Below are 55,461 nucleotides of genomic sequence, written 5' to 3'. Positions count from 1 at the left end.
TTGTAGGAACTAGCTGACGACTCTGACAGGCGATTCTTTCAGCCAAGCGCCGCCGTTCTCCGCAAGCTGTTGCACGATGCGCTGCCGGGCCTCGCGGCTACCCCAGGCACTATGCGGGGTGACGATCAGGCGCGGGATATCGGGGGCCAGCAGCGGGTTGCCATCCCGAGGCGGTTCCTGGGTCAGCACATCCGTCGCGGCGCCGCCCAAATGGCCGCTGCGCAGCGCGGCGGCCAGGGCGTCTTCGTTCACCAGACCGCCACGGGCGGTGTTCACCAGCAGCGCACCCGGCTTCATCAGGGCCAGTTCGGCGGCGCCGATCATGTCGCGGGTCTGTTCGTTGAGCGGGCAATGCAGGGTCAGGGCGTCCACCTGGGGCAAGAGTTCGTGCAGGGGCAGGCGGTCGGCGCGAGGCGGGCGGCCCGGTAGCTGGCCAAGCAGCACGCGCATGCCGAAGGCCTCCGCGAGCCGTGCCACCGCGCCACCCAGTTCACCGTGGCCGAGCAGGCCGAGGGTCTTGCCCTCCAGCTCGAATATCGGGAAATCCAGGAGGCAGAACTGGCTGGACTGCTGCCAGCGACCAGCGCGCACGGCCGCCTGGTAGTCCGGCAGGCTGGTGGTCAGGGCCAGCAACAGCGCCAGGGTGTGCTGGGCCACCGAGGGCGTGCCGTAGGCCTGGCAGTTGCAGACCGTGATGCCATGGGCGCGTGCCGCATCGAGGTCGATGTTGTTGGTGCCGGTGGCGGCCACCAAGATCAGCTTGAGGTCCGGATTGGCGGCCATGGCGGCGGCATCGATACGGACCTTGTTGCTGATCGCCACCTGGGCGCCTCGCAAGCGTTCGGCGACTTCATCAGTAGCAGTCTGCGCGTGCAGCTCCAGTTGACCGAAGGCCTGCCGCAGCGGAGCCAGGTCGAGGTCGCCGAGGTCGAGGGAGGCGTGATCGAGGAAGACGGCGCGGCTGCTGTTCATGCGGGGCTGTACCTTTTGCGAGTCCGTGGGAAGGCGTAAGGTTGCCAGCCTACCAAAGCTTGTTACATCCATCGGAGGTCGCATGTACTGGACGGAATTCCTCACCGTCGCCCTGATCCACTTGCTGGCTGTGGCCAGCCCCGGACCGGACTTCGCCATCGTGGTACGCGAGAGCGTGGCCCACGGGCGCCGCGCCGGTACCTGGACCGCGCTGGGGGTAGGCACCGGCATCTTCGTGCATGTGGCCTATTCGCTGCTGGGCATCGGCCTGATCGTGTCCCAGTCGATCATGCTGTTCAACGCGCTGAAGTGGGCGGCAGCGGCCTACCTGCTGTACATCGGCATCAAGGCCTTGCGGGCCAAGCCGGCTGACCCCGTTGCTGCCGAGGCCGCGCTCATGGCCGGCGAACGCAGCCCGCGCGGAGCCTTCGTCACCGGCTTCGTCACCAATGGCCTGAATCCCAAGGCGACGCTGTTCTTCCTGTCGCTGTTCACCGTGGTCATCAACCCACACACGCCGCTGGCGATCCAGGCCGGCTACGGCGTCTACCTGGCCTTCGCCACCGCAGCCTGGTTCAGCCTCGTGGCGCTGCTGTTCAGCCAGCGCCGGGTGCGCGCCGGCTTTGCTCGCATGGGGCACTGGTTCGACCGGCTGATGGGGGCGGTGCTGGTGGGGTTGGGCGTGAAGCTGGCGTTTACCGAACTCAAGTGAACCGTTTTGGGCGGACCTTCGGCCCTACAGGTGCTTCTTTTCTGTAGGAGCGAGCTTGCTCGCGAAAGATCGTGCTCGGACGGTTCGCGAGCAAGAACTCGGCGTCCCCCTCGCTCCTACAAGTCAGGTCACCTTCTCCAACGTGGCCAGCTGCCCCAGGCTGGCCATGTACTCCCTCGGATTCTTGCCCAGCAGGCGCCGGAACATGGCGCTGAAGGCCCGGCCGCTGCCGTAACCCAGATCGACGGCCACTTTCTGCACGCTCTGGCCTGACAACAGGCGGGGCAGTGCCTCGGTCAGCCGCAGCTGCTGGCGCCAGTCGTTGAAGCTCATGCCCAGCTCTCGGGCGAACAGCCGGGCCAGGGTGCGGCTGCTGGCGCCGACTTCCAGCCCCCAGTCTTCCAGCGTGCGGTCCTGTTCCGGCGCCTTCAGCAGTGCCAGGCAGATGGCGCGCAGGCGCCGGTCCTCCGGCACTGGCAGGTGCAAGGGCATGTGCTCCAGGGCGGCGATTTCGTGGAGGACCAGCCGTTGCACCAGGAGCCTGTGTTCGTCGGCGTCCATCGCCTCCAGTTGAACGGCGCGCAGGATCAGTTCCCGCAGCAGCGGTGAGACGGCCAGCACGCAGCAACCATCTAGGGAGGCGGGGGCTGCACCGGCATCGATGAACAGGGTGCGCATCTGCACCTGCCCGGCCATGAAGATCTGGTGCTCCACGCCCGGCGGAATCCACACCGCCTGGGTCGGCGGTATCACCCAGGCGCCGGCCGCGGTGACCAGGCGCATCAGGCCGCGTGCGGCGTAGAGGAATTGCGCTTCGTCATGGCGGTGAAGTTCGACATGGGCACCGTCCTGATAGTCGCGCGCGACTGCGCTCAGGCGGCCTTGTTGGTGGAGTCTGATCAGCATGTCCGATTTGATGACTTCTATGGCCGGTTGCTTCGTTGTGGACAACCTAGCATGACCCTTCCTCCCATAAGAACGTCGCCGTCATGAATCGCCCCCGCACCGTTATCCGCTTCATCAACGCCGCCCATGTGATCGACCACATGTTCATGCTCATCTTCCCGGCTGCCGTGCTCGGCATGGGGCGTGACTTCGGTCTTGCCTACGGCGAGCTGATCGGCCTGTCGCTCGGGGGCTTTATCGCTTTCGGTGCGTGTTCGCTACCTGCCGGATGGCTGGGTGATCGCTGGAGCCGGCGGCAAATGATGCTGCTGTTCTTCCTGGGGATTGGCGCCGCCGCCATCTTCACCGGCCTGAGCACGTCGGTCCCCGTCCTGGTGGCGGGCCTCACCCTGGTCGGGGTATTCGCCGCCATCTACCACCCGGTGGGCACAGCGATGCTGGTGGCCCATGCGGAGAATCGCGGACGGGAAATCGGCGTCAACGGCATGTGGGGCAATCTGGGCGTGGCCTTTGCGGCGTTGCTGACCGGCTTTCTTACGGCGCGCTTCGGCTGGCGCGTGGCATTCATCCTGCCGGGCGCTGTGGCCATCCTGCTCGGCTGCTGGTTCGCCTGGTGCGTGAAGGATGAAGCCCCGCCGGTCGTCGCCGCTGGAGCCAAGCGCATGGGAAGCGGCATGCGCGTGTCGATGCCGCTGGTATTTGGCGTGCTGGCTCTGGTCACTGCCACGGGTGGCGTGGTGTTCAACGCGTCCACCGTGACCTATCCCAAGCTGTTCCAGGAGCGTCTGCATGACCTCTTCGCTGCACCGGAAACCCTTGGCCTGGTGGTCAGCCTGGCCTATGCCTTCGGCGCCATCGCGCAGCTGCTGATCGGCCGGGTAATAGACCATGTCAGCCTGAAAGTGCCCTTCGTCCTGCTGACGTTCTGCCAGGCACCGCTGTTGCTGGCAATGGCCTGGGCTGACGGCTGGGTGGTGATCCTGCTGGGCGCGGCCTTCATGTTCGTGGTGTTCGGCCAGGTGACGGTGAACGATTCGATGGTGGCCAACTTCGTCGCGCAGCAGTGGCAGGCGCGGGTGTTCGCGCTGCGCTACTTCGTTTCCTTTGGCGCCAGTGCGGCGGCAATCCCGATGATCGCCTTTATCGAGCCGAGGCAGGGCCTGACCGGGTTGTACCTGGTGCTGGTTGGATTCGCGGCACTGACCTTCGCAGCAGCACTGGTGTTTCCAAGAACGCCGGCGCATGTGCCGAAGGTCGTGGCGGCTTAGAGGTGTAGGGTGGGCTTCAGCCCACGCAGGGGGTGGTGGGCTGAAGCGGAGCGCCGCCCGGCCCACCCTACGCTCCGCCATGAAAAAGGGCGCGGTATCGACCGCGCCCTTTCTGTGTTGCCGGATCGGTGCTTACAGCAGCTCGATCGCCACCGCAGTTGCTTCACCGCCGCCGATGCACAGCGAGGCGATGCCGCGCTTGCCGCCTTTGTTACGCAGGGCGTTGATCAGGGTGATGATGATGCGCGAGCCGGTGGAGCCCACCGGGTGGCCCTGGGCGCAGGCGCCGCCGTAGACGTTGACCTTGGCGTGGTCCAGGCCGTGTTCGCGCATGGCCAGCATGGTGACCATGGCGAAGGCTTCGTTGATCTCGAACAGGTCCACGTCGTCCTTGTTCCAGCCGGTCTTCTTGAACAGGTTGGTCATGGCGCCGATGGGGGCGAGGGTGAACTCGGCCGGGTCCTGGCTCTGGGTCGCGTGGCCGACGATCTTGGCCAGCGGCTTGAGGCCACGGCGTTCAGCTTCTTCGGCAGTCATCAGGACCAGTGCGCTGGCGCCATCGGAAATGGAGCTGGCGTTGGCTGCGGTGATGGTGCCGTCCTTGCGGAACGCCGGCTTCAGGCCGGGGATCTTGTCCAGGTTGGCGGTCAGCGGTTGCTCGTCGTCCTTGACCACGACCTCACCCTTACGGGTGGTGACGGTTACCGGAACGATTTCGGCTGCCAGGGAGCCATCGGCAATGGCCGCCTGGGCGCGCTTGAGGGATTCGATGGCATAGGCGTCCATCTCTTCACGGGTGACGCCGTACTTGTCGGAAGTTTCCTGGGCGAAGGACCCCATCAGGCGACCGGTGCGGGCATCTTCCAGGCCATCGAGGAACATGTGGTCCTTGATTTCGCCGTGGCCCATGCGCAGGCCGGTGCGGGCCTTTTCCAGCACATAGGGGGCGTTGGACATGCTTTCCATGCCGCCGGCCACCATCACGGAGTTGCTGCCGGCCTTGAGCAGGTCGTGGGCCAGCATCACGGCCTTCATGCCGGAGCCGCACAGCTTGTTGATGGTGGTGCAACCGGTGGCGGCGGGCAGGCCGGCGTTCAGCGCCGCCTGGCGGGCCGGGCCCTGCTTGAGGCCGGCGGGCAGTACGTTGCCCATGATCACTTCCTGCACGTCGGCCGGCTGGATGCCGGCGCGGCTGACGGCCTCGCGTATGGCCAGCGCTCCAAGGTCCACGGCGGAAACGCCGGACAGGCTGCCCTGGAAGCCGCCCATGGGAGTACGGGCGCCACTGACGATAACGATATCGGACATCTCGAACCTACCTATCTGGATAACTGGCCGCGACCGGCCGGAGCCTCGAATTCTATCTCGTGACCAGAAAGCTAAAAAGAGTCACCCATCAAATCACTCTTTTGACTGATTTGCGGCTGGCCGATGCGACCTAAAGTCGAGAACAACCAAAAAGTCCTCAACCTCGCCAGGTGTGCCTCATGCTTCAGACCCGCGTCATCAAGCCCGCCGAAAACGCCTACGTCTATCCCCTGCTGATCAAGCGCCTGCTGATGTCCGGCAGCCGCTACGAGAAGACCCGCGAGATCGTCTACCGCGACCGTATCCGCTACAGCTACGCGACCTTCAACGAGCGCGTCGCACGCCTGGCCAACGTGCTCACCGAGGCCGGTGTGAAAGCCGGCGATACCGTGGCGGTGATGGATTGGGACAGCCATCGCTACCTGGAATGCATGTTCGCCATCCCGATGATTGGCGCGGTGCTGCACACCATCAATATTCGCCTCTCGCCGGACCAGATCCTCTACACCATGAACCACGCCGACGACCGCTTCGTGCTGGTCAACAGCGAGTTCCTGCCGATCTTCAAGGCCATCGGCAGCCAGCTGACTACCGTGGAAAAGACCCTGCTGCTCACCGACGGCAGCGACCACGACGCCGACCTGCCGAACCTGGTGGGCGAGTACGAGACCCTGCTGGCCGCCGCGAGCCCGAAGTACGACTTCCCCGACTTCGATGAAAACTCGGTCGCCACCACCTTCTACACCACCGGCACCACCGGCAATCCCAAGGGCGTCTACTTCACCCATCGCCAGTTGGTGCTGCACACCCTGTCCATGGCCTCCACCATCGGCGCGCTGGACAGCATCCGCCTGATGGGCACCGATGACGTCTACATGCCCATCACGCCGATGTTCCACGTGCATGCCTGGGGCGTGCCCTACGTGGCCACCATGCTTGGGGTGAAGCAGGTCTATCCCGGCCGTTACGAGCCGGACATGCTCTGCAAGCTGATCCGCGAAGAGAAGGTCACCTTCTCCCACTGCGTGCCGACCATCCTGCAAATGGTGATGAACGCGCCCACCGCCCAGGGATACGACTTCGGCGGCTTGAAGATGATCATCGGCGGCAGCGCGCTGAATCGCACCCTGTACGAAACCGCGAAGTCCCGTGGCATCCAGCTCACCGCCGCCTACGGCATGTCCGAGACCTGCCCGCTGATCTCGGTGGCGCACCTCAACGAAGAATTGCTGGCCGGCAGCGAGGATGAGCGCATCACCTACCGCATCAAGGCTGGTGTGCCGGTCCCGCTGGTCGAGGCGGCCATCATGGATGCCGAGGGCCATTTCCAGCCGGTGGACGGCGAATCCCAGGGCGAGCTGGTGCTGCGTGCGCCCTGGCTGACCTACGGCTATTTCAACGAAGCACAGAAGAGCGAGGAGCTCTGGGAACACGGCTGGCTGCACACCGGCGACGTGGCCACGCTGGACGGCATGGGCTACATCGATATCCGCGACCGCATCAAGGACGTGATCAAGACCGGCGGCGAGTGGATCTCTTCCCTGGAACTGGAAGACCTGATCAGTCGTCACCCAGCGGTACGTGAAGTGGCCGTGGTGGGCGTACCCGATCCGCAGTGGGGTGAACGTCCGTTCGCCCTCGTGGTGGTTCGTGACAATCAGACCCTCGACGCCAAGGTTCTGAAGGAGCACCTCAAGCCGTTTGTTGAGCAAGGTCACATCAATAAGTGGGCTATTCCCAGCCAGATCGCCGTTGTTACTGAAATTCCCAAGACCAGCGTGGGCAAACTGGACAAGAAACGCATTCGTGTCGACATCGCCCAATGGCAGGCTGCCGGAAGCACTTTCCTCTCCGCACTCTGACCGTTCGTCTCCCATCCCTGAGTAGCCCAGGCCGCGCCTTGCGCGGCCTGGGCTTTTTTCTGCCCCGCCAACCAAGCAAACGCTTGGCTTGTTAATTGCTGCGTTCCGACAATTACTGGCTATCTTTCCTACCGAAGGATCGGACTAGTCCGTCGGAAGGTGCGAGCCAGAGTGCCTGGGGGTTCCAAATCACACTTTCGAGGGATCAAGCGCTAATACCCGCTGGCTATAGTCCGCAACCATCAATAACAAAAAACACATGGAGTAGCGTCGATGACAACAACCACAACGTTCTGGCGCCTGGCGAAATTGCCATTGGCCGTCAGCCTCGCTTCCACGCTTGCAGCTCCGGCATTCGGCGTGACGTTCAACATCGGTGAAATCGAAGGTCAGTTCGACTCTTCGCTGTCCGTGGGGGCCAGCTGGTCGATGCGGGGGGCCGACAAGGACCTGATCGGCGTGAACAACGGTGGGGACGGTCTATCCCAGACCTCCGACGACTCCCACCTGAACTTCAAGAAGGGCGAGACCTTCTCGAAGATCTTCAAGGGCATCCATGACCTCGAACTGAAATACGGCGATACCGGCGTCTTCGTTCGTGGCAAGTACTGGTACGACTTCGAGCTGAAGGACGAGAGCCGTCTCTTCAAGGACATCGACGACAGCAACCGCAAGGAAGGCGCCAAGTCTTCCGGCGCCGAACTGCTCGACGCCTTCGTCTACCACAACTACAACATCGCCGATCTGCCGGGCAGCGTGCGTCTGGGCAAGCAGGTGGTGAGCTGGGGTGAAAGCACCTTCATCGGTAACAGCATCAACTCCATCAACCCGGTCGACGTGTCCGCATTCCGTCGCCCCGGCGCCGAGATCAAGGAAGGCCTGATCCCGGTGAACATGTTCTATGTGTCCCAGAGCCTGACCGACAACCTGTCCGCCGAGGCCTTCTACCAGCTCGAGTGGGACCAGACTGTCGTCGACAACTGCGGCACCTTCTTCGCCCAGCCGGACGTGATCGCCGACGGCTGCGACCAGAACCTGGCGGTGCTGCGTACCCAGCAAGGCCTGCGCAATGCCCTGCAAGCTGCCGGTCTGCCGGCCGCCGCGCGCAACAACGTCATCAACACCCTGCAAGCCCGTGGCGTGCAGTGGGGTAACCCGGACGAGGGCGCCATCGTCAAGCGTGGTCCGGACCGCGATGCCCGCGATGACGGTCAATGGGGTACCGCCTTCCGCTACTTCGCCGAGGAACTGGATACCGAGTTCGGCCTGTACTTCATGAACTACCACAGCCGCAACCCGTACTTCAGCGGTCGTGGCGGACCGGCTGCTGCCTACTCTCCGACTGCACTGGGCCAGGCGCTCGGCGGCGCGCTCGTCGGTACCATTCCGGGTGCCGCGATTCCGGGCACGGTCAATGCCCTGGTACCGCAACTGCTGCCGCTGGTCGTTGCCGGCAACAGCGAGTACTACGTCGAGTACCCGGAAGACATCCGCCTCTATGGCCTGAGCTTCTCCACCACCCTGCCCACCGGTACCGCCTGGAGCGGTGAGGTCAGCTACCGTCCCAACCTGCCGGTACAGCTGAACACCACCGACATCCTGTTCTCCGGCCTGAGCCCGCTGAACCCCAACGTGTCGGTACTGTCCGGTCAACCGAACACCGACCAGCCCGGCTATCGCCGCAAGGAAGTCACCCAGTTCCAGACCACCTTCACTCACTTCTTCGACCAGGTCATGGGCGCCAGCCGTCTGACCCTGGTGGGCGAAGTCGGTGTCGTTCACGTGGGTGGACTGGAGCACACGACCGAGGCTCGCTATGGCCGTGATCCGGTGTATGGCCCCGGCCCGCTTCCGGCTGGTCAGTGCCGTGCGCTCAACCTGAGCACCCTGGGTAGCCCCACTGCCGAAAACCTCACCAAGTACTGCGAGGACGACGGTTTCGTCACCACGACCGCGTGGGGCTACCGTGCCCGTGCCGTGTGGGACTACAACGACGTGTTCGCCGGTATCAACCTGAAGCCCAGCATCGCCTGGTCCCATGACGTGGACGGCTACGGCCCGAACGGCGTGTTCAACGAAGGCAACAAGGCCGTGAGCCTGGGCCTGGATGCCGAATACCAGAACACCTACACCGCTAGCCTTGCCTACACCGACTTCTTCGGCGGCACGTACAACACCTCGATCGATCGCGATTTCCTCGCGCTCAGCTTCGGCGTGAACTTCTAAGCGGTCTGGAAATTTGAGGAAGACGATGAAAATGAAAACAACAAAGAGTCTGCTGCAAACCGGCGTTCTGGCGCTGTCCATGCTGGCCACTGGTGTCATGGCTGCGGTATCCGCCGATGAGGCGGCCAAGCTGGGGTCCACGCTGACCCCGCTGGGCGCGGAAAAGGCCGGCAACGCCGACGGTTCCATCCCCGAGTGGACCGGCGGCCTGCCGAAGAATGCCGGCAACGCCGATGGTCGTGGTTTCCTGTCGGACCCCTTCGCCGGTGAGCAGGCGCTGTTCACCATCACCGCGCAGAACGTCGACCAGTACAAGGACAAGCTGACCCCCGGCCAGCTGGCGATGTTCAAGCGCTACCCCGACACCTACAAGATGCCGGTGTTCAAGACCCACCGTTCGGCCACCGTTCCGGCCGACGTGCTCGAGGCCACCCAGTACAACGCCACCCACACCAAGCTGGTGGAAGGCGGCAACGGCCTGGAAGACTTCCGCACTGCCAACCCCTTCCCGATTCCGAAGAATGGCCTGGAAGCGATCTGGAACCACATCACCCGCTATCGCGGCGGCAGCGTGCGTCGTCTGGTGACCCAGGCCACACCGCAGCCGAATGGCTCCTACAGCCTGGTGTACTTCCAGGACGAGTTCACCTTCCGCGACAAGCTGAAGGACTACGACGCCAGCAAGCCGAGCAACGTGCTGTTCTACTTCAAACAGCGTGTGACGGCTCCGTCCCGCCTGGCCGGTAACGTGCTGCTGGTGCACGAGACCCTCAACCAGGTGAAGGAGCCGCGCCTGGCCTGGCTCTACAACGCCGGTCAGCGTCGCGTGCGTCGCGCCCCGCAGGTGTCCTACGACGGTCCGGGTACCGCCGCCGACGGTCTGCGTACGTCCGACAACTTCGACATGTACAACGGTGCGCCGGACCGCTACGACTGGAAGCTGGAAGGCAAGAAGGAGATCTACATCCCCTACAACAGCTACAAGCTGGATGGCCCGAACCTGAAGTACGCCGACATCATCAAGGCCGGCCACATCAACCAGGACCTGACCCGCTACGAGCTGCACCGCGTATGGCATGTAGTGGCCACCCTGAAGCCGGGCGAGCGCCACATCTACGCCAAGCGTGACTTCTACATCGACGAAGACACCTGGCAGGCCGCCGCCATCGACCATTACGACGGTCGCGGCACCCTGTGGCGCGTGGCTGAGGCCCATTCCCAGTACTACTACAACCACCAGGTGCCGTGGTACACGCTGGAAAGCCTCTACGACCTGCTGTCCGGCCGCTACCTGGCGCTGGGCATGAAGAACGAGGAGAAGCAGTCCTACGACTTCAGCTACACCGCTGGCGAAAGCGATTACACCCCGGCGGCCCTGCGCCAGGCGGGCGTTCGCTGATCACGGCAACACCCTGTTGCGAAGCCGGCCTCCGGGCCGGCTTTTTCTTGTCTGTACTTCCTTCCCGGTGGGGCTTCTATTGGCTTCCCCGAACAGCTAGGCTCGTTCGAGCTCGCTCCCCCGCACGTACAACAGTCCTAGAAGCTGGGTGATGACCGTACTGACCAGTTCGCGCTCCATTTCGTCGACCGCTGCCATCGTGGCGGACGCGCGCTTTTTCCGCCCGCCGCGTCCTGCCGGCCATGTCCCGCGTCCGCGCCTCTGCGAGCGTCTTGCCGCCGGCCTCGACGGCCGCCTGCTGATGCTCAGCGCCCCGGCCGGCTTCGGCAAAAGCTCCCTGGCCATCGAGTTCTGCGAAGACCTGCCCGAAGGCTGGCAAAGCCTCTGGCTCAGCCTGAGTCGGCGCGACAGCGATCCGGGGCGTTTCCTCGAACGCCTGCTGGATGGCCTGCGCCAGTTCTATCCGGGCCTCGGTGACGAGGCCATGGGGCATCTGAAGATGCGCCAGCGCCACCAGCCCTTCGCCTTCGAGCAATGGCTGGATGGCCTGCTCGACGAAGTCGCCGAGCGCCTGGATGCCAACCAGCCGCTGCTGCTGGTGCTGGACGACTATCACCTGGCGCAGAACGCAGTGCTCGACCGCTGCCTGCAATTCCTCCTCAACCACCTGCCCGATGGCTGGGTACTGCTGGTCACCAGTCGCCAGCGCCCGGACTGGCACCTGGCTCGCTTGCGTCTGTCGCGTCACCTGCTGGAACTCAACGAACAGGACCTGCGCCTCACCGAGGAGGAATGCCTGGCGCTGCTGACCAGCCAGGGCGCCAAGCTGGACGGCGACGACCTCGAAGGCCTGCTGCAGCGCAGTGAAGGCTGGGTCGCGGGGCTGCGCTTGTGGCTGCTGGCCGGCCAGGAAGCGCCGGCCGTTGCCGGTGCCGAGCAAGCCGCCCACGGCGATGAAAGCCTGATCCGCGAATACCTGCTGGAGGAAGTCATCGAGCGCCAACCGCCCGAGGTGCAGGGCTTCCTCTTCGAGACTGCCCGCTTCGAGCGCTTCTGCGCGGAACTCTGCGATGCCGTGCGTGAAAGCCACGACAGCGCCTCGATCCTTCGCCACCTGCAGGCCCACCAGGTGTTCCTGGTGCCGCTGGATGAGCAGGGCCAATGGTTCCGCTACCACCACCTGTTTTCCGACTTGTTGCGTGCTCGCGGAACCCCGAGCCTGGCGCCTTCCGGCATGCACTTGCGCGCCTGCCGCTGGTTCAGCGCACGCGGGCTGCTGGATGAGGCCGTGGAACAGGCCTTGCGCGCCGGCCAGCCCGATGTGGCGGCCTCGCTGGTGCAGAACCTGTCCGAGGAACAGCTGCTGGCCAACCAGAACATCGCCATGCTGCTGCGCTGGAAGATGGACTTGCCTGACAGCCTGCTGTCCAGCACGCCGCGCCTGATCGTGCTCTACAGCCTGGCCCTGGGCCTGGCCTGCCAGCTGGATGCAGCGGAAGAACTGGCCGGCAATCTGGCGCGCTTCCTGCCCGCACCGGACCCCGCGCAACAACGCAGCCTGCTGGTGCAATGGCAGGCAATCAATGGGCTGATCGCCCGTGGCCGTGGCGACATCGGGCGCGCGGAGAATTCCTGCACCGAAGCCCTGACCGCGTTGTCGCCGGAAAACTACGGACAGCGCCATCTCTGCCTGTCCCTGCTGGGCAACATCGCCCTGGTGCGTGGCGACCTCTGGCGCGCCCGCGGCCTCAATCGCGAAGCGCTGGAAATGGCCCAGCGCGGCGCCAATCCGTTGTTCGAGTCGCTGGTCCATTACGACCGTGCCCGTGTCCTGCAGGTGCGGGGTGAAACGCTGCGTGCCCAGGCCGAAGTGCAGAAAGGCCTGGAGCGCCTGCGCGGCGTGGACGTCCCCCGGGCCTGCGTAGCCAGGGCACGGCTGATGCTCTACCAGGGCTTCCTGCTGTGCATGCGCATGGAACATCAGGCGGCACGCGTCAGCCTGCAGTCGGGCATTGCCGAAGCCCGTGCCTGCCGCGATATCAGCCTGTTGATCGGGCACTGCGCCCTTGCCGCTCTCGAAGGGCGCGAGGGGCGTTTCGCCGCCGCGTTCGCGCAACTGGCCGAGGCCGAGCGGCTGATGCACATCTGGGACGTCCCGCCGGTTTACTACCTGGCCATGATCACCCTGTCCAAATGCGAGCTCTGGCTGGCGCAGGGGCAGCTCGAGCTGGCGGAAGCCTGGCTGCCGCGCCTCGAAGAAACCTATGCGGGCGAACAGGCGGCCGCGGCGCCGGAGTTCCACCCGTTGCTACCGCTCTGCATCGAGCAGCAATCGGCTGCGTTGTCCCGGGCGCAAGGCAAGGCTGCCGAAGCCGAGGCACGGCTCCGGGCGTTGCTGGAGAAGGCGGAAAGCCAGGGAATCATGCATGTGGCGCTAGGGGCGAGGCTGCAACTGGTGAGCCTGCTGCGTTCAAGTCGCGAGCGCGAAGCGGTCGCCTTGCTCGATCGTGCCCTCGAAACACTGGAAAGCGGTGCCCTGCTGCCTTATCGGGAATTGCTGGAACAGCATCCGCAGTGGTTGCGCGAGCAACTGGCGACCCGCTCGCCGGACACAGTGCGGCAGTTGCTCGACCTGTTGCCGGGCGCCGAAGTTGCGCTGCCGGTGGATGCCGGTGCCGCCGAGGCATTGAGTTCGCGGGAGCTGGCGGTGCTGCAGCTGATCGCCCAGGGCTGCTCCAACCAGGAAATCAGCGAGCGCCTGTTCATCTCCCTGCATACGGTGAAAAGCCACGCCCGCCACATCAACAGCAAGCTTGGCGTGGAGCGCCGTACCCAGGCGGTGGCCCGGGCCAAGGCGCTCGGTCTACTGCGCTGAGGCCGCCGGGGGCACCGAGAGGTCAAGTGCCGGGCCAGCCGGCTTTGTCGGAACGGGCCTGGCCAACTGGGCATCCACGTCCTGCTGGATGCTGACCAGCACCGGCAGCAGGTCGGCCATGTTTGCGCGCACCTCGTCGTATCGATGCTTCTCCGCCAACTCGGCCACTCGCGCCAGCAGTTGCCCGCGCACATCCGCCGGCAAGTGCACGAACAGCTCCGGCAATTGCTTGGCCAGTTCGGCGCTGTAGAGCACCAGGTCCTCACGATTGAACTGGCGGGTCAGGCCCAGGTAGTCCAGAGCGCTGGACGTCAGCATGGCGGCAGCGGCCTTGGTTTCCTGCAGGCCCTGAAGGCGAATCTGGCTGGTCTGTTCCTTCTCGGAAAGCGTCATCCAGAACTCCACCGTAAGGGTGAAGAGGATGGCCTGCTGGCGCAGCGAATAGGTCATCAGACCCAGCGCCTCAGCACCGTAGGGCTGCTGCGCGGCCTTGAAGTCGAAGTACAGGCGCATCAGCTCCTTGAGCTGGAAGAGCACCACGCGCGCCTCGTTCTGCCTCAATTCCAGCGGCGCGTAGATGTTCAACTGCGGCTTGAAATTCGCCTCACTGACCATGCGCGTGTAAATGGGGCCGGTGAACTCGCCGCTGCGCCGCGGCAGGGCGTTGACCTGGGTGGTGTCGATTTTCTGCAGGGCCTGGATCAACTGGTGGTAGTCGGCGCTGGACCAGGGGCGCTGGATGTCCGGGATCTTCTGCCCCAGGTAGAACAGCTCGGCGGCCGGTGCGCGCAGGGCGAAAACCAGCAAAAGGATGGCCAGCGGCCAGAGCAGGGGGCGTGATAGCGTCATCGATCTGGACAATCCTGCGGGGAAGGGCCGGCCAAGAGTAGCGAGGCCGCAATGCGCCGTCACCCGCGCCTTGGTTGGGGAAGCGGGCTGATGGAAACGAGCGAGCAGGGTGCCGTACGCGCGGTGTTCGAGGACCTGGGTGGTTTCAATGCCGTGCGCCAGCAGGGCGAAGGCGAAGGGCCGCTGGTGGGGCATCTGCTGCGGGCCAATATCCAGCTGGCGGCGATCCCGGTGTTCGCCCGCAAGGGAATCGCCGAGACCACGGTGAACGACCTGCTGGACGCCGCCCAGGTGTCCCGGCGGACGTTCTACAAGTACTTCGCGAACAAGATGGATGTGCTGGAAAGCATCTATCGCACGGCCGTCGTCCTGCTGCTGGCGCGCTTTCGCGAGATGCAGGGCGATGCCGGCAGCGCCGACGCCTGGCTGCGCGGCATGGTGGCGCGGTTCTTCGACTACCACCTGGCCGTTGGCCCCATCATCCGCCTGATGCAGGAAGAAGCCCTGCGCGCCGATTCCCCTCTCGCCAGCCACCGCCAGCGTGCCCACGAGGAAATGGGTCGCCTGCTCGCGGAACGCCTGCATGGCGAAGGCGAGGCGCGTGATCCGCTGACCTATCGTGCGCTGATCTGGGCGATGGAGGCGGCCTCCCTGGAGTTGCTCGCCAGCGCAGCCTCCGCCAGTGGGATCGAGCGGGCCAAGATGGTGCTGGGGGATCTGCTGATCGCCGCGCTGCGTCCACGCACGGCTTAGCGCAACGGACACATCCTAGGTTGGGCGCGGTCATCGGGGCCGCGTGCTGTGATAGGCCCTCGACAACAACAATCACGAGGTGCCCCCGCATGTCCGCATCCAGCTTGCCGCTGTCGCCGCCGCTAGCCGCCGGTTTCGCCCGCCTGGGTTTCGGCTCCCTGCCGCTCGACCGACTCAAGGCGCGCTACGCCAGCGCCGACAGCGGTTCGCGTTTCATCGAGCTGGATGGTTTCAACGTCCACTACCGTGACGAGGGCAGCCGCGACAAACCGGCCCTGGTGATGATTCACGGTGTGGTGGCCTCCCTGCACACCTGGGACGGTTGGGTCGAGGCCTTCGCCCCGCATTACCGCATCATTCGCTTCGACGTACCGGGCTTCGGCCTCACCGGACCCAAGCGCGGCGGCGACTACTCGGCCGAACGCATGATCGGCATCCTCGGCCTGCTGCTGGACTACCTGGGCGTGACCAGGGCCTCCATCGCCGGCAATTCGCTGGGCGGCTACATCGCCTGGAACTTCGCCCTGACCCAGCCGCAGCGCGTCGACAAGCTGGTGCTGATCGACCCGGCCGGCTACCAGATGCGCAAGGTGCCCTGGATGATCGCCTCCGCCGCGCTCCCCGGTGCCACCCTGGCCATGCCGCTGTGGATGCCGAGGGCACTGATCGCCCAGGGCATCAAGGAGGTCTACGGCGAACCGGGGCGGATCAAGCCGGGCGTGGTGGACCGCTACTACGACCTGAGCCGCCGCCCCGGTAACCGCCGGGCGATGATGGACATCTTCCGGGTGCTGCTGAAGGTCAACCAGGAGGAGCTGGAAGGCACCGGCCAGCGCGTGGCGCAGATCAAGGCGCCGACCCTGCTGCTGTGGGGCGAGAAGGACCGCTGGATTTCGCCGAAGCACGTGCCGCTGTGGCAACGCGATCTGCCGGGTATCCAGGTGAAGACCTATCCGGGCGTGGGGCATGTCCCGATGGAAGAGATTCCGCAGCAGAGCGCGGCGGATGCGATGCGGTTCTTGTTGGGGTGAGGGTTGCATCAGCCACTCCAGATTTTCCCGCAGAAACAAAACGGCCCCGAAGGGCCGTTTTTTCATATCCACGCATCACTCAAGCTGCGCTCGCCTGCGCCACATCGAACTCTTCCCGCGTCTTGTACAGCAGGTCCAGGTTGTCGTGCTGCCAGGGGTGGAAACCTTTCTTGAAGAAGTCCAGATAGGTGCGCACCAGCGGACGGAAAATGCCATTGCGGCCCCACATCCAGTTCAGCCCGTCGCGCCAGACGCGCCAGTTCCACAGCAGTCCGTCGCGCTTGAGCATGTGGGCCAGGCCGCGGGTGGTGTCGAGGACGAAGAAGAAGGTGCCCATCACCATCGCCCGGCGCAGCACGCGGTGGCTGCCGCAGACCTGGTTGTACACATCGAACGCCACTGCCTTGTGCTCGGTTTCCTCCAGCGCATGCCAGCGCCACAGGCGGGCCATCACCGGGTGGGCGCCGGCCATGTATTCGGGGTTCTTCAACAGGCCGTCGGCCATGATCGCGGTGATGTGTTCCAGGGCGGCGGTGGCGGCCAGTTGGCGGCGCGCAGAGAACTTCTTCTGGGTGAAGCGGATGCGAGCCTGGGCGCGACGTTCGATGGCGCCGATGTCGTAACCGAGGTCGCGCAGGCGGTTGCTGTATTCCAGATGCTCGCGGCTGTGGTGGCCTTCCTGGCCGATGAAGCCGCGGATCTGCTCCTTCAGGACCGGGGCGTCGATCTGATCGCGGAACAGGCGCACCGAGTCGATGAAGAAGCGTTCGCCATCAGGGAAAAGCACCGACATCGCATCGAACAGGTGACTCTTGAAGGCGTCGCCGCTGTGCCAGTGGCGGGGCAGCGGATCGGGAAACTCGAAATCCATGTGGCGCGGACGGATAACCAATCCTTCGGGTGTGGTGCTGGCCATGGGGGCTCCTTGAGGCTGTCTGGACCATGGTCCCAATATCCGCTTGCCGGGTTTTGTAGGACAAGGTTATCTTCTGCCAACCTTCGGGTCATATCCGGCCACAACCAGAACAAGACGCCTATATGAAGCAACCGCTGACCTTCTCCGCCGAACTGGTTCCCGTCGCCTACGCCGAGTCCTTGCTGGGATTGGCGGAAGAACTGGGTGTGACCCGCGAGGCGCTGCTGAGCGGCGCTCGGGTCCGGCCGGAACTGCTCGGCAATCCCAATGGCCGCCTGTCGTTCCTCGATTTCAACCAGCTTGCCGGCACCGCGCTGCAATTGTGCCGTGAACCGGCGCTGGGGCTGCTGCTGGGCCAGCGTCTCAATGTATCCACCCATGGAATCCTCGGTTACGCGGTGCTCTCCAGCGCCAACCTCGGCCGTGCCTTGCAGTTCGCCCTGAAGTACTACCGCGTGCTGGGCCTGGCCTACGAACTGGAACTGGCGGAGCAGGGCGATTGCCTGCAACTACGGGCCATCGAATCCTTCCCGATGGGCCCGCTGGGGCGATTCGCCGGAGAAGGGTTGCTGGCCAGCTTCTTCAGCATTGCGCGCTTCCTGTTGGGGGAAGAGTTGCACGGGCAGCAGGTGGGATTCGCCCATCCAGCGCCGTCCTATGCCGCACGTTATGCAGAGGTGTTCGGTGTCGCGGTGCAGTTCGAGCAGTCCTGCCACTGGCTGAGCCTGCCGAAGAACTACCTGGAACGGCCCATGGCCCTGGCCAATCCGGCCGCGGTGCAGATGTGCGAACAGCAGTGCGAGGCGCTGCTGGCCACCCTCGATGTGCAGGATGCGCTGCTGACTCGCGTGCGCCGCCTGCTCATGGTCCGGCCCGGCGACTTCCCGGACCTCGACGGCGCTGCCCGAGCCCTGCACACCAGCGGGCGCAGCCTGCGCCGGCACCTGGCGGCCATGGGCACCAGTTATCAACAGGTGCTGGACGAAGTGCGCAAGGGCCTTGCGCTGCAATACCTCAGCACGACGCAGCTGCCGCTGTTCGAAATCGCCGGCCTGCTGGGCTTCAACGACCCCTCCAACTTCCGCCGCGCGTTCCGCAAATGGACGGGCAGGCCGCCGAGCGATTATCGTGCCGGGCCGTGATGCCCATTCCCCGAGCGCCGCAGAGCGCACCGCCGTACCGGAGACGCCCGATGACCCAGTCCACCGCCCTGATCCGCGAAACCTTCCCCGTCGGCCCGTTGCAGTGCAACTGCACCCTGATCGGTGATCCGATCAGCAAGAAAGCCATCGTCGTCGATCCGGGTGGCAATCATGAGCAGATCCTGGCGCGCCTGGAGGCCCATGGCTTGAAACTGGTCAGCATCATCCATACGCATGCGCACCTCGATCACTTCCTCGCTTCCGGCGAACTGAAGAAAGCCACCGGCGCGACCCTGCACCTGCACAAGGAAGACCAGTTCCTCTGGGACAACCTGGAAATGCAGTGCCGCATGTTCGGCGTGCCCTACAAGCCGGTTCCGGCACCCGACCAGTGGCTGGCCGACGACGAGGAACTCGCCTGCGGTTGCGGTGTTGCCCTCCATACGCCAGGGCACACGCCGGGCTCCATGAGTTTCTGGTTCCCCGAAGCCAAGCTGCTGATCGCCGGTGACACCCTGTTCCGTCGGGGCATTGGCCGTACCGATCTCTGGGGCGGCGACTACGGCACCATCGAGCGTTCGATCAAGCAGCGCCTCTACAGCCTGGACGAGGACGCCACCGTGGTAACCGGTCATGGTCCGGACACCCGCCTGGGCGACGAGATGCGCGAGAATCCGTTCGTGCGGGCGTGATCCACGGAATTTTTACGCGTTCTGATGTCTAATTGCCCGCAGCCACACCGGCTAAAAGATTTCTCAGGAGTAAATCGTCCATGTTCTCCCCGCGTCGCCTGATCATCGCCGCTACCGCTTTCGCCATGCTCTCGGGCTGTGCTCAGAACCCCTACAACCAACAGGGTGAAGTCCAGGCTCCCGCCGAGGGCGGCATGAGCAAGACCGCCAAGTACGGTGCACTGGGCGCCCTGGCTGGCGCCGTGGCTGGCGCTGCGATCAATCACGACAACCGTGGCAAGGGTGCCCTGATCGGTGCTGCCGTGGCTGGCGCGGCCAGTGCGGGCTACGGCTACTACGTCGACAAGCAGGAAGCCGAACTCCGCCGCAGCATGGAAGGCACGGGTGTGCAGGTGCAGCGCCAGGGCGACAACATCAACCTGATCATGCCCGGCAACATCACGTTCGCCACCAACTCGGCGAATATCGCCAGCAACTTCTACGCTCCGCTGAACAACCTGGCGACTTCGTTCAAGCAGTACGACCAGAACAGCATCGAAGTGGTTGGTCACACCGACAGCACCGGCAGCCACCAATACAACATGAACCTGTCGCAACAGCGCGCCCAGAGCGTGGCCAACTACCTGACGGCCCAGGGCGTCAATGGTACCCGCGTGAGCTCCTTTGGCATGGGCCCGGACCAGCCGGTCGCCACCAACGCCAACGAGGCGGGCCGTTCGCAGAACCGCCGCGTGGAAATCAAGCTGACCCCCATCCCCGGCGCCCAGGCTCCGCAGCAGTAACGCTACCGCTCCACCGCCACGAGGCCCGCTGTTGCGGGTCTCGTCGTTTCTGCCGCTCGTCGTGCGATTACTGGCGCAACGCCAGTTGCCACTTTCCTGTCTAGACTGCGTTGCAGGGCTACGAGGAGCCCGGCCCGGGTCGTAGGCCATTGCCCCCAGAGGCGATGTCGAGGCCATGGAAAGGACAGGAGCGTGCATGGACGATCATCAATTCCCCGTATCCCGCAAATACCTTCTTCCGCTACTGGTAACGCTCGCGTTGATGCTCGTTTCCGGTGGCCTGGTGCTATGGCAATGGTTGGCCCTCGAAGCGCGTAACAGTGCTGAGTACGAGCAGCGATTCAGCATCGAGGCAGAGGAAATTGCCCAGCGTGTCAGCATCCGCATGCGTGCTTACGAGATGGTGCTGCGCGGCATGTCCGGCCTCATGGTGGGTAGCAGCGCTGTCTCGGCGGAGGAATGGGCACGGGCCACTGACCAGTTGCAGTTGCAGGAGCGCTATCCCGGGATCCAGGCGTTGGCCTGGGCGCGCTACCTGAAGCACGAGGAACTCAACGATTTCGTCGCGGAGATCTGGGACCAGGGGCGCCGCGAATTCCGGGTATTCCCCTCGGAACCTCGCGAGGAATACCTCGTGGTCCAGTACAGCAGCCCCATGGATTGGCGAAACCGCCGCACGCTGGGTTTCGACATGCTTACCGAAGCGGTGCGCATGGAAGCCATCAATTACGCCCGCGAAAGTGGCGAGGCCATCCTTACCGGACCGGTGAAACTTCGGCAGGAAACCGACCAGCAGGTGCAAAGCGGTTTGCTTCTGTATATGCCGGTGTATCGTCCGGACGCTCCCAGCAGCACGGTCGAGGAACGCCGTGCGGGACTGATTGGCATGGTGTGCGGTGCATTTCGTGTGAATGATCTGATGGAAGGCATCCTGGGGACCCAGGGCAGCCTTTACAGCATCGATCTCAAGGATATGGGAAGCCCGGAGGCCCCCATGCTGGATGTGGCAGATGAAAGCCACAAACCACGATTCCACCGGGTCGAGGAGTTGAAGCTGTTTGGCCGTACCTGGGCCCTGGGCGTGGGCAGCACGGCAAAATACGAAGCCATGCTGGGCAACAGCCGCATAGCGTTCAGCCTCTGGACCGGTCTTGCCGCTGCGGTGCTGCTGTCCCTGCTGGTGGGGGGGTATCTCTACCAGCGCGAGCGGCGTCTGCAGCTCAGTCTCTCCACCACCTCCAAACTCGCCGAGCGCGAAGAGCGTTTCCGCTTGCTGTTGCAGCATCTGCCCGTGGCCACGTTGACCTGCTCGGAAGATGGTCGAATCGAAATGGCCAATGCCCGGGCGGGGGAGTTGTTTCGTTGCACGGTGGATGAACTGGTAGGGCAGAATCTGCGTCGCTTCGTACCGGGCCTGGTGAACTTGCCGCAACAGCTCGCGGGTCAGACTCCCGCCGAACTGACTGAAGTGCAGGCCCAGCAGGATGACGGCGAGCGCATTGCGGTGGCCTACAGCCTCAGTACCTTTAATCACGGCAACGACCTGCGTTACCTGTTGAACCTGGTGGACCTGCAAGCACGCAAGAGTGCCGAGGAGCGCTTCCGCCTGGTGGTCGAAGCGTCCCCCAACGCCATCGTCCTGGTGGACACCCGGGGGCGCATTGCCATGGTCAACCGCCAGGCCGAACAGCTCTTCGGCTACAGCCGCCAGGAATTGCTCGAAGAGCCGGTGGAAAAACTGCTTCCCGAGGCCTTGCGCGAGGCCCATGTGGCGATGCGCGAAGGCTTCCAGCGCAAACCCGAGCAACGGCGCATGGGCAGCAACCGCGAACTCTTCGGCCAGCATCGCGACGGCACCATGATCCCGCTGGAAGTGGGCTTGTCCCCGATCCGGTCCGGCCGCGAAACCCTGGTGCAGGCGGTGATCATCGACATCACCGAGCGAAAGGCGGCGGAGCAGCGACTGCGCGACCAGGCCGAACAACTGATGTTGGCCAACCGCTACAAGTCGGAGTTCCTCGCCAACATGTCCCACGAGCTGCGCACGCCGCTGAACAGCATCCTGATTCTCAGCGACCAGCTGCGGCAGAACATGGTCGGTAACCTGACCGAGAAGCAGACCCGGCATGCCGACATCGTCCACCGTGCCGGCAGCGACCTGCTGCAACTGATCAACGATGTCCTCGACCTGGCCAAGGTCGAAGCAGGGCGCATGCAGCTCAAGCTCGAGCCGCTGAACGTCCAGGACATGCTTGCCGAACTGGATGGCAGCCTCCGGCCCATGGCCGAAATCAAGGGCCTGCGCCTGAACACCCACGTCCAGGCGGGCGTGCCGAGGGTTATCCACAGCGACCGTGTGCGCCTGCACCAGATCCTGCGCAACCTGTTGTCCAACGCCCTCAAGTTCACCGAGCAGGGCGAGGTGGAACTGTCGGTGGAACTGGACCCGGCCGCCGCGACCGACGAACGCGAAGTGCTGCGTTTCGCCGTGCGCGACACCGGCATCGGGATTCCCGAGGACCAGCACGACCGCATATTCCAGGCCTTCCAGCAGATCGATGGCTCCACCAGCCGGCGCTTCGGTGGCACCGGGCTGGGACTGGCCATCACGCGCCAACTGGTGCTCGCCCTGGATGGCGATATCACGCTGGAAAGCGTGCCGGGACGGGGCTCGCGCTTCATCGTCCGGCTGCCGGTGGCGGTCGCCGCCAGCCAGCCGAAGGATGACGAGGAACCGGCGCAACCGGTGCGCACTGGCCAGGGGCCGGCGGTGCTGATCGTCGAAGACGACGTCAACTTCGCCTCGGTGATCGCCGACGAAGCCCAGACCCATGGCTTCTCCAGCGTCCATTGCCGCAGCGGAAAACAGGCCATCGCGCTGCTGCAGAACGAACGCTTCGCTGCGGTCATCCTCGACATCCTGCTGCCGGACATCAGCGGCTGGCAGATATACCGGCGCCTGCGCGGTCACGCCAACCACCGCGCCACGCCGGTGAACATCATTTCCTGTGTGCCGCAGCCCCAGGACTGGAACGAGGACGCTACCCGTTACCTGGTCAAACCCATCGCCCGGGCAGATCTGGAGCAGGTGTTCCAGGACCTGGAGGGTGGGAGTCCACCGGAGGAGCGCAAGCTGCTGCTGGTGGAAGACGTGGATGTGGAGCGCGAGCACTACCGCGAGCACCTGGAGCAACTGGGCTTCAACGTGGTGGCCAGCGCCAGTGGCGAAGGGGCCCGGCAGGCTTATGCACAGGACGAATTCTCCGCCCTGGTGATCGACCTCGACCTGCCCGACCAGGATGGTTTCGAACTGCTCGACAGCCTCGACCGGGAACGTCCGCTGGACGGCTCGCGAGTCGTCATCAACACCGGTGTAGACGTCAATCAGCAGAACCTTCAGCGCCTGCGCCGCTATTCGGCGGTCGTGGTGCGCAAGGCGGGCGAGGACCTCGACAATCTCAGTTCGGCGGTCCAGGGCTTCCTCGCCGCCGTGCGCCAGCCACGCGGCAGCCTGGACATGGACCCGCTGGAAGGCAGCCGGGTGCTCCTGGTGGACGACGACGTGCGGAATATCTACGCCCTCAGTGCCCTGCTGGACGAGGCGGGTCTGAAGGTGACGGCCGCCGGCGACGGCCTGGAGGCCATCGAATGCTTCCAGCGTGAACCTTTCGATCTGATCCTGATGGACATGGCCATGCCCAAAATGGACGGCTACACGGCCACCCGCGTGCTCAAGCAGGAGCACGGTTGCGGTGTGCCGATCATCGCCCTGACCGCCCACGCGATGAAGGGTGACCGCGAGAAATGCATTACCGCAGGTGCCGACGACTACCTGGCCAAGCCAGTCAGTCGCCAGGAGTTGCTGGACATGCTCTACCGCTGGCTGGAACAACCAGGAGGTCGCCATGGCGCACCTGCAGCTTAAACAGGCCCCGGCGGACAACATCCTGCTGGTGGTGGATGACCGCCAGGAAAACCTCGCAGCCATGGAGGCGCTGCTGGACGACGGCGAATGGCAGGTGCGCACCGTGGATTCGGGCGAGGCCGCGCTGAGATGCCTGCTGGAAGAGGAAGTCGGGCTGGTGCTGCTGGACGTGCAGATGCCGCGCATGGACGGCTTCGAAGTGGCGCGGCTGATGCGCAGCAGCCCGCTGACCCGCTTCACGCCGATCATCTTCATTTCCGCCATTGCCCATACCCAGGACGCTGTGCTGCGTGGCTATACCTCCGGTGCGGTGGATTTCATCCTCAAACCTTTCGACCCCCAGGTGCTGCGCCACAAGATCCAGTCACTGCTGGCACACGAGCGCAATCGGCGCGATCTGCTGCAACTCAGCCAGCAGCTCGACAGCGCCCGCGCCTTCAACGCCTCGGTGCTGGAGAACGCCGCCGAGGGCATCCTGGTGGTCGGCGAAGACGGCCTGATCAGTTTCGCCAACCCGGCCATGGCGAAAATGCTCCAGGGCAGCGTGGACGACCTGGAAGGCCGGCCATTGCTGAGCCTGATCGCCCATCCCGAGATGACGGGCGAATGGAAACTCTCGGATTTCTACCGCCACTGGAAGCAGAACGAGACCTACCGCCTGCATGACGCCAGCCTCAAGACCATGGGCGGCGAGCGACTGCCAGTGGCGTTGTCGTCCTCGCCACTGCCGCGCTTGCAGCGCTCGATGGTGGTCATTGCCCTGGACATGTCCGTGGTACGCCAGCTGCACGCGCAACTGGAGTCCCAGGCAATCACCGATGCCCTCACCGGGCTGCTCAATCGCCGTGGCTTCCACCAGGCGTTGGAGGCGTCCCTGGCGCGCATCGAGCGCAACGGCAAGCGCATGGCAGTGCTCTACCTCGACCTGGACGGCTTCAAGCTGATCAACGACTCCCTCGGCCATGAAGCCGGCGACCGTGTGTTGCGGCGGGTGGCGGAGCAGTTGAAAAACTGCCTGCGCCCGTACGACATCCTGGCGCGCATGGGCGGCGACGAATTCACCGCGCTGCTGGATACCCTCGATCACCCCGAGGACGCCGCGCGGGTGGCGGAGAAACTCATCGAACTGGTCTCGGTGCGCCACCGTATCGAGGGCATCGACGTCACCCTCGGTGCCAGCGTCGGCATCGCCTGCTTCCCCGAGTGCGGGCAGAGCGTGGACGGCCTGCTGCGCGCGGCGGACATCGCCATGTACGAGGCCAAGCGCTCGGGTCGCCAGCAGTACCGCTTCTATTCGCCGGAGATGAACGGTCGTGCCCGCTCCCGCCTGATGCTGGAGGAAAGCCTGCGCAATGCCATCGAGCAGAGCGACTTCCACCTGGTCTACCAACCGCAGGTCAACCTGGAGACCGGTCGCCTGCGCGGTTTCGAGGCGTTGTTGCGCTGGGAACACCGAGTAGCCGGCACCGTGGCGCCCAATGTGTTCATCCCGCTGCTGGAGGAAACCCGCCTGATCAACCGCCTGGGTGACTGGGTACTGCGGGAAGGGGCCCGCCAGTGCAGTACCTGGCAGTCGTCGTTCGGCGACGACCTGGTGGTGAGCCTGAACGTCAGTCCGGTGCAGTTCGGCATGCCGCAACTGGTGGATGACCTGCGGCGGGTACTCGGCGAGTTCGGCCTGCGCCCCGAACAGCTGGAGGTAGAAGTCACCGAAAGCGCGTTGATGCAGGACCTGGAGCTGACCCGCGAGCAACTTCGGCAATTGCGAGCGCTGGGGGTGCGTATCGCCATCGACGACTTCGGCACCGGCTATTCGTCCCTGGCTTACCTGCGGCACTTCGAGCTGGACACGCTGAAGATCGATCGCCTGTTCATTTCCAACATGCTGGAGTCGCGGCGCGATGCAGCGGTGGTCAGCACCATCATCGACCTCAGCCGCCACCTGGGCCTGGAGGTAATCGCCGAAGGGGTGGAAACCCTGGCCCAGCGCGACTGGCTGCTGGAACACGGCTGTACATTCATGCAGGGCTTCCTGGTGGCGCCAGGGCTGCCGGTGGTCAAGGCCGAGGTCTTTCCACGGGTGGTGGACTGGGTCGCGTTGCGCGAAGGCGCGGACAGCGTTGTGGTCTCTCCCTGACACTGAGGTGAGGCCATCGCGCACACCGGAAATCGCGGGCCTACACTTCATTTGTCAGGGCATCGGGCGCGCGCCCCCTGCCTATTGAGAAAAGGAGGCTCCATGTACTGCTTTGTTGTGGCGTATCCCAATGCACCGGGCGCCAAGTTCGACTTCACCTACTACTGTGAGGAACACATCCCACTCCTGGCCCGCCTGATCGGCGAAAACCTGGTGAAGCTCGAAGTGCGCAAGGGTCTGGCTGCAGCGGATGGCGCGGTGGCGCCGTTCATCTGCATGGCCAATATCTGGGTACTGTCGGTGGATGAATTGCGCAGCACGCTGGAACTGAACGGCGACGAGATCAGCGCCGATATCGCCAACTACACCAACCTGGCGCCCCTGCTCCAGGTGGATGAGGTGCTACAGACGCCCTAGAGCAAGAAAAAGCCCGCCGATCGGCGGGCTTTTCGTATCCGGCTCAGGCTGCCGGGAATTGCTGGTGCAGCCGGGCGAGCTGGGCGTCCTTGGCTTCCCACAGGCGGTTCACCCATTGCTGGAAGGCCAGACGGTACTGCTCATCCTGGTCGTAGTTCTTGCCGATGAACTCGCGGGGGATATCCAGCTTCTCGATGCGTACCACGACCTGGCGCAGTCGGCCCGCCAGCAGGGCCCAGAAGCTCGGATTGCCGTCCGGGTAGTGGATGGTCACGTTGACCAGCGAATGCAGCTGCTCGCCCATGGCGTCGAGTACGAAGGCGACGCCGCCTGCCTTGGGCTTGAGCAGGTACTGGAACGGCGAACCCTGTTGGTCGTGCTTGGCGCGGGTGAAGCGGGTGCCTTCGAGGAAGTTGAAGATGCCCACCGGGTTGTCGCGGAACTTGGCGCAGGTGCGACGGGTGGTTTCCAGGTCCTTGCCTTTCTTCTCCGGGTGCTTGGCCAGGTAGGCCTTGGAGTAGCGCTTCATGAAGGGGAAATCCAGCGCCCACCAGCACAGGCCGATCACCGGGACCCAGATCAGTTCCTGCTTGAGGAAGAAGCGCAGCAGGCGGATGCGGCGATTGAACAGGTGTTGCAGGACCAGGATGTCCACCCAGCTCTGGTGATTGCTGGTGACCAGGTAGCTGTGCTGGTAATCCAGCCCGGCCAGCCCGTCGACGTCCCAGCGGGTGTCGCGCACGAGGCGCATCCACAGCTTGTTGCAGCTGATCCAGCCCTCGGCGATGAAGCTTGCAGCCCAGTTCAGCGCGCCCTTGGTGGCACGGAAGGGCAGCAGCAGCTTCAGCAGCGTGACGGCGAACAGCGGCAGGCACCAGAACAGGGTGTTGAGCACCAGCAGGACAGCTGCCAGGGCGCCGAGCAGGGGAGAGGGGACAAAGCTGAGCATGGAAGGGTGGAGCCTCACCGTGGGTGGTCGTGGCCACCGCGTCATTGGATAGGGCCCGCTGCATTCCATGACTGCGGGCAGAATGGTGGCAAAGGTTAACGGTTGTTCACTCAACTGCAAGCGCGAAGGGTGACCGGGTGGTCGAACAGGTCGCGGCGCGAAGGGGGAAGGGCAGCTTTTTTGTGGGGGCGAATTCATTCGCTAAGCAGGCCGTAGGCGTGCCCACGGGATTCACTGGGGCTGCTGCGCAGCCCTTTGCGAATGAATTCGCCCCCACATGGGAGTGCAACGACTCAGCTTTCGTTACTGCAAGCCGCCTGAATCGCCGTCAGGGCAACGGTGTGGATGATGTCGTCCACCTGCACATTGCGCGGCAGGTCGTTCACCGGCTTGCGCAGGCCCTGGAGCATCAGGCCGGCGCTGGCCACGTGATCGGCCAGTTGCGCTTCCTTGTAGGCCGCATCGCCGTGGGCGAGGTCGGGGAAGACGAACACCGTCGTGCTGCCATCGCGGCTGGCGGTGGCGTAGGGCAGGGGGCCTTCGATGGGCAGTTCGGGGCGGGCGGCGCGGGCCAGGCGGGCGGCTTCGCGGACCTTGGCCAGTTCTGCTTCTTCGGTTGAGTCGCAGATCATCGCTACCCGTGGCGTTATCCCCAATGCCTCGGCGGAGTCCGCACTTTGCAGGGCGATTTCCGCCAGGTCGCTGGCGTCGGGGTCGGGGTTCACCGCGCAGTCTCCGTAGACCACCACCTGTTCGGGCAGCAGCATCAGGTAGACGGAGGAGGCGATGCGGTAGCCGGGCGCCGATTTGATCAGCTGCAGCGCCGGGCGAATGGTGTTGGCCGTGGGGTGGATGGCGCCGGACACCAGTCCGTCCACTTCATCCAGCGCCAGCATCATGGTGCCAAGCACCACGTTGTCTTCCAGCTGAGCCGTGGCCATGGGGGCGTTGAGGCTCTTGTTCTGGCGCAACTCCACCATGGGCTGGACATAGCGTTCGCGAACCTTGTCCGGATCGAGGATTTCCAGGCCTGCGGGCAATTCGATGCCCTGCGCCTTGGCCACGGCATGGACATCGTCCGGCCTGGCCAGCAGTACGCAGTGGGCGATGCCCCGTGCCTGGCAGGCGGCGGCTGCCTGCACGGTGCGCGGCTCGCTGCCTTCAGGCAGGACGATGCGCTTGCCGGCGAGCTGGGCTTGCTGGATCAGGCGGTGGCGGAACGCCGGGGGAGACAGGCGCGGGGTCGCGCTGGGAGCGCCGCAGCGGGCGCGCAGCCAGTCGAGGTCAAGATTGCGGGCGACGAACTCGGTAACTTTCTCCGCGCGCTCCCGGTCGTCCACCGGAATTTCCTTGTTCATCCGGTTGAGGTTGGTGGCCGTGTCATAGGTGCCGGTAGCCACGCCCAGCACCGGCAGTCCGCCTTGCAGGGCACCACGGCAGAGTTCCAGGGTGCGCGGGTCGGGCTGGATGTCGCTGGAGAGCAGCAGGCCGGCCAGCGGCACGCCGTTCATGGAGGCCAGGCTGGCGGCGAGGATGATGTCGTCGCGATCGCCCGGCGTCACCACCAGCATGCCCGGCTTGAGCTGCTGCACGGTATTGGGCACGGTCCGCGCGCAGACCACGATCTTCTGCACGCGGCGCTGGTCGAAGTCGCCGGCGTTGATCACCTGGGCCTTCAGCAAGTCGGCGACGTCGCGGGTCCGCGGGGCATTCAGCTCGTCCAGCCAGGGCACACTGCCCAGCAGGCGGAAATCGTCACCGCGCAGCAGGGGCGACTGCTCCTTCAGCCGACGGGAGAACTCGTCGTCGCGCACCTTGTTGAGGATCACCCCGAGGACCTTCGGGTCACGTGGTCCGCCGAACTGCTGAGCCTGGATCTCCAGGCGGTCGGACAGCTCCGAGAGGCTCTCGTCTTCCGGCGCCGACACCAGGATCACATCAGCGTCCAGGCTCTTGGCCAGATGGAAGTTGATGCGCGCCGCGTAGCTGGCGTGGCGGGTCGGCACCATGCCTTCGACGATCACCACATCCTTGTCCTGCGCGGCCTGCTGGAACAGGCCGGTGATGTCTTCCAGCAGTTCGTCCAGCTGGCCGTCGGCGAGCATCCGCTCCACCTGGGACTGGGCCAGCGGCATCGGCGGTTTCAGGCCGTGGGTGCGCGCCACCAGCTCGGTGGAGCGCTCCGGGCCGAGGTCGCCAGGATGAGGCTGGGCCACCGGCTTGAGGAAACCGACCTGCAGGCCGGCCAGTTCCAGGGCGCGCACCAGGCCCAGGCTGGTGGAGGTCAGGCCGACGCCGAATCCGGTCGGGGCGATGAAAAAGCAGTGCATGGGGCTCCTTGGTGAAATCGGTTCAGGCAAGCAGGCCTAGGGTATCGAGGGCGATCTGGCGTTCTTCGTTGGTCGGCACCACCAGCACGCGCGGATGGCCGCGCTGGTGGATGGGACCGGCGATGCCGCGCACGCAGCGGGCGTTGGCTTCGCGGTCGATGGCCAGGTTGAGCAGCTTCAGGTGGTCCACCGTGCGGCTGCGCACAAGGGGTGAATTCTCGCCGATCTCGCCGGTGAAGATCAGCCCGTCCAGCTGCGGCAGGGCGCAGCTTACCGCCGCCAGGGTCTTGGCCAGGCGGTAGCAGAAGACTTCGATGGCCAGGGTGGCGCCGGCGTGGCCCTGGTCGCGGGCCGTCTCCAGGCTGCGCATGTCCTTGGTCAGCTCGGAGAGACCGAGCAGGCCGCTTTCCTGGCGCAGCACCTGGTCAATCTTCTCCAGGCTCCAGCCCAGGCTGCGATGCAGCTGGGTATAGAGGTGCGGGTCGATATCGCCACAGCGGTTGGCCATCACCAGGTTCATGCTGGCGTCGCGGCTCTGGCCGTTGACGATGGCGCAGGCCGAGCTGTGCTCGCCGATGTGCGCGGAAAGCCAGCAGCTGTCGCCGAGGGCGAGTCCGGCCAGTTCTGCGGCACGGCGGCTGACGAAGCGGTGACTGTTGCCGTGGAAGGCATAGCGGCGCAAGCCGTGGTCGCGGTAGACGGCATCCGGCAGGGCGAGGCGGTAGACGTGCTCGGGCATGCTCTGGTGGAAGGCCGTATCGAACACCGCCACATGGGGCAGGTTCGGCAGCAGGTGCATGGCGGCTTCGATACCGATCAGGCTGGCCGGCATCTGCTGCGGCGCCAATGGCACCAGGGCCTGCAGTCGACGGATCACCTGGGCATCCACGCGGCAGGCGGAGTTGAACAGCTCGCCACCGTGCAGCACGTGGTGGCCGACGCCGTGCAGCTTGCCGCCGGCCGCAGCCTGGACGATGGGCATCAGCTGTGACAGCGCGGAGCGATGGTCGGCGTTGGGGATCATCAGGCTGTCCTTGTCGCCGCCGCGCTGCCAGCGCAGTTCGGCATTGCGGCTGCCGAGCCCGTCGGCCATGCCGTGGAGGATGAACTGACTGTGAGCCTCGTTGACCAGGGCGAAGCGCAGGGACGTCCTGCGGGCGTGGATCACCAGGATGTTGCGTGCGGGCATCAGGTTTCCTCGGTGGGAACGGCCGCCAGCCCCTGGGCGCACCAGCCGCAGGGAAAGAGGCGACCCAACTGGTCGGCGCGTTTTGCGGGGTCGAGTACCCAGGCGCGCGACTGCCAGGGCGGCTGGTGCCGCAAGTGCTGAGTATGGCCGCAGGAAAGCACTGCCACCCAGTGACCGTCCTCGTCTTGCCTGTACCCGACCAGGCGGGGCCGCCCGTCAGCGTTCGGGTCGCAATCGACTGGCCGCGCGGTTAAACTTGCTCGTTCATCATTCATTTGCAGAAGGTCTCGCACCATGCTGATCGCCGCCAACAAGGCCGTGTCCATCGACTATACCCTTACCAACGACGCCGGTGAGGTGATCGACAGCTCCGCCGGCGGCGCTCCGCTGGTGTACCTGCACGGCGCCGGCAACATCATCGCAGGCCTGGAGCGCGCCCTTGAAGGCAAGCAGGTTGGTGACGAGCTGAACGTTGCTGTCGAGCCTGAAGATGCCTACGGCGAATACAGCGCCGAGCTGGTCGCAACCCTGGACCGCGCCATGTTCGAAGGCGTCGACCAACTGGAAGTCGGCATGCAGTTCCACGCTTCCGGCCCGGACGGCAGCATGCAGATCGTCACCATCCGCGACATCGACGGCGACGACGTCACCGTTGACGGCAACCACCCGCTGGCTGGCCAGCGCCTGAACTTCAAGGTCAAGGTCGTTACCGTGCGTGATGCCAGTGACGAAGAGATCGCTCACGGTCACATCCACGGCGAAGGCGGTCACCACCACTGACCGGTCGTCCGCGACTGTCGTCCCGGCAAATCGCGAATCGGCTGCTAAGCTGAGAAAACCGAAAAGGCGCCCCGGGGCGCCTTTTTTGTCCGCTGTGAAATCCCTGAGATTCTCGAGGAGTCAGTCATGAGTGCCTTTCACGACCTCAATCTACGTGCGCTCGACGGTCAGGACCTGCCGTTGGCGCCGTACAAGGGCCAGGTGGTGCTGGTGGTGAATGTCGCCTCCAAGTGCGGCCTGACGCCCCAATACGCCGGGCTGGAAAAGCTCTATCAGCAATACCGTGACAAGGGTTTCACCGTGCTGGGTCTGCCGTGCAACCAGTTCGCCGGGCAGGAGCCGGGCAGCGAGGACGAGATCCGCGAGTTCTGCAGCCTGAACTACGGCGTGACCTTCCCGCTGGGCAGCAAGATCGAGGTCAACGGTTCGGCTCGCCATCCGCTGTATCGCCTGCTCGCGGGTGAGGGCGCCGAGTTCCCCGGCGAGATCACCTGGAACTTCGAGAAGTTCCTCGTCGGCAAGGACGGCCGCGTGCTGGCGCGTTTCTCGCCGCGCACCGCACCGGAAGACCCCGCGCTGATCCAGGCTGTCGAAAAGGCCCTGGCCTGATCCACCCCCCCGCACTCATGAACGCTTGACCGTAGGAGCCAGCTTGCTGGCTCCTACGGTTTCTTCCCCGGCAGTATCTTCCCCGGCTTTTAGTGCTCGATCAGCATCGTCAATAGTGCTGGGCAGGGCGAGACGACCGGTCATATGCTCGCCGCCATGACCAGTATCCGACTCGACAAACGCGACCTCATCCTCGCCAAGGGCTCCCAGGTGATGACCCGCCGTGGCTACCACGGCACCGGCGTGCAGGAGATCGTCCAGGCCGCAGGCATCCCCAAGGGCTCCTTCTATCACTACTTCGCCAGCAAGGAAGACTTCGCCGTCCAGGCGCTGGAGTACCTCTACCTGCCGCGACTGGATCGTTATGCACAGGCCCTGGGCAATTCCGCATTGAGTCCGTGCCAGCGCATCCTCGGCTACTACCGCGAGCTGCTGGTGCACTTCTCCAGCCGCGAAAAACCGGAATACCACTGTTTCATCGGCAGCCTCGGTTTCGAGATGGCCGAACTCTCGCCGGCTATCGGCGAACAGGTGGAACGCATCCTCCAGGGCTCGGTGGACATCCTCCAGGCCTGCCTGGAAGAGGCCGTGGCCGCTGGCGAGCTGTCCGCCGATGAGGACTGCGCCAACCTCGCGGCCTTCATCGCCAATGCCTGGCAGGGCGTGCTCACGCGCCTGAAGGTAGGCGGCGGCACCCTACCCATGAATGCATTCGTCGACCGTCTGGAGCTTCTGCTCCGGGCGTAATTTTTCAATGCCTTGAAACCGAGACGACCGGTCATATGGCCGGCCACAGGAGAACCCATGACCGCTCCCGTACAAGCCCTCTTCGAACCCTTCCGCCTCGGCGGCCTGGAACTACCCACCCGCGTGGTAATGGCGCCGATGACCCGCTCCTTCTCGCCGGGCGGCGTGCCCAACGCCAAGGTGGTGGAGTACTACCGTCGCCGTGCCGCTGCGGGCGTCGGCCTGATCATTACCGAGGGCACCACCATCGGTCACAAGGCTGCCAACGGTTATCCCCACGTACCGCGTTTCTTCGGTGAAGACGCCCTGGCTGGCTGGAAGGAAGTCGTGGACGCCGTACACGCCGAAGGCGGCCGCATCGTTCCGCAGCTCTGGCACGTGGGCAACGTGCGTCGCCTGGGCACCGAGCCGGACGCCAGCGTTCCCGGTTATGGCCCGACGGAAAAAGTGAAGGACGGCCAGGTCGTAGTCCATGGCATGACCAAGGACGACATCCAGGAAGTGGTCGCCGCCTACGCCCAGGCTGCGCGTGACGCCAAGGCGATCGGCATGGACGGCGTTGAAATCCATGGCGCCCACGGCTACCTGATCGACCAGTTCTTCTGGGAAGGCACCAACCAGCGCACCGATGAATACGGTGGCAGCCTGGCCAACCGCTCGCGCTTCGCCATCGAAGTGATCCAGGCCATCCGCGCCGCAGTCGGCCCGGACTACCCGATCATCTTCCGCTACTCCCAGTGGAAGCAGCAGGACTACACCGCGCGCCTGGTGACCACCTCCGAAGCCCTGGCTGATTTCCTCAAGCCGCTGTCCGACGCCGGTGTGGATATCTTCCACTGCTCGACCCGCCGCTTCTGGGAGCCGGAGTTCGAAGGCTCCGAACTCAACCTGGCCGGCTGGACCCGCCAGCTCACCGGCAAGCCTACCATCACCGTCGGCAGCGTCGGCCTGGACGGCGAGTTCCTGCAGTTCATGGTCAAGACCGACAAGGTCGCCCAGCCGGCCAATATCGAAGGCCTGCTGGAGCGCCTGAACAAGGAAGAGTTCGACCTGGTCGCCGTGGGCCGCGCCCTGCTGGTGGACCCGGACTGGGCCGTGAAAGTGCGCGAAGGCCGCATGCAGGACATCCTGCCGTTCAGCCGGGATGCGCTGGGCAGCCTGGTGTAAGGCACTGGAATGAAGGAGCCCCGCTTAGGCGGGGCTTTTTTTGCCCGGATGGAGCTACTGCCTGCCCCATTGCCCCCTCACCCCCGGCCCCTCTCCCGCAAGCGGTAGAGGGGTGACTCGCGCCTGTCACGCGGCATCCATCCTGCACGGAAGGCCCCCTCTCCCTCTGGGAGAGGGCTGGGGTGAGGGCAGCATCCGCCGCGCCGAGTCCCCTCAAACCCTCATTCAGTTGGGCTGACATCACACCCTCCCGCGGTCACTGTGCGCGCACCACAACAAGCGCCGGCACACCGGCCGAAGGAGTCACCCATGCGCATTGGCCTGGTAGTGGATGCCACCTGCGACCTGCCCCAGGATTTTCTCCTCACACACCGCATCCCCGTGCTGCCCATTCGCATCCGACTGGCTGAGCATTCCCTGGTGGATCGCCGGGTCCCCCAGGCGACCCAGGCCTTCTACCGCGAACTGCTGCCCAAGGTTGGCGCGGCCGATCGTAGCGAGCCGCTGCAGGTGGTGGAGATGCAGGAGTGGTTCCTGGAAGAGCTGGTCACCCGTTTCGACCATGTGATCTGCCTGACGATTTCCGCCCAGCGCAGCGCGATCTTCGAGCACGCCACCCAGGCCTCCTTCGGCCTGCTACAGCGCTATCGCGACCGTCGTTCGGCGGCTGGCGTGGCCGGGCATTTCGCGATGCGCGTGGTGGATGGCGGCAATATTTTTGCCGGCACCGCTGTGTTGGCCGCCGAGGCGGTGCGGCTGATCGGCGATGGCGCCCACCCCAATGCGGTGCGTGCGCGGATAGAACAGCTGGCGGGCCAGGTCTGCACTTTCCTCCTGCCGGACGATCTGGGCCATCTGCGCCAGCGTGGATTCCAGAAAGGCGAACGCAGCGGCCTGCTCGATCGCCTGCGGGGTGCGGCACTGGGGCTGGGGTCGCTGTTGGATGTGAAACCGGTGATCAGCGTGCAGCAGGGGGAGGACAAGCCCGTGTCGCTGGCCCCCAGCTTCGACAAGGCGGCGGAGAAGCTGCTGGCCCATGCGAGATCGCGGGTATTGGCGGGTGAGCTGCTGGCGCCGCAGTTGTGCATCAGTTATGCCGGCGAGCTGTCGCTGGTACGTGACCTGCCGGGCTTCGCCGAACTGGAGGCAGCCTGTGTCGAGCGTGGGGTTGCCCTGCATCTGTCGATGCTGAGCCCAACCGGCGCGATCAACCTGGGGCGTGGCGCGCTGAGCCTGGCCTACGCCGCGCCACCGGCGGCGTTCTCCTAGGCCTGCGGGGGCAGGCTGCTGCCGGCCGGGACGTCCGGCTCCGGACGGCGTGCATGTGCCAGGTACTGCTCGAACTGCTGGACGATGGCCTCCCAGCCCTGACGGCCGGCGTGCATGCGCGCATTGAGTCGCACGCGACGCAGGCATTCCGGGTCTTCCAGCAGCCAGGTCGCTGCCTCGACGAAGCTGCCCGGCTCGTCCGGCAAGGCCAGTGCGCCGTTGTGCCCATGGCGAATGTGCTGGGCTGCGGCCGCCTGGTCGAAGGCGACTACCGCCAGCCCGGAGGCCAGGGCTTCCAGCACCACATTGCCGAAGGTTTCCGACAGGCTCGGGAAGAGGAACAGGTCACCGGATGCGTAGTGACGGGCCAGCTCCTCGCCGCGTTGCACGCCACAGAAGATGGCGTCCGGTAGCGCGCGTTGCAGAGCCGTGCGTTGCGGACCGTCGCCCACCACCACCAGCTTCAGTCGCAGCTGTGGATAACGTTCCTGCAGGCGCTGGAATGTCTCGCCGAGCAGGCCGAGGTTCTTCTCCGCAGCCAGCCGCCCGACGTGGATCACGGCGATCTCCTGATCCCCCACGCCCCACTCTGCACGCAGTTCCGGGCAGCGGCGGGCGGGGTTGAACAGCTGGCTGTCTACACCTCGCGACAGAAGTTGCAGGCGCTCGAAGCCGCGCCGGGTAAGGTCCTGCAACTGGCTCACGCTGGGCACCAGGGTCAGCCGCGTGGCGTTGTGGAACCAGCGCAGGTAGTTGGTCAGCAAGCGGGTCAGCAGGCCCGCGCCGTAGTGGCCGGTGTACTGCTGGAAGTTGGTGTGGAAACCGCTGACCACGGGAATCCCCAAGCGCCGGGCAGCACGCAGCGCGGAGAAGCCAAGCGGACCTTCGGTGGCGATGTAGAGCACATCCGGTTTGCGCTGGCGCCAGCGGCGCAACAGTTTGTGCAGGCAGGACTGGCCCCATTGCAAACCGGGGTAGCCCGGCAGCGGCCAGCCGCGAATCAGCAGCAGCTCATCGTCGCTCCGGCGGCCCTGGTCGCAGGACTGGCGCGGACGCACCAGTTGCAGCCGGTGTCCGGCGGCGCGGAGGCCATCACTGAGGCGGCCAAGGGTATTGGCCACGCCGTTGACTTCGGGCAGGAAGGTTTCGCTGATCAGCGAGATGTACAGGGGCGCTATGGTCATGCAGGCAGTGTCGGTACTGGCGATGTAGCCCGTGTGACAGCGGGATGACCGATGAATGACGAGGCCTCCGGGGGGAGTTCACGGGGCGATAGGGCGTGTCCTGAAGGAACGCCTGTCGCCCCCCGCCGGGTGCGCCGCTGGACCCTCCTAGACTTGTTAGGGCATGTCCCTCATGCCGGCGGGGCCCCGTAATCCTTTGCTTCCAGGCTCAGGCCAGCGGATGGCCCGGCAGTGACCACGTCCCTCCTGACGTGATGGGCAATGCATCTGCGCCGGACCCTCACCGGCAGCGGATCGATCCAACCAACGGACCTTTCCCGTCCGTGGCTGGGTGCCCCGCCTCTACGGCCAGGTAGAGGCTCACTCTGAATCTCCCGGAGGTTCGAGATGAACAAAGTGCTCGTTATAAGCGGCTTCGCGGCATGCCTGCCGCTGATGGCCTTCGCCGACGCCAGGATGGAGGCTGAACTGAACGGCCTCGATATTGATCTGGCGCTGAGTGCGCCGTTGATCCAGCCGGTCAATGCTTCTGCCATCAGCCGGGGCGCCAGTCAGGTTCTCAAACTCACCAACCGCGGTACGCAAGCTGCCCACTGTGGGGTTGTACCGGGCGTGGCCGACGCCATGCGCCCGGCGGGCAAGCGAGTGCGGCTCGAACCGGGCGCCAGCGCGCTGATTATCGTGGACAGCCGACCAATAGGCCGGAGCACGAATGCCAGGCTTTCCTGCACCCCTGAACGGAGCTCATAACACCATCCTCGGCAGGGTACCCACAGGTTTCACTGGGTACCTTGCCGCGACGGTGGAGAAGGAAATCGCCGAGCGCTTCCAGCAGAAGATGGAAATGCAGGCCAAGGAAGCGCGGGAGAATCCGATCAGTATCCAGGCTTGAACTGCAGTTCGGACTGTCTGTAGGAGCGAGCTTGCTCGCGAAGCATCGTGCTCGCCCGTTCGCGAGCAAGCTCGCTCCTACCCGTCAGTAGCCCGCCTGCTTCAGATTCCACGTTCTAGAACATGCACTCAGCGAACCAGCTGGCCGGACTGCTTCTGCAGGGCCAGATCACCCTGCTCGCGTACCCAGAACAGGGTCGCACCAGCCACGGCAGCCGGCATCATCAGGATGTTCACGAAGGGAATCATCAGCGCCAGGTAGGTGATGCCGCCGAAGCCCAGGCTCTGCCAGCGCTTCTCGCGCAGCCAGGCGAGCATCTCGTTCCAGCCCAGCTTGTGGTTGTCCGCCGGGTAGTCGATGTACTGCACCGCCATCATCCAGATACCGAATACGATCCACAGCGGCGCGGCCAGCAGGTTCACGCCCGGAATGAAGGACAGGATCAGCAGGGCGCCGGCACGCGGGAGGAAGTAGGCCAGCTTGCGCAGTTCGCGGCCCACGGTGCGCGGGATCATCGCCATCAGCTCGGCCCAGCTGAAGGTCGGGAAGTCGTCCTGGCCGCGAACGACCACTTCCACCTTTTCCGCGAGGAAGCCGTTGAAGGGCGCGGCGATGATATTGGCCAGCATGGTGAAGCTGAAGAACACCAGCACCAGTACCAGCAGCACGAAGAGCGGCCAGATCAGGTACTGGAGGAAGCTCAGCCAGTCCGGAAGGCTGGGCATGAAGGCATCGACCCAGCCGCTGAATTCCCCTACGGCGAAGCCGATCAGCCCGGCGAACAGCAGCAGGTTCACGCTCAGTGGCAGCAGGACGAAGAGGCGCAGTCCGGGACTCAGGACAAGCTTCAGTCCTTCGCCCAGGTATTGCGGCCCGGATAGTGCGGGTGCAGGCATGGTGGTTCCCCAAGGTTGCAAACGCGCCGACCTTAACGGCTTTGCCGGCGCCGTGGAAAGCCCGGAAAAAGCTCGGAACAAATTTGCTCGCGGTTATGCAAATAGCTGCGTCCTATGGCGTGGATTGAGAGCGGGTATTTCCGCTATCGAAGGGCGCTCGGTAAGCTTGCGCCCATTCCTGGCGAATCGCTAATCGATGGCCAGACCCGGTTCAACGGGGCCACTGCATCCAAAGCCTTCCCCAAGTGCCGCAGTGGCCCCTTTTTATGCCCAGCTGGGCGGGAGTCAGCCATGTCCGAAGCACGTCATTCGCGGGTCATCATCCTCGGTTCCGGTCCTGCCGGTTACTCCGCGGCTGTCTACGCCGCCCGCGCCAACCTCAAGCCGCTGCTGATCACCGGTATGCAGGCGGGCGGGCAGCTGACCACCACCACCGAAGTCGACAACTGGCCGGGCGACCCCCACGGCCTGACCGGCCCGGCGCTGATGCAGCGCATGCAGGAACACGCCGAGCGTTTCGAGACCGAGATCGTCTTCGACCACATCAACGCCGTGGACCTGGCCGGCAAGCCCTTCACCCTGGTCGGTGACAGCGGCACCTACACCTGCGATGCCCTGATCATCGCCACCGGCGCCAGCGCCCGTTACCTGGGCCTGCCCTCGGAAGAGGTGTTCATGGGCAAGGGCGTTTCCGCCTGCGCTACCTGCGATGGTTTCTTCTACCGCAACCGCGAAGTGGCGGTGGTGGGTGGCGGCAACACCGCCGTGGAAGAGGCGCTGTACCTGGCCAACATCGCGAGCAAGGTGACCCTGGTGCATCGCCGCGAGACCTTCCGTGCCGAGAAAATTCTCCAGGACAAGCTGAAAGCGCGCATCGCCGAAGGCAAGATCGAGCTCAAGCTGAATGCCGAAGTGGACGAAGTGCTGGGCGATGCCATGGGCGTCACCGGCGTGCGCCTCAAGCGCAACGATGGCGGCACTGACGAGCTGAAGGTGGACGGTCTGTTCGTCGCCATCGGCCACACCCCGAACACTTCGTTGTTCGAAGGGCAGCTGACGCTCAAGGACGGCTACCTGGTGGTCAACGGCGGCCGTGACGGCAACGCCACCGCCACCAATATCCCCGGCGTGTTCGCGGCCGGCGATGTGGCCGACCATGTCTATCGCCAGGCCATCACCTCAGCCGGCGCCGGCTGCATGGCCGCCCTGGACGTCGAGCGCTACCTCGACGCGCAATAAGATTCAGCCTGATGAAGAAAAGCCCCGCCGATGCGGGGCTTTTTCTTTTCAATGGCATCGGAGACCTACGTTGGGCCGCGCTGCACTTGGCCCAACCTACGGGTGGGCCCGCGCCCATTTCGTAGGTTGGGCTGAGCTCGGCGAAGCCCAACACGACGGGTCCGAATTGGGTGCTGACGTTGGGCCGCGCTGCGCTTGGCCCAACCTACGGTGAGGTCCGCGCTCATTTCGTAGGTTGGGCTGAGCTCGGCGAAGCCCAACGCAACGGAGCCCGAAGCGCGCACTGAGGTCTGTATCAGACCCACGTATTCAACGACAGCGTCCGCGCACTCATGCGCCGGTATAACCCTTGGGCTTCCAGCAGCAGGGCTTGCCGGTCCACGGTCAGTTCGATCGCCTTGCGGCCTTCCGCCTCGCAGCGATACAGGCTTTGCTGGGGCTGCTGGCGCAGGCATTGGTAGCGCATGTGGCGGGCTTCGACGCGCATGGTCGACAGGTCGATGTAAGCGACATGCAGCTGCTCGCTCTGGCCTGTTCCCAGGTCGCAACGATGCAGCGCCGGCGTGTGAGTGAAGGGCGTGCCGGAAAGCATCACCAGCTGGCATGGATCAAGATCGCGGCGGTGCTGGCCGTCGAGCAGCCAGCGGCCGCGGATGTCACGGCTCAGGCGCAGGCTGCGCGAACCCTGGTTTTCCACTTTCAGCCAGAGATGGCGGAAGCGCCAGCGCGGATCGCTGTCCAGCACGTAAGTGGCGGCGATGCTGTGGCCATTGCGGTTCTGCAGCAAATGGCTGCTGGCATGGATTCCGGTTTCATCCATGGACAGGCGCAGGCTTTCCACGCCGGGCGTCGACAGGGGTTTCCATACGAGGGTCTGCTGCATCCGTGCGCTCCGGCAGAGAAGTGATGCTTTTCCTGTGGGAATTGCACTAGCGCCACAGCTATCTGATGAGAATCCTACGCGTTTGATAGGAAGATTGATGTCAGCCTTTGCTGACAGAAAGCGGAAGCCAAAGCGTAAGAAAGCCGCCCCGGACGGGGCGGCGAGGGGCGTCAGGCCTTGCGTTGCAGCGACTGGCGCTCGAAGCGCACGCCCGCCAGGCCGGTATTCATCAGGGCGCGGATATTGCCGTGGTCGCTGCCTTCCGGGGTGGCCAGCACGGCGCGGTAGTGTTCTCCGAAGGCCAGCAGGGCTTCTTCCAGGCTGAAGCCTTCCAGCAGCGCGAGGCCGAGGGTCTTGCAGGAGCCTTCGTTCTGGCCGGCGGCGTTTTCCACCGGACCATTGCTGAAGGCGCTCTGCTGGTAGTCGTAGCCCTCGGCGATGAAGGCCAGGGTGTCGGCGAAGACGTGCTGGTCGCTGTGCAGGCGGGCGCGGAAGTCGTTCAGGTTGCTCATTCTTTGTTCGCTTTGTTGAAGGCCGCTTGCTGCTCGGCACTGGCTTCTTTCTGGTATTTGGCTTTCCAGTCCGCGTAGGACATGCCGTAGATCTCTTCGCGCGCCTGGTCCGAAGTGACTTCCAGGCCCAGGTCGTCGGCAGCGGCCTTGTACCACTTCGACAGGCAGTTGCGGCAGAAGCCGGCGAGGTTCATCAGGTCGATGTTCTGCACATCGGGGCGGCTGCGCAGGTGTTGCACCAGACTACGGAAGGCGGCGGCCTCGAGTTCAAGGCGTTCTTGCTCGGTCATGGCAGGATTCTCCTGGGGCTTTCGGGAGGGAATGGCCGGCATGATAAGAGCCCTCCGTGGCACCGGCAAACAGGTCCGCTCAAAGGCTTATCTATGGCTGGACAGGGTGATCGATACCGACTCGGCGAAGCGCAACGCATGGGGCTTGTCCACTTCGACTTCGGCATAGCGCACGCTGGGATTGGCCATCACCAGGTCGAGGATTTCCTGGGTCAGGCGCTCCAGCAGGGCGAAGCGGTTTTCCTCGACGTGACGGATGATCGCCTTGGTGATGGTGCGGTAGTTCAGCGCGTGGTCGATGTCGTTGTCGCGCACCGCTTCGGTGGCCGGGTAGAGGATGGTGAGGTTGATCAGCACATCCTGCTTGTTGAGGATTTCCTCCTCCTTGATTCCGATGAAGGTGCGCAGGCGCAGGTCCTTGACGCGGATTCGCGCCATTCCGGGCTCCAGTCTCGGCATGCTCTAGTTGCTCCGATTGATCAATTTCAGGAATTCGTGGCGGGTGTTCTGGGACTCCCTGAAGGCGCCCAGCATCACCGAGGTGCTCATCACCGAGTTCTGCTTCTCCACGCCGCGCATCATCATGCACATGTGCTGGGCCTCGATCACTACCGCCACGCCGGCGGCGCCGGTCACCTTCTGCAGCGCATCAGCGATCTGGCGGGTGAGGTTCTCCTGGATCTGCAGCCGGCGGGCGAACATGTCGACGATCCGCGCGACCTTCGACAGCCCCAGCACCTTGCCGGTGGGAATGTACGCCACATGGGCCTTGCCGATGAAGGGCAGCAGGTGGTGTTCGCAGAGGGAATAGAGCTCGATGTCCTTGACGGTCACCATCTCGTCGTTGTCCGAGGCGAACAGCGCACCGTTGACGATCTCCTCCAGGCTCTGCTCGTAGCCGTGGCAGAGGTAGCGCATGGCCTTGGCTGCGCGTCCCGGTGTATCGCGCAGGCCCTCGCGATCCGGATCTTCGCCCAGGCCCAGCAGGATTTCCCGGTAGTGCCGGGGCAGCTCGTCGCTCATGGTGGCAGTCCTTGCAGTCGCCTCATTTGAGATGGCGGCCGCCGTTGAGGGTCAGCGTCGTTCCAGTGACGTAGGGGTTGTCCAGGAGATAGCGCAGCCCCTGGTAGACCACTTGCGGGCCGGGTTCGATACCCAGCGCCGATTTTGCCAGGGTCTTCTTGCGATACGCGTCGTCGTCGGCGGCATTGAACATCACCAGTGCCGGGGCGATGCCGTTGACCTTGATGTGCGGGGCGAAGCGTGTAGCAAAGGATAGCGTCAGGTTGTCCAGACCGGCCTTGCTGGCGCAATAGGCGATGCGCTTCTCGCTGCCACGACGGGCCACGTCGTCACTGAGGTGGATGATGTCCGCCGGGCTGCTGCGACGCAGCAGCTCCTCGCAATGCAGGTTGATCAGGTAAGGCGCCAGCATGTGCACGCTGAACATGCGCTGGAAGGCTTCGGCTTCATGCCCCGGAGCTTCGGTCAGCCAGTCCGAGGCGTTGTGGACGATGGCACGCAGGCTGTCGGTGCAGCCCTTGAGTTCAGCGATGAACGCGAGGATGCCGGCTTCGTTGGAAAAGTCCGCCTGCAGCGCCAAGGCGCCACGTTCGCGCAGGTGCTGCACGCCGTCGCGCTCGGTGCGGTAGCTGATGATCACCGGCTGGCCCTCGTCCAGCAGGCGTTCGGCGCAGTAAAGGCCGACGCGCTGGCTGGCGCCGGTGATCAGGATGGGGGCAGCGGGTCGGCTCATCGACGCCTCGAAATCTGAGGACCATGGCCGGCCACGTTATACCAGGGGTGGGGCTTGTACAAATCTCCGGGCGGTGAGCCTCAGCGCGGCTGTACCGCCGCCGGATTGCGTGCCATGGCCGCGCGATTGCCCTGCAGCCAAGGCGCCAGCAGGCGGGTGGAAAGCGGAATGAACCAGTAGGTCATCAGTGGCGTCAGCACGAGGGTGCTGAGCAGTATCCGCACGGCCAGCGGCAGGTCGCCCAGCCAACCGCCGAACAACAGGTTGAACGCCAGGGAGACCGGGAAGAAGGCCAGCCAGATCGCGACGCTCTGTTTCCAGCGCGGTGGCCGTTGCTCAGCCTTGCCGAACCAGGCGTCCAGGCCCAGGGCACGCTGCTCGTGGGGCTGCTCGAACAGGCCGGTACCACGCGCAAGCCAGGCACGGCGGGAAGCCGAGTGCTCCCAGGCGGCCATGGTCGGCTCGTCGGCGAAGCGGAAGATCATCTGGAATTCGTCGTCATCCGGCGGCGGCGCCAGCACGCCCGAACCGAGATAACCAGGGAAGTCGGCGGCCAGTAGCTCGCCTTCGCGCAGCCAGGCCATGAAGTCGTGGTAGCGCTCGCGGGCGACGCGGCGGGCCACCATCAGGGTGACGGGATCGGCAGACATTGTGTATCTCCTTGCAACCGGTGCCCGCCCGGATAGGGCAGTGGCACATCACGCAGCGCCGGGGTGGTGGGCTGCGTTGAATTTGAGGCAAGGATTATTCCGTTTTTTCCGCAAAGCGCCAGCCTGAAGGATGACCGGCAGGTCGTGCCGCGCCTGCCGTGGCCTGCAGTCAATTGGAATCCCCGCAACAAGGATTAAACTGCGTGAATCCTCCTCCCTGACGATTCCGCTGCCATGACCGAACCCGGTGCATCCCTCGCGTCCCGCGCCCTGAAACAGGAAGACCTTTTCCCCATCCGGGAAGTGTCGCGCCTGACGGGCGTGAACCCGGTCACCCTGCGGGCCTGGGAGCGGCGCTACGGGCTGATCCAGCCGACACGCACCGACAGCGGCCACCGGCTTTATTCCCTGGCGGACGTCGAGGCGGTGCGTAGCATCCTCGCCTGGATCGAGCGCGGCGTTTCGGTGAGCAAGGTGGGCAAGTTGCTGGCGCGCAGCAACGCGGCCAGGGCGCCATTGGCACCGATCCTCCAGGATTCGGCGGTGGGAGAGTGGAGCGAGCGGCGCGCCCAGGTGCGCAGCGCCGTGTCGAGCCTGGACGAGGCCGAGCTGGAACGGGTCTATGGACAGGTGTTTTCGACCTATCCCCTGCATGTGGCATTCGCCGATGTGCTGATGCCGGTGTGGCAAGCATTGTTATTGCGGCAAGACGAATTCGGCCGTGGCAGCGAGTGGGTGTTCTTCGACAGCTTCCTTCGCGCTCGCGTCCTGCAGCGCTTGCAGCTGGCCCGCACTGGCCAGCAGGCGCGGGTGCTGCTGGCGCCTTTGCCCGGGCAGGGACGTGAGCTGGAGCTGCTGGTGGCGGGCCTGCTGCTGGGCAGCAGCGAGGTGGCGATCAATGTGCTGGGTCTCGGCCAGCCGCTGGCCGAACTGCCGATGGTCTGCGGCAAGCTTCAGCCCCAGGCGCTGGTGCTGTTCTCCAACCAGCCGCCGGCTGACGACCTGGCCCAGCAGCTAAATCGCCTGGCCCTCGGGCTCGACTGCCCCGTGGCGCTGGCGGGCGAAACCGCCGATCTGCTGAGTGAGGAACTCGATGGCACGCCGGTGGCCTGCCTGGGCAGTGAGGGTCGCCTGATGCAACGGCGTTTACGCCAGTTCCTGTCCGGGCACCTGGATACCTGAACCGGCCGTTGTGACCTTGCAGGAGCGAGCTCTGCTCGCGAATGACCCAGTCACAAGGCTTCGCGAGCAAGCTCGCTCCTACCCTTTGAGTTCTGCAAGTTCTGCTTTGAGCGCAGCCACCTCCGCCTCCAGTTCGCGCACCCGCTGGCGGGCTTCGACCTGCTCGGTGACGTCCTTCTGGATGCCGATGAAGTAGGTGAGCTGGTCGGATTCGTTGAGCACGGGGGTGATGGACAGCTCGTTCCAGAAGGCGCTGCCATCCTTGCGGTAGTTGCGCAGGATCTGCCGGCACGGCTGGCCGCTGCGGAGCGCCTGGCGGATGGCGGCGAGGCCCAGCTGGTTGCGGTCCTGGCCCTGGAGGAAGCGGCAGTCCTGGTAGAGGATTTCGTCGCGGGGGTAGCCGGTCAGGCGCTCGAACGCGGCGTTGGCATAGATCAGGATGTTGTCCTCACCCTCCTGTTCGGCGACCACGATGCCGTCGTTGGAGGCGTCTATTACCAGTTGCAGCAGCTTGGCGTTGATCATTTTTCCGGCTCGTTCGACCTGACCGGGAGCAGTCTAAGGCATCCTGCGCCCCCTGCCAGTTGCGGCATAATGCGCGGCATTTCGCCCCAGATTCGGAGTACCCATGAAAGTCGCCATCCTGTCCGGTTCGGTCTACGGCACCGCCGAAGAAGTCGCCCGCCATGCGGAGAAGCTTTTCCAGGCCGCGGGCCTGGAAGCTCGTCACCTGCCGCGCGTGAGCCTGGATGACCTGATCGCCTTCGACCCCGAGGCGCTGCTGACCGTGACCGCCACCACCGGTATGGGCGAGCTGCCGGACAACCTGCTGCCGCTGTTCCACGAGCTGCGCGACCGCCTGCCCAACTGGCGCGGCCGCCCCGGTGCCATCCTCGCCCTGGGTGATTCGAGCTATGACCTGTACTGCGGCGGTGGCGAAATGATGCGCGAGCTCTATGCCGAGCTGGGCGTGCGCGAAGTGGTGGAGATGCAGCGCCTGGACGCCAGCGAAACCGTCACCCCGGAACTGGATGCCGAGCCCTGGCTGAACAGCGTCGCCGCGGCGCTGAAAGCCTGATGCACCCGCGCGCCGAATACCTGATCCGCGAACTGCAACTGCTGCCGCACCCGGAGGGAGGTTTCTACCGCCGGGTGTTCGAGTCGGCCCAGGCCCTGCCGGGTGGCCGTGCGGCGTCGTCAGCGATTTTCTTCCTGTTGCCGCAGGGCGGTGTAAGCCGCTGGCATCGGGTGGATGCCGACGAGATCTGGCATTTCTACGAGGGCGAGCCGCTGGAATTGCTGATTGCCGAATCTCCGGACGAGGTCCGTCGGGAAATCCTGGGTCCGGTGGCGGAGGGCAGTCTGCCCCAGCGCACCGTACCCGCCCACGCGTGGCAGGCCGCCCGTGCGCTCGGCGCCTACACCCTGGTGGGCTGCAACGTGGCGCCGGGCTTCGAATTCGCCGGCTTCCGCCTGCTGGCCGATGACCCGCAGGCCCAACGGGGCTGGCCGTTGCTGGATCGCGCGCTGTTGTGATTTGTGGGAGCGAATTCATTCGCGATTGCAGGATGAAGTCCTGCCGCTTTTCCTTTGGGGCGAATTCGTTCGCTATGCAGGCCGCAGGCCTGCCGTTCGGGCCCCCGGGCAGCTGCGCTGCCTTAGCGAATGAATTCGCCCCCACAAAGAATGCTCATGCCTTGCCCTGATCGAGGGGCGAATACTCCCGCAACAGCTCCAGCCAAGCCTGCGCGGCCCGTGACAGGTAGGCGCCGCGTCGCCAGACGAAAGCGATGTCCCAACGCAGGTCCGGCTCGCGCAGCGGCACCAGGCGCAGGCCGGGACGCTGCAGCGGGCGGGCGACGATGCGCGGCAGCAACACCACGCCCTGGCCGGCGGCGACCAGCGCGGCGAGGAAGTCCGCCTGGCCACTGCGGCCTACTTCGCGTGGCGTGAAGCCGGCCTGCTGGCAGGCCAGCAGCAAGCGATCGTTGAGGGTGAAGCTCTGCTGATAGAGCAGGAAAGGCGAGTCGGCCAATTGCGCGAGGGCCAGGCTCTCCTCGCCGGCCAGCGGATGATCCTCGGGCACGAGGATATCCAGCGGTTCGTTGCAGAAGGGCTGGTACTCCAGGGCCGAATCGCTGGGCGTGAGGCTGCCAGCCAGTTCCAGTTCCCCCTGCAGCAGCGCCTCTTCCATCAGCTTGCTGCCACCTTCGAACAGCCGCACCACGATGTTCGGGTAACGCCGCCGGTACTCGGAGAACAACCCGGCGAACAGCACTTCACCGCCCAGCAGCGGTAACCCCAGGCGCAGCTCGCCTCGCCGCAGCTGGGTGAGATCGTCCAGCTCGATATGCAGGTCCTGACGCTGGCGCAACATGTCTTCGGCATGGCGCAGCACCACGGCGCCGGCGTCGGTCAGGCGCAGGTGCGGACCACTGCGCTCCAGCAGTTGCACGCCCAGCCGCTGCTCCAGCTGGGCCACCTGCTTGCTGACGGTGGATTGGGTGGCATGCAGGGTCTTGCCGGCCTGGGTGAAGCCGCCCTGGCGGACCACCTCGACGAAGCTGCGTAACTGGCGGAATTCCATGGCTATTCCAATCTCGAATGGCTGCAAGTCGAACAATTCGCTTTTGGGATGATAGGCGCGGACCTAATCTGGCCACCAGTACCGAGGGTCACCGCCATGAACCGTTCCCGCCTGCTCCATATCACCCGTCTCGCCGCTGAACTCGTCGTTCTCCTGGGCCTCTACGCCCTGGGCTGCACGCTGGCGACGGCGCTGGGCTGGCCGATTCCGGGTGGCGTGATCGGCCTCGGCCTGCTGTTGGTGGCCTTCGCAAGCGGCTGGGTGAAACCTGCGGCGCTGCAGCTGGGTGCCGGACTGCTGATGGCCGAGATGCTGCTGTTCTTCATCCCGGCGTTGATGAGCCTGCTCGACTACGGCGCGCTGCTGCGCCAGGAGGGACTGCGCATCCTGCTGGTGATCGGCGCCAGTACCTTGCTGGTGATGCTGGCCACCGCGCTGACCGTGGAAGTCGTTTGCCGCTGGAGGATGCGCCATGAACATTGAACCCATGTCCTGGTTCTGGCTGGCGCTGACCCTTTCTGGGTACCTGGCCAGCCGCTGGATGTACCGGCGTACCGGCCGCTACCTGCTGTCGCCGCTGATCTTCGTGCCGGCGCTGTTGCTCGTTGTCGCCGTGCCGATGCACACCGCCTACGCCGAATATGCAGGTGCTACGCATTGGCTGATGGCGCTGCTGGGGCCGGCTACCGTGGCCTTCGCCGTGCCGATCTGGCAGCAGCGCAACCTGCTTGCCCGTCACTGGCCGGCGTTGCTGCTGGGCATGTTGGCTGGCAGCGCGGTCGCTATCGCCAGCTCCTGGTGGTTGGCCAATGCCCTGGCGCTGGAGTCGCAGGTGAGCCTGTCGCTGGTGCCACGTTCCATCACCACGCCTTTCGCCATGCCAGTGGCCGAGGACCTGGGTGGCGTGCCCGAGCTGACGGCAGTGTTCGTCATGCTCACCGGGGTATTTGGCGCGCTCGCCGGTAGCCTGCTGATCCGCTGGCTGCCCCTGCGCAGCGCCCTGGCCCGCGGCGCCCTGTTCGGCGTGGGGGCCCACGGTGCGGGCGTGAGCCGGGCCCAGGAAGTGGGGCGTGAAGAGGGCACCGTGGCCGGCCTGGTGATGGTCCTCATGGGCCTGCTCAACCTCTTCGCCGCGCCGCTGGTGGCCTCCCTGATCTGACCCGCAAGGCCACTAAGCTGGCTGCCAAGGCGACTATCGCCGTGGCAGCCCGTGGCTAGACTCCCCGGACACATAACAACAACGAGGTTTCGCCATGACCGCCGCCCAAGCCCTCCCGTCACTCAACCTCAAGGACCAGGTGTCTGCCGCCGAATGGCAGACCCGTGTCGATCTGGCCGCCTGCTACCGCCTGATCGCCCTGTACGGCTGGGATGACCTGATCTTCACCCACATCTCCGCCAAGGTTCCCGGCACCGAAGATTTCCTGATCAACCCCTACGGGCTGATGTTCCACGAGATCACCGCGTCCAGCCTGGTGAAGATCGACCTGGCCGGCAACAAGCTGATGGACAGCCCCTACGACATCAACCCGGCCGGCTACACCATCCACAGCGCCGTGCACGAAGTGCGCCCGGATGTCGGCTGCGTGCTGCATATCCACACAGCCGCCGGTATCGCCGTCTCGGCGCAGAAGAACGGCCTGCTGCCGCTGTCCCAGCAGTCGCTGTTCGTCCTCGCCAGCCTTGCCTACCATGGCTACGAAGGCGTGGCGCTGAACCACGACGAGAAGGCGCGCTTGCAGGCCGACCTGGGCCAGGCGAACTTCATGATCCTGCCCAACCACGGTCTGCTCACTGCGTTCGGCAGCATCGCCGATGCCTTCCTCGGCATGTTCACGATGCAACGCGCCTGCGAAATCCAGGTGATGGCCCAGGCCGGCGGCGGCGAACTCATCCACATCCCGCAACAGATCCTCGACGGCGCCCGCGCCATGATCGCCGGCGTGATGAAAACTTCCACCGGCATGGGCGGCGCCTTGCCCTGGCCGGCCCTGCTGCGCAAGCTCGACCAGCAATTCCCCGGCTACGACCAGTGACGGGCCTGCCCGGTATTGCCCTGGGCGACTGGCGCGCCCAGGCGCGGGAGATGGATTTCCGCGGGCAACGCATCCGCTTCTGGACGGCGGGGGAGGGCGAGCCGTTGTTGCTGATTCACGGCTTCCCCACCGCCTCCTGGGATTGGCACTACCTCTGGGCGCCACTGGCGAGGCGCTTTCGCGTCATCGCTTGCGACATGCTCGGCTTTGGTTACTCGGACAAACCGCGCGGCCATGATTACCGACTGCTGGAACAGGCGGACCTGAAGCAGGCGCTGCTCGCCCATCTGGATGTGACCGGGCCGGTGCACCTGCTCGCTCATGACTACGGCGACAGCGTCGCCCAGGAGCTGCTGGCGCGGCACCACGAAGGGCGGTTCAACTTGGCCAGCTGCGTCTTCCTCAACGGCGGCCTGTTCCCGGAAACCCACCGGCCGGTGCTGGTGCAGAAGCTCCTGCTCAGCCCCATCGGCGGGCTGGTCGGGCGACTGTTCTCCCGTCGCAAGCTGGCCGCCAGCTTCGCTCAGGTGTTCGGCCCGTCCACCCAACCCACTGAGGCGGAGCTGGATGACTTCTGGCAGCTCATTGCCGAACGGGATGGCCCGGCGGTCATGCACCGGTTGATCCGCTACATCCCCGAGCGACGCCAGCAACGCGATCGCTGGGTGGCGGCCATGCAGAAGGGCGGGGTGCCGCTGCGCGTGATCGATGGCGCGGTGGACCCCATCTCCGGTGCGCATATGGTCGCGCGCTATCGGGAGCTGGTCCCGGACGCTGATACGGTCTTGCTCGAAGGCATCGGCCACTATCCACAGACCGAAGCGCCGGAGCAGGTGCTGGAGCACTACCTGGCTTTTCGCGACCGACACGGATAGCAGAAATTTCCAGCGTCGATTCGGATGCTGGAGTCTCCAGTCGTTGGCGGCGTGCCACTAGCATTTCCGGCCTCATCCACTGGCCGGGCACGGGTTGCCCGGCGGCATCGAGGCTCGATCATGCTGTTCCGCTTTCTGGTGTTCCTCTATCCCGTCATTCGTACCCTGGGGCCGGCCACCGCGGCCCTCCTGCTCATCGCCGGCATCAGCCTGATCGGCTATGCAGTGCTGCGCCAGCCAGGCCTATGGAGCTGGCTGGCCGCCGGCGCTTGCCTGCTGAGCGCGGGACTGCTGGCGCTGCTCTGCCACAGCTATCACTGGTGGCTGTTCAAACTCCGTCCGCACGGCAGCCTGTTCATCCCTATCAAGTAGCGTCGCCCTTATCGGGCACCATTCATGGCGGCTCCGATTCTTGTGGGTCGGGGTGAGCTGCCGGAGACTCGGCGCATACCCAGGCCTGCCAAGGAGCCCAGCCCATGAGCGATGCAATCCGCTTCCAAGACAAAGTCGTAATCGTCACCGGCGCCGGTGGTGGCCTTGGCCGCGCCCACGCGCTGCAGTTCGCCCGTCACGGCGCCCGCGTGGTGGTCAACGACCTGGGTGGCAGCACCCATGGCGAAGGCGCCAACGCATCGGCAGCTGACCGCGTGGTAGCGGAGATTCGCGAAGCCGGCGGCACCGCCGTGGCCAGTCATGACTCGGTGACCGACGGCGAGAAGATCGTCCAGGCCGCCCTCGACCACTTCGGCCGCGTCGACGTGGTGGTGAACAACGCCGGCATCCTGCGTGACAAGACCTTCCACAAGATGGAAGACGCCGACTGGGACCAGGTCTACAAGGTCCACGTCGAAGGCGCCTACAAGGTTACCCGCGCCGCCTGGCCGCACCTGCGCGAGCAGAACTACGGTCGCGTCATCTTCACGTCGTCCACCTCGGGCATCTACGGCAACTTCGGCCAGTCCAACTACGGCATGGCCAAGCTCGGCCTCTACGGCCTGACCCGTAACCTGGCCATCGAAGGCCGCAAGAACAACATCCTGGTCAACGCCATTGCCCCCACCGGCGGCACCCGCATGACCGAAGGCCTGATCCCGCCGCAAGTATTCGAGCAGCTGAAGCCTGAACTGGTCAGCCCGCTGGTGGTGTTCCTCGGCAGCGAGCAGTGCCAGGAAACCTCCGGCCTGTTCGAAGTGGGCGGTGGCTGGATCGGCAAGGTGCGCTGGGAGCGCAGCCTGGGCTTCGGCTTCGACCCCAAGGCCGGCTTCGACGCCGACGACGTAGCGGCCAACTGGAAGACCATTTGCGACTTCGAAGGCGCGGCGCACCCGGCGGACAACGTCGAAGCCCTGCGCGAGATGATGGCCAACCTGCAGAAGTACGCCCTCTGATCCCGCCGTTCACCGGGGCAGTTCAGCCAGCAGGCTGAACATTCCTGCGGGGAAGCACTATGTTGAAGGCCGGCCTTGTTGCCGGCCTTTTTCATTGATGCGGATTCGGCCTGAACATCTTGTGGGGGCGAATTTATTCGCTATTGGCTGCGCAGCAGCCCCAATTATCTCAAGCGGCAGACCTGCGGCCTGCATAGCGATTGAAATCGCCCCCACAAAAGAGCTGCCCCACTTTTTGCGGGCCCTGGAGCCAAGTTATGAACATCAAAGTCGAGAAGAACGGCCCGGTTACCACGCTCATCATCGACCGTCCCGATGTGCGCAATGCCGTCGACCGGCCCACCGCCGATGCCCTGGCGGCCGCGCTTCGCGCCTTCGAGCAGGACGACGAAGCGCGGGTGGCTGTGCTCGCTGGGGCGGGCGGCACCTTCTGCGCGGGCGCTGACCTGGGCGCCGTGGCTGAAGATGGCGCGCGGCGCAATCGGCTGGAGGCCGAAGGCGATGGCCCGATGGGGCCGAGCCGTATGCAGCTGGCGAAGCCGCTGATTGCCGCCATCGAGGGCCACGCGGTGGCCGGTGGCATGGAGCTGGCGCTGCTGGCGGATATGCGGGTGATGGCCGAGGACGCGGTGTTCGGGGTGTTCTGCCGGCGCTTTGGCGTGCCGCTGATCGACGGCGGCACCGTGCGCCTGCCACGCATCATTGGCCAGGGCAGGGCGCTGGACCTGATCCTCACCGGCCGTCCGGTGAAGGCACAGGAAGCGCAGGCGATCGGCCTGGCCAATCGGGTGGTACCGACGGGGCAGGCCCGCGCTGCGGCCGAGGAGCTGGCCCATGCGATTGCGGCCTTTCCTCAACGCTGCATGCTGGCTGACCGCGCCAGCGCCTATGCCCAGTGGGAGCTGCCGTTCGAGGCGGCCATCGCCAACGAATTCGCCGGTGGGATGGAGGTTATCCACAGCGGGGAAACACTGGCCGGCGCCCGCTCCTTCAAGGCGGGGCAGGGGCGGCACGGCAGTTTTGACGATTGAGGCCGTGGCGCGAACCTTCCGCAATCCGCGAAACAGCGCTGGCATCAGGATAACTTCGTCGCGCCAGGCGCGAGTCACCCTTCTCCCCCGGGGAGAGGGGCCGGGGGTGAGGGATGCGTCAGTCAGGCTTGGAGTGTCTCAGGGCAGCCCTTCGGCCTGCTTGGCGAATGAATTCGCCCCTACAGGAGCTCGGCTCCCGGCGGCACAATCAGCGCGAAATGATCACGTAGGTCTTGCGCAGGGTTTCCTTCACATCCCAGATGCCCAGGCTGTTGGCCGGCAGCAGCAGGGCGTCGCCTGCCTTGATCTCGATGGGCTCGCCACCGTCCGGGGTGAAGGTGCAGCTGCCGTGGGTGAAGTGGCAGAACTCCTGCTCGACGATCTGCCGGCGGAAGCGGCCGGGGCTGCATTCCCAGACACCGGTTTCCACATTGTCGGTGCGCTCTACCGAGTGCACGCGGGTATGCGGCACGGGCTCGCCCACGGGCACCGCGACCGGGCTCGGATCGGACAGGTGCATTTCATGGGTGTTCTTCAGCAAGGTGGCTTTCATGGTGTTGGCTCCGCACAGGCCTGAATGTAGGAGCGAGCTCTGCTCGCGAATGGGTGTAATGAATTTCGCGTCGTTCAGCGCATCAGGCTTTCCATCACGCCGGCCAGTTTCATGGCCATGGCGCGACGCCAGGGCGCGCTGTGGGGATCGGCCAGCACCCGGTCCTCGTGGACGAAGCTGCGGATGATGGCGTTGTAGCCGAGCCAGCGGCAGGGTTCCGGCTCCCAGGTACTGAGGCGCTTCAGAGGGCCATCGCCGAGGACCCAGGGCTGGCGGGTGAGCAGGGTTTCCTTGCCGAGGATCAGGTCGGCCAGGGTTCGCCCACCCAGGTTGCTGGCACCGACACCTTCGCCACCGTAGCCGCCGGACAACGCGATGCCGTTACTGCGGTCCACCAACATGTGCGGACGGAAGCGTCGCGCCATACCCAGGTTGCCGCCCCAGCTATGGGTGATGCCCACGTTGCGCAGTTGCGGGAAGAGTTCGCCAAGCAGGTAGCGACGCAGGCCGACCTCGTCCTCGGTGAGCTGGAAGTCCTCCCGCAAGCGGCCACCGAAGCGATAGCCGCCCCTGGCGCCGAAGGCCAGGCGGTTGTCGGCGGTGCGTTGTGCATAAGTGACCTGGCGGCTGCTCTCGCTGAAGGCCTGGCCGTGTTCCAGGCCGATCTCCGCCCATTGCGCGTCGCTCAGCGGTTCCGTGGCGATAAGCAGGCTCTGTACCGGCAACTGGTACTTGCCCAGCGGCGGCAAGGTGGCGGCATAGCCTTCGATGGCGGGCACCACCCAATGGGCCTTGAGTTCGCCCTGGCCAGTGCGCACCAGCCCCGGTTGCCAGTGGGTGGCGGGACTCTGCTCGAACAGTTGCACGCCCAGGCGCTCTACCGCGCGGGCCAGTCCGCGCACCAGTCGGGCCGGCTGGATGGTGGCGCAGTGCGGGGTGAAGATGCCGCCGTAGGGGTTGGCCACGCGGAGCTGGCCATTCAGTTCTTCAGGGCTCATCCAGCGGTAGTCGGATTCGTCGAGGCCTTCGGCATGCAGGTCCGCCAACTGATCGCGCAGGCGCTTTTCCTGCTCCGGGTAACGGGCGGCGCAGTAGAGGATGCCGCCCTTGCGGAAGTCGCAATCGATGCCTTCGCGCTGCAGCACCTCGGCCACTTCATCGGGAATGCCATGCAGCAGGTCGAAGGACGCCTTGCGCACGTCGGCCGGCAGCGGCGCCAGGGCACGGTCCTCGCCCAGCAGGTTGCCCATCAGCCAGCCGCCATTGCGGCCGCTGGCGCCGAAGCCGGCGAACTGCGCCTCGACGATGGCAATCTTCAGCTCGGGGGCCTGACGCTTCAGGTAGTAGGCCGTCCACAGTCCGGTGTAGCCGGCGCCGATGATCGCCACATCCACCTCGTGCGAGCCGGACAGCGCCGGCCTTGCCTTGATGTCTTCATCGAGCGTGTCCATCCACAGGCTGATCGAGCGCCAGTTCCGCATAGGCATGTCCCCGTTGGCAGGTTGTTGTGGCTGGCAAGGCTAGAGGGTGGCAGGGCGCTTGTCGTGTGCGCGGGCACGCTGGGAATGCGGGATGCGCGAGAAGGAAACGCGTGGGTTGGTGCTGAGCCCGCGAAGCCCAACGACTCCCAGCCCCATCGTTGGGCCTCGCTCTGCTCGGACCAACCTACGAACGTCCGTGCGCCCCCTTGAGGTACGCCTTGGGCGATTGCCCGGTGTGCTGGCGGAAGCAGCGGTAGAAGGCGGAAAGGGAGTTGAAACCGGCACTGAAGGCCAGCTCGTCGATGCGCACCGGCGGCACGGCGGTTTTCAGCAGTTCGAGCAGGTGCAGCAGGCGTGCCTGGTTGACGTACTGGTAGAAGCTCTGGCCGAGCATCTGATTCAGCAGGTAGGAAATCTGGTTCCGGGTATAGCCGGTTGCGCTCGCCACCTGGTGCAGGTCCAGGCCCGGGTCGAGGTAGGGCTGGGAACTCTGGAAATATTCCTCGATGTCCCGCGCCAGCATGCCCAGCTGCCGCGCCGAAAGGCCGAGGCGGCTGGCCGCCGGAGGTTGCGACTGGGCCTTGCCGGGCGGGGCGGCCGGTTGTACCAGCAGGGCGTATTCGTTGATCCGCCAGATCAGTCCGTCGCGCACGGTGATGGCTTCGCTGGCGTGGAAGGTGCCGCCGCCGGCGACGCTGATGGCGTACTGGATGAACGCGGTGTCGCCATCGATGCGGATGCGGTCGTTGTGTTCGAGGAAGTCTTCCGGGCCGCTGGGCATGGTGGCGAGCAGGTAGTTGCGCATGTCTTCGCG

At 65.0% G+C, this 55,461-nt stretch carries 54 protein-coding genes (1 of these 54 running past the window's edge); 31 read left to right on the top strand and 23 right to left on the bottom strand.

What is annotated here, in order from left to right; genetic code table 11:
- Positions 1-9: 9 nt before the first annotated feature.
- A complete protein-coding gene (locus E8E95_RS22195) occupies positions 10-972 on the bottom strand; it encodes a 2-hydroxyacid dehydrogenase (RefSeq protein ID WP_280353935.1) in 963 nt (320 codons plus the stop codon).
- An 82-nt stretch (positions 973-1,054) separates the two neighbouring features.
- Between E8E95_RS22195 and E8E95_RS22190 the strand changes: the two genes are divergently transcribed.
- On the top strand, positions 1,055-1,684 hold the full coding sequence (locus E8E95_RS22190) for a LysE family transporter (RefSeq protein ID WP_280353934.1): 630 nt from the start codon (positions 1,055-1,057) through the stop codon (positions 1,682-1,684).
- A 123-nt stretch (positions 1,685-1,807) separates the two neighbouring features.
- On the opposite strand, the gene E8E95_RS22185 is transcribed toward E8E95_RS22190, so the two are convergent.
- Positions 1,808-2,590 carry a helix-turn-helix transcriptional regulator gene (locus E8E95_RS22185; protein WP_280353932.1) on the bottom strand — a complete coding sequence of 261 codons (783 nt, stop codon included), beginning with the start codon at positions 2,588-2,590 and terminating at the stop codon, positions 1,808-1,810.
- Between the two features lie 83 nt (positions 2,591-2,673).
- Here E8E95_RS22185 and E8E95_RS22180 point away from each other — a divergent pair, with 83 nt between their 5' ends.
- Complete coding sequence (locus E8E95_RS22180; RefSeq protein WP_280353930.1) at positions 2,674-3,858, top strand: MFS transporter; 1,185 nt, start codon at positions 2,674-2,676, stop codon at positions 3,856-3,858.
- 132 nt (positions 3,859-3,990) lie between these two features.
- Here the strand turns inward: E8E95_RS22180 and E8E95_RS22175 are convergent, their stop codons facing one another.
- A complete protein-coding gene (locus tag E8E95_RS22175) occupies positions 3,991-5,166 on the bottom strand; it encodes an acetyl-CoA C-acyltransferase (protein ID WP_280353928.1) in 1,176 nt (391 codons plus the stop codon).
- A gap of 179 nt (positions 5,167-5,345) precedes the next feature.
- Between E8E95_RS22175 and E8E95_RS22170 the strand changes: the two genes are divergently transcribed.
- The 4 genes from E8E95_RS22170 to E8E95_RS22155 all read left to right on the top strand — a co-directional run bounded on the left by E8E95_RS22170 (position 5,346) and on the right by E8E95_RS22155 (position 13,528).
- On the top strand, positions 5,346-7,028 hold the full coding sequence (locus E8E95_RS22170; RefSeq protein WP_280353926.1) for a fatty acid--CoA ligase: 1,683 nt from the start codon (positions 5,346-5,348) through the stop codon (positions 7,026-7,028).
- 273 nt (positions 7,029-7,301) lie between these two features.
- Positions 7,302-9,254: a DUF1302 domain-containing protein gene (locus E8E95_RS22165; protein WP_280353925.1), complete on the top strand. Its 1,953-nt coding sequence runs from the start codon at positions 7,302-7,304 to the stop codon at positions 9,252-9,254.
- A 31-nt stretch (positions 9,255-9,285) separates the two neighbouring features.
- Positions 9,286-10,653, top strand: coding sequence for a DUF1329 domain-containing protein (locus E8E95_RS22160; protein WP_280353924.1), 1,368 nt, complete (start codon positions 9,286-9,288; stop codon positions 10,651-10,653).
- 151 nt (positions 10,654-10,804) lie between these two features.
- Positions 10,805-13,528, top strand: coding sequence for a LuxR C-terminal-related transcriptional regulator (locus tag E8E95_RS22155; RefSeq protein WP_280353923.1), 2,724 nt, complete (start codon positions 10,805-10,807; stop codon positions 13,526-13,528).
- Here E8E95_RS22155 and E8E95_RS22150 read toward each other — a convergent pair.
- On the bottom strand, positions 13,517-14,377 hold the full coding sequence (locus E8E95_RS22150; protein ID WP_280353921.1) for a hypothetical protein: 861 nt from the start codon (positions 14,375-14,377) through the stop codon (positions 13,517-13,519). The genes E8E95_RS22155 and E8E95_RS22150 overlap by 12 nt on opposite strands.
- Positions 14,378-14,467: 90 nt before the next feature.
- On the opposite strand from E8E95_RS22150, the gene E8E95_RS22145 reads away from it, so the two are divergent.
- Positions 14,468-15,130, top strand: a complete 663-nt coding sequence (locus tag E8E95_RS22145) for a TetR/AcrR family transcriptional regulator (protein ID WP_280353919.1) — start codon at positions 14,468-14,470, stop codon at positions 15,128-15,130.
- Between the two features lie 89 nt (positions 15,131-15,219).
- Positions 15,220-16,161, top strand: coding sequence for an alpha/beta hydrolase (locus E8E95_RS22140; RefSeq protein ID WP_280353918.1), 942 nt, complete (start codon positions 15,220-15,222; stop codon positions 16,159-16,161).
- A gap of 79 nt (positions 16,162-16,240) precedes the next feature.
- Here E8E95_RS22140 and E8E95_RS22135 read toward each other — a convergent pair whose 3' ends face one another.
- Positions 16,241-17,077: a metal-dependent hydrolase gene (locus E8E95_RS22135; RefSeq protein ID WP_280353916.1), complete on the bottom strand. Its 837-nt coding sequence runs from the start codon at positions 17,075-17,077 to the stop codon at positions 16,241-16,243.
- A 122-nt stretch (positions 17,078-17,199) separates the two neighbouring features.
- Between E8E95_RS22135 and E8E95_RS22130 the strand changes: the two genes are divergently transcribed.
- From E8E95_RS22130 to E8E95_RS22105, 6 genes are all read left to right on the top strand, one after another.
- On the top strand, positions 17,200-18,219 hold the full coding sequence (locus tag E8E95_RS22130) for an AraC family transcriptional regulator (RefSeq protein ID WP_280353915.1): 1,020 nt from the start codon (positions 17,200-17,202) through the stop codon (positions 18,217-18,219).
- Between the two features lie 50 nt (positions 18,220-18,269).
- Positions 18,270-18,911 carry an MBL fold metallo-hydrolase gene (locus tag E8E95_RS22125; RefSeq protein ID WP_280353913.1) on the top strand — a complete coding sequence of 214 codons (642 nt, stop codon included), beginning with the start codon at positions 18,270-18,272 and terminating at the stop codon, positions 18,909-18,911.
- Positions 18,912-18,991: 80 nt separating this feature from the next.
- The gene (locus tag E8E95_RS22120) at positions 18,992-19,693 is read left to right on the top strand and encodes an OmpA family protein (RefSeq protein ID WP_280353911.1); all 702 of its coding nucleotides are present in this window, start codon (positions 18,992-18,994) and stop codon (positions 19,691-19,693) included.
- Positions 19,694-19,889: 196 nt separating this feature from the next.
- The gene (locus E8E95_RS22115; RefSeq protein ID WP_280353910.1) at positions 19,890-23,618 is read left to right on the top strand and encodes a response regulator; all 3,729 of its coding nucleotides are present in this window, start codon (positions 19,890-19,892) and stop codon (positions 23,616-23,618) included.
- Positions 23,599-25,755, top strand: coding sequence for an EAL domain-containing protein (locus E8E95_RS22110; protein ID WP_280353908.1), 2,157 nt, complete (start codon positions 23,599-23,601; stop codon positions 25,753-25,755). The genes E8E95_RS22115 and E8E95_RS22110 overlap by 20 nt, the downstream gene beginning before the upstream one ends.
- Before the next feature lie 102 nt (positions 25,756-25,857).
- Positions 25,858-26,172, top strand: coding sequence for an EthD family reductase (locus tag E8E95_RS22105; RefSeq protein WP_077525904.1), 315 nt, complete (start codon positions 25,858-25,860; stop codon positions 26,170-26,172).
- A 43-nt stretch (positions 26,173-26,215) separates the two neighbouring features.
- On the opposite strand, the gene E8E95_RS22100 is transcribed toward E8E95_RS22105, so the two are convergent.
- The 4 genes from E8E95_RS22100 to E8E95_RS22085 all read right to left on the bottom strand — a co-directional run bounded on the left by E8E95_RS22100 (position 26,216) and on the right by E8E95_RS22085 (position 30,966).
- Positions 26,216-27,121 (bottom strand): acyltransferase, encoded by a 906-nt coding sequence (locus tag E8E95_RS22100; RefSeq protein ID WP_280353905.1) that lies wholly within the window; start codon positions 27,119-27,121, stop codon positions 26,216-26,218.
- A gap of 293 nt (positions 27,122-27,414) precedes the next feature.
- The gene (gene pta / locus E8E95_RS22095) at positions 27,415-29,451 is read right to left on the bottom strand and encodes a phosphate acetyltransferase (RefSeq protein WP_280353903.1); all 2,037 of its coding nucleotides are present in this window, start codon (positions 29,449-29,451) and stop codon (positions 27,415-27,417) included.
- A gap of 22 nt (positions 29,452-29,473) precedes the next feature.
- Positions 29,474-30,640 (bottom strand): acetate/propionate family kinase, encoded by a 1,167-nt coding sequence (locus tag E8E95_RS22090; protein ID WP_280353901.1) that lies wholly within the window; start codon positions 30,638-30,640, stop codon positions 29,474-29,476.
- On the bottom strand, positions 30,640-30,966 hold the full coding sequence (locus E8E95_RS22085) for a DUF3565 domain-containing protein (RefSeq protein WP_179060473.1): 327 nt from the start codon (positions 30,964-30,966) through the stop codon (positions 30,640-30,642). Before E8E95_RS22085 ends, E8E95_RS22090 begins: the two co-directional genes overlap by 1 nt.
- Between E8E95_RS22085 and E8E95_RS22080 the strand changes: the two genes are divergently transcribed.
- From E8E95_RS22080 to E8E95_RS22060, 5 genes are all read left to right on the top strand, one after another.
- Entirely contained in the window at positions 30,935-31,420 is a 486-nt protein-coding gene (locus tag E8E95_RS22080; RefSeq protein WP_179060472.1) for a peptidylprolyl isomerase, read from the top strand. The two genes, E8E95_RS22085 and E8E95_RS22080, sit on opposite strands and share 32 nt — an antisense overlap.
- A 126-nt stretch (positions 31,421-31,546) precedes the next feature.
- Entirely contained in the window at positions 31,547-32,029 is a 483-nt protein-coding gene (locus E8E95_RS22075; protein ID WP_179060471.1) for a glutathione peroxidase, read from the top strand.
- A 156-nt stretch (positions 32,030-32,185) separates the two neighbouring features.
- Complete coding sequence (locus tag E8E95_RS22070; RefSeq protein WP_280353898.1) at positions 32,186-32,776, top strand: TetR/AcrR family transcriptional regulator; 591 nt, start codon at positions 32,186-32,188, stop codon at positions 32,774-32,776.
- A gap of 57 nt (positions 32,777-32,833) precedes the next feature.
- Entirely contained in the window at positions 32,834-33,943 is a 1,110-nt protein-coding gene (locus E8E95_RS22065) for an NADH:flavin oxidoreductase (RefSeq protein WP_280353896.1), read from the top strand.
- Positions 33,944-34,252: 309 nt separating this feature from the next.
- On the top strand, positions 34,253-35,212 hold the full coding sequence (locus E8E95_RS22060; protein ID WP_280353894.1) for a DegV family protein: 960 nt from the start codon (positions 34,253-34,255) through the stop codon (positions 35,210-35,212).
- On the opposite strand, the gene E8E95_RS22055 is transcribed toward E8E95_RS22060, so the two are convergent.
- A complete protein-coding gene (locus E8E95_RS22055) occupies positions 35,209-36,396 on the bottom strand; it encodes a glycosyltransferase family 1 protein (RefSeq protein ID WP_280353892.1) in 1,188 nt (395 codons plus the stop codon). The two genes, E8E95_RS22060 and E8E95_RS22055, sit on opposite strands and share 4 nt — an antisense overlap.
- 387 nt (positions 36,397-36,783) lie before the next feature.
- Here E8E95_RS22055 and E8E95_RS22050 point away from each other — a divergent pair, with 387 nt between their 5' ends.
- Positions 36,784-37,146: a hypothetical protein gene (locus E8E95_RS22050; protein ID WP_280353890.1), complete on the top strand. Its 363-nt coding sequence runs from the start codon at positions 36,784-36,786 to the stop codon at positions 37,144-37,146.
- Between the two features lie 270 nt (positions 37,147-37,416).
- On the opposite strand, the gene cysZ is transcribed toward E8E95_RS22050, so the two are convergent.
- Positions 37,417-38,184 carry a sulfate transporter CysZ gene (gene cysZ / locus E8E95_RS22045; protein WP_280353888.1) on the bottom strand — a complete coding sequence of 256 codons (768 nt, stop codon included), beginning with the start codon at positions 38,182-38,184 and terminating at the stop codon, positions 37,417-37,419.
- A 291-nt stretch (positions 38,185-38,475) separates the two neighbouring features.
- On the opposite strand from cysZ, the gene trxB reads away from it, so the two are divergent.
- Positions 38,476-39,423: a thioredoxin-disulfide reductase gene (trxB, locus tag E8E95_RS22040; RefSeq protein WP_280353886.1), complete on the top strand. Its 948-nt coding sequence runs from the start codon at positions 38,476-38,478 to the stop codon at positions 39,421-39,423.
- A 295-nt stretch (positions 39,424-39,718) separates the two neighbouring features.
- On the opposite strand, the gene E8E95_RS22035 is transcribed toward trxB, so the two are convergent.
- From E8E95_RS22035 to E8E95_RS22005, 7 genes are all read right to left on the bottom strand, one after another.
- Positions 39,719-40,306: a putative glycolipid-binding domain-containing protein gene (locus E8E95_RS22035; RefSeq protein ID WP_280353885.1), complete on the bottom strand. Its 588-nt coding sequence runs from the start codon at positions 40,304-40,306 to the stop codon at positions 39,719-39,721.
- A gap of 170 nt (positions 40,307-40,476) precedes the next feature.
- Complete coding sequence (locus tag E8E95_RS22030; protein ID WP_280353883.1) at positions 40,477-40,818, bottom strand: HopJ type III effector protein; 342 nt, start codon at positions 40,816-40,818, stop codon at positions 40,477-40,479.
- On the bottom strand, positions 40,815-41,108 hold the full coding sequence (locus E8E95_RS22025) for a DUF1244 domain-containing protein (protein ID WP_280353881.1): 294 nt from the start codon (positions 41,106-41,108) through the stop codon (positions 40,815-40,817). Before E8E95_RS22025 ends, E8E95_RS22030 begins: the two co-directional genes overlap by 4 nt.
- 87 nt (positions 41,109-41,195) lie before the next feature.
- The gene (gene folX, locus E8E95_RS22020; RefSeq protein WP_077525888.1) at positions 41,196-41,567 is read right to left on the bottom strand and encodes a dihydroneopterin triphosphate 2'-epimerase; all 372 of its coding nucleotides are present in this window, start codon (positions 41,565-41,567) and stop codon (positions 41,196-41,198) included.
- A gap of 3 nt (positions 41,568-41,570) precedes the next feature.
- Positions 41,571-42,131, bottom strand: coding sequence for a GTP cyclohydrolase I FolE (gene folE / locus E8E95_RS22015; protein ID WP_280353879.1), 561 nt, complete (start codon positions 42,129-42,131; stop codon positions 41,571-41,573).
- A 22-nt stretch (positions 42,132-42,153) separates the two neighbouring features.
- Entirely contained in the window at positions 42,154-42,864 is a 711-nt protein-coding gene (gene folM / locus E8E95_RS22010) for a dihydromonapterin reductase (protein WP_280353877.1), read from the bottom strand.
- Between the two features lie 80 nt (positions 42,865-42,944).
- A complete protein-coding gene (locus E8E95_RS22005; RefSeq protein ID WP_280353876.1) occupies positions 42,945-43,514 on the bottom strand; it encodes an antibiotic biosynthesis monooxygenase in 570 nt (189 codons plus the stop codon).
- A gap of 234 nt (positions 43,515-43,748) precedes the next feature.
- Between E8E95_RS22005 and E8E95_RS22000 the strand changes: the two genes are divergently transcribed.
- Entirely contained in the window at positions 43,749-44,696 is a 948-nt protein-coding gene (locus E8E95_RS22000; protein WP_280353875.1) for a MerR family transcriptional regulator, read from the top strand.
- 78 nt (positions 44,697-44,774) lie between these two features.
- On the opposite strand, the gene E8E95_RS21995 is transcribed toward E8E95_RS22000, so the two are convergent.
- Positions 44,775-45,221 carry a PAS domain-containing protein gene (locus E8E95_RS21995; protein ID WP_280353874.1) on the bottom strand — a complete coding sequence of 149 codons (447 nt, stop codon included), beginning with the start codon at positions 45,219-45,221 and terminating at the stop codon, positions 44,775-44,777.
- A gap of 103 nt (positions 45,222-45,324) precedes the next feature.
- Between E8E95_RS21995 and E8E95_RS21990 the strand changes: the two genes are divergently transcribed.
- Positions 45,325-45,774, top strand: coding sequence for a flavodoxin (locus tag E8E95_RS21990; protein ID WP_280353872.1), 450 nt, complete (start codon positions 45,325-45,327; stop codon positions 45,772-45,774).
- The gene (locus E8E95_RS21985) at positions 45,774-46,232 is read left to right on the top strand and encodes a cupin domain-containing protein (RefSeq protein ID WP_280353870.1); all 459 of its coding nucleotides are present in this window, start codon (positions 45,774-45,776) and stop codon (positions 46,230-46,232) included. The genes E8E95_RS21990 and E8E95_RS21985 overlap by 1 nt, the downstream gene beginning before the upstream one ends.
- A gap of 154 nt (positions 46,233-46,386) precedes the next feature.
- On the opposite strand, the gene E8E95_RS21980 is transcribed toward E8E95_RS21985, so the two are convergent.
- Complete coding sequence (locus E8E95_RS21980; protein ID WP_280353868.1) at positions 46,387-47,283, bottom strand: LysR family transcriptional regulator; 897 nt, start codon at positions 47,281-47,283, stop codon at positions 46,387-46,389.
- Positions 47,284-47,379: 96 nt separating this feature from the next.
- On the opposite strand from E8E95_RS21980, the gene E8E95_RS21975 reads away from it, so the two are divergent.
- The 7 genes from E8E95_RS21975 to E8E95_RS21945 all read left to right on the top strand — a co-directional run bounded on the left by E8E95_RS21975 (position 47,380) and on the right by E8E95_RS21945 (position 52,613).
- Complete coding sequence (locus E8E95_RS21975; protein ID WP_280353866.1) at positions 47,380-47,766, top strand: CidA/LrgA family protein; 387 nt, start codon at positions 47,380-47,382, stop codon at positions 47,764-47,766.
- On the top strand, positions 47,756-48,442 hold the full coding sequence (locus E8E95_RS21970; RefSeq protein WP_280353865.1) for an LrgB family protein: 687 nt from the start codon (positions 47,756-47,758) through the stop codon (positions 48,440-48,442). The genes E8E95_RS21975 and E8E95_RS21970 overlap by 11 nt, the downstream gene beginning before the upstream one ends.
- 94 nt (positions 48,443-48,536) lie before the next feature.
- On the top strand, positions 48,537-49,319 hold the full coding sequence (locus E8E95_RS21965; RefSeq protein WP_280353863.1) for a class II aldolase/adducin family protein: 783 nt from the start codon (positions 48,537-48,539) through the stop codon (positions 49,317-49,319).
- A gap of 50 nt (positions 49,320-49,369) precedes the next feature.
- Complete coding sequence (locus E8E95_RS21960; protein ID WP_280354023.1) at positions 49,370-50,194, top strand: alpha/beta hydrolase; 825 nt, start codon at positions 49,370-49,372, stop codon at positions 50,192-50,194.
- Positions 50,195-50,314: 120 nt separating this feature from the next.
- Positions 50,315-50,566, top strand: a complete 252-nt coding sequence (locus tag E8E95_RS21955; protein WP_280353861.1) for a hypothetical protein — start codon at positions 50,315-50,317, stop codon at positions 50,564-50,566.
- 104 nt (positions 50,567-50,670) lie between these two features.
- Entirely contained in the window at positions 50,671-51,582 is a 912-nt protein-coding gene (locus E8E95_RS21950; protein ID WP_280353859.1) for an SDR family oxidoreductase, read from the top strand.
- Positions 51,583-51,839: 257 nt separating this feature from the next.
- Positions 51,840-52,613 (top strand): crotonase/enoyl-CoA hydratase family protein, encoded by a 774-nt coding sequence (locus E8E95_RS21945; protein WP_280353857.1) that lies wholly within the window; start codon positions 51,840-51,842, stop codon positions 52,611-52,613.
- A 208-nt stretch (positions 52,614-52,821) separates the two neighbouring features.
- Here the strand turns inward: E8E95_RS21945 and E8E95_RS21940 are convergent, their stop codons facing one another.
- The 3 genes from E8E95_RS21940 to E8E95_RS21930 form a co-directional block, all read right to left on the bottom strand.
- Positions 52,822-53,166, bottom strand: coding sequence for a cupin domain-containing protein (locus E8E95_RS21940; protein WP_280353856.1), 345 nt, complete (start codon positions 53,164-53,166; stop codon positions 52,822-52,824).
- A 74-nt stretch (positions 53,167-53,240) separates the two neighbouring features.
- Positions 53,241-54,647: an FAD-binding oxidoreductase gene (locus E8E95_RS21935; protein ID WP_280353854.1), complete on the bottom strand. Its 1,407-nt coding sequence runs from the start codon at positions 54,645-54,647 to the stop codon at positions 53,241-53,243.
- A gap of 184 nt (positions 54,648-54,831) precedes the next feature.
- Positions 54,832-55,461 carry the 3' portion of a helix-turn-helix domain-containing protein gene (locus tag E8E95_RS21930; RefSeq protein WP_280353853.1) on the bottom strand. The gene runs 162 nt beyond the window's last position, so only the last 630 of its 792 coding nucleotides appear in the window; the start codon falls outside the window, past its right edge — the gene reads right to left on this strand; the stop codon is at positions 54,832-54,834.

Source organism: Pseudomonas sp. BN414, from assembly GCF_029871275.1.
GTDB classification, from domain to species: domain Bacteria; phylum Pseudomonadota; class Gammaproteobacteria; order Pseudomonadales; family Pseudomonadaceae; genus Metapseudomonas; species Metapseudomonas resinovorans_C.
This window is presented reverse-complemented; position numbering and strand designations above follow the sequence as displayed.

Coding starts and splice junctions, on each gene's coding strand:
- trxB (WP_280353886.1), top strand. CDS start 38,476: ATGTCCGAAGCACGTCATTCGCGGGTCATCATCCTCGGTTCCGGTCCT.
- E8E95_RS22075 (WP_179060471.1), top strand. CDS start 31,547: ATGAGTGCCTTTCACGACCTCAATCTACGTGCGCTCGACGGTCAGGAC.
- folE (WP_280353879.1), bottom strand. CDS start 42,131: ATGAGCGACGAGCTGCCCCGGCACTACCGGGAAATCCTGCTGGGCCTG.
- E8E95_RS21960 (WP_280354023.1), top strand. CDS start 49,370: ATGGATTTCCGCGGGCAACGCATCCGCTTCTGGACGGCGGGGGAGGGC.
- E8E95_RS21970 (WP_280353865.1), top strand. CDS start 47,756: ATGAACATTGAACCCATGTCCTGGTTCTGGCTGGCGCTGACCCTTTCT.
- E8E95_RS21945 (WP_280353857.1), top strand. CDS start 51,840: ATGAACATCAAAGTCGAGAAGAACGGCCCGGTTACCACGCTCATCATC.
- E8E95_RS22120 (WP_280353911.1), top strand. CDS start 18,992: ATGTTCTCCCCGCGTCGCCTGATCATCGCCGCTACCGCTTTCGCCATG.
- E8E95_RS22130 (WP_280353915.1), top strand. CDS start 17,200: ATGAAGCAACCGCTGACCTTCTCCGCCGAACTGGTTCCCGTCGCCTAC.
- E8E95_RS22090 (WP_280353901.1), bottom strand. CDS start 30,640: ATGCCCGCACGCAACATCCTGGTGATCCACGCCCGCAGGACGTCCCTG.
- E8E95_RS22185 (WP_280353932.1), bottom strand. CDS start 2,590: ATGCTGATCAGACTCCACCAACAAGGCCGCCTGAGCGCAGTCGCGCGC.
- E8E95_RS22005 (WP_280353876.1), bottom strand. CDS start 43,514: ATGTCTGCCGATCCCGTCACCCTGATGGTGGCCCGCCGCGTCGCCCGC.
- E8E95_RS22170 (WP_280353926.1), top strand. CDS start 5,346: ATGCTTCAGACCCGCGTCATCAAGCCCGCCGAAAACGCCTACGTCTAT.
- E8E95_RS22105 (WP_077525904.1), top strand. CDS start 25,858: ATGTACTGCTTTGTTGTGGCGTATCCCAATGCACCGGGCGCCAAGTTC.
- E8E95_RS21950 (WP_280353859.1), top strand. CDS start 50,671: ATGAGCGATGCAATCCGCTTCCAAGACAAAGTCGTAATCGTCACCGGC.
- E8E95_RS22180 (WP_280353930.1), top strand. CDS start 2,674: ATGAATCGCCCCCGCACCGTTATCCGCTTCATCAACGCCGCCCATGTG.
- E8E95_RS21995 (WP_280353874.1), bottom strand. CDS start 45,221: ATGATCAACGCCAAGCTGCTGCAACTGGTAATAGACGCCTCCAACGAC.
- E8E95_RS22085 (WP_179060473.1), bottom strand. CDS start 30,966: ATGGACACGGCCTTGTTGGCGGCGATCAGCATGGTGCGAGACCTTCTG.
- E8E95_RS22080 (WP_179060472.1), top strand. CDS start 30,935: ATGCTGATCGCCGCCAACAAGGCCGTGTCCATCGACTATACCCTTACC.
- E8E95_RS22050 (WP_280353890.1), top strand. CDS start 36,784: ATGAACAAAGTGCTCGTTATAAGCGGCTTCGCGGCATGCCTGCCGCTG.
- E8E95_RS22190 (WP_280353934.1), top strand. CDS start 1,055: ATGTACTGGACGGAATTCCTCACCGTCGCCCTGATCCACTTGCTGGCT.
- pta (WP_280353903.1), bottom strand. CDS start 29,451: ATGCACTGCTTTTTCATCGCCCCGACCGGATTCGGCGTCGGCCTGACC.
- E8E95_RS21965 (WP_280353863.1), top strand. CDS start 48,537: ATGACCGCCGCCCAAGCCCTCCCGTCACTCAACCTCAAGGACCAGGTG.
- E8E95_RS22145 (WP_280353919.1), top strand. CDS start 14,468: ATGGAAACGAGCGAGCAGGGTGCCGTACGCGCGGTGTTCGAGGACCTG.
- E8E95_RS22035 (WP_280353885.1), bottom strand. CDS start 40,306: ATGCAGCAGACCCTCGTATGGAAACCCCTGTCGACGCCCGGCGTGGAA.
- E8E95_RS22125 (WP_280353913.1), top strand. CDS start 18,270: ATGACCCAGTCCACCGCCCTGATCCGCGAAACCTTCCCCGTCGGCCCG.
- E8E95_RS22135 (WP_280353916.1), bottom strand. CDS start 17,077: ATGGCCAGCACCACACCCGAAGGATTGGTTATCCGTCCGCGCCACATG.
- E8E95_RS22030 (WP_280353883.1), bottom strand. CDS start 40,818: ATGAGCAACCTGAACGACTTCCGCGCCCGCCTGCACAGCGACCAGCAC.
- E8E95_RS22070 (WP_280353898.1), top strand. CDS start 32,186: ATGACCAGTATCCGACTCGACAAACGCGACCTCATCCTCGCCAAGGGC.
- E8E95_RS22160 (WP_280353924.1), top strand. CDS start 9,286: ATGAAAACAACAAAGAGTCTGCTGCAAACCGGCGTTCTGGCGCTGTCC.
- E8E95_RS21940 (WP_280353856.1), bottom strand. CDS start 53,166: ATGAAAGCCACCTTGCTGAAGAACACCCATGAAATGCACCTGTCCGAT.
- E8E95_RS22055 (WP_280353892.1), bottom strand. CDS start 36,396: ATGACCATAGCGCCCCTGTACATCTCGCTGATCAGCGAAACCTTCCTG.
- E8E95_RS22025 (WP_280353881.1), bottom strand. CDS start 41,108: ATGACCGAGCAAGAACGCCTTGAACTCGAGGCCGCCGCCTTCCGTAGT.
- E8E95_RS22110 (WP_280353908.1), top strand. CDS start 23,599: ATGGCGCACCTGCAGCTTAAACAGGCCCCGGCGGACAACATCCTGCTG.
- E8E95_RS22165 (WP_280353925.1), top strand. CDS start 7,302: ATGACAACAACCACAACGTTCTGGCGCCTGGCGAAATTGCCATTGGCC.
- E8E95_RS22195 (WP_280353935.1), bottom strand. CDS start 972: ATGAACAGCAGCCGCGCCGTCTTCCTCGATCACGCCTCCCTCGACCTC.
- E8E95_RS22100 (WP_280353905.1), bottom strand. CDS start 27,121: ATGCTCAGCTTTGTCCCCTCTCCCCTGCTCGGCGCCCTGGCAGCTGTC.
- E8E95_RS21980 (WP_280353868.1), bottom strand. CDS start 47,283: ATGGAATTCCGCCAGTTACGCAGCTTCGTCGAGGTGGTCCGCCAGGGC.
- folM (WP_280353877.1), bottom strand. CDS start 42,864: ATGAGCCGACCCGCTGCCCCCATCCTGATCACCGGCGCCAGCCAGCGC.
- E8E95_RS21975 (WP_280353866.1), top strand. CDS start 47,380: ATGAACCGTTCCCGCCTGCTCCATATCACCCGTCTCGCCGCTGAACTC.
- E8E95_RS21935 (WP_280353854.1), bottom strand. CDS start 54,647: ATGCGGAACTGGCGCTCGATCAGCCTGTGGATGGACACGCTCGATGAA.
- folX (WP_077525888.1), bottom strand. CDS start 41,567: ATGCCGAGACTGGAGCCCGGAATGGCGCGAATCCGCGTCAAGGACCTG.
- E8E95_RS22115 (WP_280353910.1), top strand. CDS start 19,890: ATGGACGATCATCAATTCCCCGTATCCCGCAAATACCTTCTTCCGCTA.
- E8E95_RS22155 (WP_280353923.1), top strand. CDS start 10,805: ATGACCGTACTGACCAGTTCGCGCTCCATTTCGTCGACCGCTGCCATC.
- E8E95_RS22000 (WP_280353875.1), top strand. CDS start 43,749: ATGACCGAACCCGGTGCATCCCTCGCGTCCCGCGCCCTGAAACAGGAA.
- E8E95_RS21990 (WP_280353872.1), top strand. CDS start 45,325: ATGAAAGTCGCCATCCTGTCCGGTTCGGTCTACGGCACCGCCGAAGAA.
- cysZ (WP_280353888.1), bottom strand. CDS start 38,184: ATGCCTGCACCCGCACTATCCGGGCCGCAATACCTGGGCGAAGGACTG.
- E8E95_RS21985 (WP_280353870.1), top strand. CDS start 45,774: ATGCACCCGCGCGCCGAATACCTGATCCGCGAACTGCAACTGCTGCCG.
- E8E95_RS22060 (WP_280353894.1), top strand. CDS start 34,253: ATGCGCATTGGCCTGGTAGTGGATGCCACCTGCGACCTGCCCCAGGAT.
- E8E95_RS21955 (WP_280353861.1), top strand. CDS start 50,315: ATGCTGTTCCGCTTTCTGGTGTTCCTCTATCCCGTCATTCGTACCCTG.
- E8E95_RS22065 (WP_280353896.1), top strand. CDS start 32,834: ATGACCGCTCCCGTACAAGCCCTCTTCGAACCCTTCCGCCTCGGCGGC.
- E8E95_RS22150 (WP_280353921.1), bottom strand. CDS start 14,377: ATGACGCTATCACGCCCCCTGCTCTGGCCGCTGGCCATCCTTTTGCTG.
- E8E95_RS22140 (WP_280353918.1), top strand. CDS start 15,220: ATGTCCGCATCCAGCTTGCCGCTGTCGCCGCCGCTAGCCGCCGGTTTC.
- E8E95_RS22175 (WP_280353928.1), bottom strand. CDS start 5,166: ATGTCCGATATCGTTATCGTCAGTGGCGCCCGTACTCCCATGGGCGGC.